45 protein-coding genes (2 of these 45 only partly in view) are annotated in these 57,671 nt (G+C 68.9%); 23 read left to right on the top strand and 22 right to left on the bottom strand.

What is annotated here, in order from left to right:
• Both V7060_RS07125 and V7060_RS07120 read right to left on the bottom strand, forming a co-directional pair.
• A protein-coding gene (locus V7060_RS07125) for a hypothetical protein (protein ID WP_334178545.1) crosses the window boundary here: on the bottom strand, positions 1-70 show its 5' end (the start). It extends 872 nt beyond the left edge of the window; only the first 70 of its 942 coding nucleotides appear in the window; it begins with the start codon at positions 68-70; its stop codon lies beyond the left edge, outside the window.
• Positions 71-126: 56 nt separating this feature from the next.
• Positions 127-1,023 (bottom strand): OmpA family protein, encoded by an 897-nt coding sequence (locus tag V7060_RS07120; RefSeq protein WP_334178544.1) that lies wholly within the window; start codon positions 1,021-1,023, stop codon positions 127-129.
• 169 nt (positions 1,024-1,192) lie between these two features.
• Here V7060_RS07120 and V7060_RS07115 point away from each other — a divergent pair, with 169 nt between their 5' ends.
• Complete coding sequence (locus V7060_RS07115; protein WP_334178543.1) at positions 1,193-3,952, top strand: winged helix-turn-helix domain-containing protein; 2,760 nt, start codon at positions 1,193-1,195, stop codon at positions 3,950-3,952.
• Positions 3,953-4,049: 97 nt separating this feature from the next.
• Here the strand turns inward: V7060_RS07115 and V7060_RS07110 are convergent, their stop codons facing one another.
• A complete protein-coding gene (locus V7060_RS07110; protein ID WP_334178542.1) occupies positions 4,050-6,926 on the bottom strand; it encodes a TonB-dependent receptor in 2,877 nt (958 codons plus the stop codon).
• Between the two features lie 130 nt (positions 6,927-7,056).
• Between V7060_RS07110 and V7060_RS07105 the strand changes: the two genes are divergently transcribed.
• Positions 7,057-7,839 (top strand): DeoR/GlpR family DNA-binding transcription regulator, encoded by a 783-nt coding sequence (locus tag V7060_RS07105; protein ID WP_334178541.1) that lies wholly within the window; start codon positions 7,057-7,059, stop codon positions 7,837-7,839.
• Here the strand turns inward: V7060_RS07105 and V7060_RS07100 are convergent.
• Positions 7,836-8,942 carry an amidohydrolase family protein gene (locus V7060_RS07100; protein ID WP_334178540.1) on the bottom strand — a complete coding sequence of 369 codons (1,107 nt, stop codon included), beginning with the start codon at positions 8,940-8,942 and terminating at the stop codon, positions 7,836-7,838. The two genes, V7060_RS07105 and V7060_RS07100, sit on opposite strands and share 4 nt — an antisense overlap.
• 112 nt (positions 8,943-9,054) lie before the next feature.
• Here V7060_RS07100 and V7060_RS07095 point away from each other — a divergent pair, with 112 nt between their 5' ends.
• The 8 genes from V7060_RS07095 (at position 9,055) to V7060_RS07060 (ending at position 19,640) form a co-directional block, all read left to right on the top strand.
• A complete protein-coding gene (locus tag V7060_RS07095; RefSeq protein ID WP_334178539.1) occupies positions 9,055-11,139 on the top strand; it encodes a glycoside hydrolase family 36 protein in 2,085 nt (694 codons plus the stop codon).
• Positions 11,136-12,041 carry a DMT family transporter gene (locus V7060_RS07090; protein ID WP_334178538.1) on the top strand — a complete coding sequence of 302 codons (906 nt, stop codon included), beginning with the start codon at positions 11,136-11,138 and terminating at the stop codon, positions 12,039-12,041. Before V7060_RS07095 ends, V7060_RS07090 begins: the two co-directional genes overlap by 4 nt.
• Positions 12,042-12,057: 16 nt before the next feature.
• The gene (locus V7060_RS07085; protein WP_334178537.1) at positions 12,058-13,347 is read left to right on the top strand and encodes a D-tagatose-bisphosphate aldolase, class II, non-catalytic subunit; all 1,290 of its coding nucleotides are present in this window, start codon (positions 12,058-12,060) and stop codon (positions 13,345-13,347) included.
• On the top strand, positions 13,334-14,491 hold the full coding sequence (locus V7060_RS07080) for an SIS domain-containing protein (protein ID WP_334178536.1): 1,158 nt from the start codon (positions 13,334-13,336) through the stop codon (positions 14,489-14,491). Before V7060_RS07085 ends, V7060_RS07080 begins: the two co-directional genes overlap by 14 nt.
• On the top strand, positions 14,488-15,441 hold the full coding sequence (locus V7060_RS07075; protein WP_334178535.1) for a BadF/BadG/BcrA/BcrD ATPase family protein: 954 nt from the start codon (positions 14,488-14,490) through the stop codon (positions 15,439-15,441). The genes V7060_RS07080 and V7060_RS07075 overlap by 4 nt, the downstream gene beginning before the upstream one ends.
• 308 nt (positions 15,442-15,749) lie before the next feature.
• Positions 15,750-17,000, top strand: a complete 1,251-nt coding sequence (locus V7060_RS07070) for a hypothetical protein (protein WP_334178534.1) — start codon at positions 15,750-15,752, stop codon at positions 16,998-17,000.
• Between the two features lie 53 nt (positions 17,001-17,053).
• Complete coding sequence (locus tag V7060_RS07065) at positions 17,054-17,902, top strand: DUF2272 domain-containing protein (protein WP_334178533.1); 849 nt, start codon at positions 17,054-17,056, stop codon at positions 17,900-17,902.
• Between the two features lie 46 nt (positions 17,903-17,948).
• The gene (locus V7060_RS07060) at positions 17,949-19,640 is read left to right on the top strand and encodes a hypothetical protein (RefSeq protein ID WP_334178532.1); all 1,692 of its coding nucleotides are present in this window, start codon (positions 17,949-17,951) and stop codon (positions 19,638-19,640) included.
• Positions 19,641-19,862: 222 nt separating this feature from the next.
• Here V7060_RS07060 and V7060_RS07055 read toward each other — a convergent pair whose 3' ends face one another.
• Both V7060_RS07055 and V7060_RS07050 read right to left on the bottom strand, forming a co-directional pair.
• Positions 19,863-22,733: a serine/threonine-protein kinase gene (locus tag V7060_RS07055; protein WP_334178531.1), complete on the bottom strand. Its 2,871-nt coding sequence runs from the start codon at positions 22,731-22,733 to the stop codon at positions 19,863-19,865.
• Positions 22,730-23,281, bottom strand: a complete 552-nt coding sequence (locus V7060_RS07050) for an ECF-type sigma factor (protein WP_334178530.1) — start codon at positions 23,279-23,281, stop codon at positions 22,730-22,732. The genes V7060_RS07055 and V7060_RS07050 overlap by 4 nt, the downstream gene beginning before the upstream one ends.
• Positions 23,282-23,531: 250 nt before the next feature.
• On the opposite strand from V7060_RS07050, the gene V7060_RS07045 reads away from it, so the two are divergent.
• Positions 23,532-25,196, top strand: a complete 1,665-nt coding sequence (locus V7060_RS07045; RefSeq protein WP_334178529.1) for a hypothetical protein — start codon at positions 23,532-23,534, stop codon at positions 25,194-25,196.
• Positions 25,197-25,203: 7 nt separating this feature from the next.
• On the opposite strand, the gene V7060_RS07040 is transcribed toward V7060_RS07045, so the two are convergent.
• Positions 25,204-26,583, bottom strand: a complete 1,380-nt coding sequence (locus V7060_RS07040) for a glutamate--cysteine ligase (protein ID WP_334178528.1) — start codon at positions 26,581-26,583, stop codon at positions 25,204-25,206.
• 161 nt (positions 26,584-26,744) lie between these two features.
• On the opposite strand from V7060_RS07040, the gene V7060_RS07035 reads away from it, so the two are divergent.
• Positions 26,745-27,461 (top strand): VIT family protein, encoded by a 717-nt coding sequence (locus tag V7060_RS07035; protein ID WP_334178527.1) that lies wholly within the window; start codon positions 26,745-26,747, stop codon positions 27,459-27,461.
• 1 nt (position 27,462) lies between these two features.
• On the opposite strand, the gene yihA is transcribed toward V7060_RS07035, so the two are convergent.
• Positions 27,463-28,065, bottom strand: coding sequence for a ribosome biogenesis GTP-binding protein YihA/YsxC (yihA, locus tag V7060_RS07030; RefSeq protein ID WP_334178526.1), 603 nt, complete (start codon positions 28,063-28,065; stop codon positions 27,463-27,465).
• Positions 28,066-28,195: 130 nt separating this feature from the next.
• Between yihA and V7060_RS07025 the strand changes: the two genes are divergently transcribed.
• From V7060_RS07025 to V7060_RS07010, 4 genes are all read left to right on the top strand, one after another.
• Positions 28,196-28,978: a c-type cytochrome gene (locus V7060_RS07025; RefSeq protein WP_334178525.1), complete on the top strand. Its 783-nt coding sequence runs from the start codon at positions 28,196-28,198 to the stop codon at positions 28,976-28,978.
• A 124-nt stretch (positions 28,979-29,102) separates the two neighbouring features.
• Positions 29,103-29,759 (top strand): thiol:disulfide interchange protein DsbA/DsbL, encoded by a 657-nt coding sequence (locus tag V7060_RS07020; protein ID WP_334178646.1) that lies wholly within the window; start codon positions 29,103-29,105, stop codon positions 29,757-29,759.
• A gap of 96 nt (positions 29,760-29,855) precedes the next feature.
• On the top strand, positions 29,856-30,677 hold the full coding sequence (locus V7060_RS07015) for a thiol:disulfide interchange protein DsbA/DsbL (RefSeq protein WP_334178524.1): 822 nt from the start codon (positions 29,856-29,858) through the stop codon (positions 30,675-30,677).
• Positions 30,678-30,700: 23 nt separating this feature from the next.
• Complete coding sequence (locus V7060_RS07010) at positions 30,701-31,471, top strand: endonuclease/exonuclease/phosphatase family protein (protein ID WP_334178523.1); 771 nt, start codon at positions 30,701-30,703, stop codon at positions 31,469-31,471.
• Positions 31,472-31,490: 19 nt separating this feature from the next.
• Here the strand turns inward: V7060_RS07010 and V7060_RS07005 are convergent, their stop codons facing one another.
• The 7 genes from V7060_RS07005 to V7060_RS06975 form a co-directional block, all read right to left on the bottom strand.
• Positions 31,491-32,792: an EAL domain-containing protein gene (locus tag V7060_RS07005; RefSeq protein ID WP_334178522.1), complete on the bottom strand. Its 1,302-nt coding sequence runs from the start codon at positions 32,790-32,792 to the stop codon at positions 31,491-31,493.
• Positions 32,793-32,954: 162 nt separating this feature from the next.
• Positions 32,955-33,293, bottom strand: coding sequence for a DUF3325 domain-containing protein (locus V7060_RS07000; protein ID WP_334178521.1), 339 nt, complete (start codon positions 33,291-33,293; stop codon positions 32,955-32,957).
• Positions 33,286-34,956: a PepSY-associated TM helix domain-containing protein gene (locus tag V7060_RS06995; protein WP_334178520.1), complete on the bottom strand. Its 1,671-nt coding sequence runs from the start codon at positions 34,954-34,956 to the stop codon at positions 33,286-33,288. The genes V7060_RS07000 and V7060_RS06995 overlap by 8 nt, the downstream gene beginning before the upstream one ends.
• A gap of 16 nt (positions 34,957-34,972) precedes the next feature.
• Complete coding sequence (locus tag V7060_RS06990) at positions 34,973-35,287, bottom strand: iron uptake protein (protein ID WP_334178519.1); 315 nt, start codon at positions 35,285-35,287, stop codon at positions 34,973-34,975.
• Positions 35,288-35,327: 40 nt separating this feature from the next.
• Complete coding sequence (locus V7060_RS06985) at positions 35,328-37,469, bottom strand: TonB-dependent siderophore receptor (RefSeq protein WP_334178518.1); 2,142 nt, start codon at positions 37,467-37,469, stop codon at positions 35,328-35,330.
• Between the two features lie 330 nt (positions 37,470-37,799).
• Positions 37,800-40,640 carry a TonB-dependent receptor gene (locus tag V7060_RS06980; RefSeq protein ID WP_334178517.1) on the bottom strand — a complete coding sequence of 947 codons (2,841 nt, stop codon included), beginning with the start codon at positions 40,638-40,640 and terminating at the stop codon, positions 37,800-37,802.
• A 208-nt stretch (positions 40,641-40,848) separates the two neighbouring features.
• Positions 40,849-41,622, bottom strand: a complete 774-nt coding sequence (locus V7060_RS06975; protein ID WP_334178516.1) for a sulfite exporter TauE/SafE family protein — start codon at positions 41,620-41,622, stop codon at positions 40,849-40,851.
• 87 nt (positions 41,623-41,709) lie between these two features.
• Between V7060_RS06975 and V7060_RS06970 the strand changes: the two genes are divergently transcribed.
• Both V7060_RS06970 and V7060_RS06965 read left to right on the top strand, forming a co-directional pair.
• Positions 41,710-43,668 (top strand): transglycosylase SLT domain-containing protein, encoded by a 1,959-nt coding sequence (locus V7060_RS06970; protein WP_334178515.1) that lies wholly within the window; start codon positions 41,710-41,712, stop codon positions 43,666-43,668.
• A 197-nt stretch (positions 43,669-43,865) separates the two neighbouring features.
• Complete coding sequence (locus tag V7060_RS06965; RefSeq protein WP_334178514.1) at positions 43,866-45,095, top strand: multifunctional CCA addition/repair protein; 1,230 nt, start codon at positions 43,866-43,868, stop codon at positions 45,093-45,095.
• A 34-nt stretch (positions 45,096-45,129) separates the two neighbouring features.
• On the opposite strand, the gene V7060_RS06960 is transcribed toward V7060_RS06965, so the two are convergent.
• From V7060_RS06960 to V7060_RS06950, 3 genes are read right to left on the bottom strand one after another with little or no spacing between them, the layout of a single operon-like run.
• Complete coding sequence (locus V7060_RS06960; protein WP_334178513.1) at positions 45,130-45,783, bottom strand: MliC family protein; 654 nt, start codon at positions 45,781-45,783, stop codon at positions 45,130-45,132.
• 58 nt (positions 45,784-45,841) lie between these two features.
• Positions 45,842-47,101 carry a HAMP domain-containing sensor histidine kinase gene (locus tag V7060_RS06955; protein ID WP_334178512.1) on the bottom strand — a complete coding sequence of 420 codons (1,260 nt, stop codon included), beginning with the start codon at positions 47,099-47,101 and terminating at the stop codon, positions 45,842-45,844.
• Positions 47,098-47,790, bottom strand: a complete 693-nt coding sequence (locus tag V7060_RS06950) for a response regulator transcription factor (RefSeq protein WP_334178511.1) — start codon at positions 47,788-47,790, stop codon at positions 47,098-47,100. The genes V7060_RS06955 and V7060_RS06950 overlap by 4 nt, the downstream gene beginning before the upstream one ends.
• Before the next feature lie 136 nt (positions 47,791-47,926).
• On the opposite strand from V7060_RS06950, the gene V7060_RS06945 reads away from it, so the two are divergent.
• The 5 genes from V7060_RS06945 (at position 47,927) to V7060_RS06925 (ending at position 53,255) form a co-directional block, all read left to right on the top strand.
• Positions 47,927-49,633 (top strand): glycosyltransferase family 39 protein, encoded by a 1,707-nt coding sequence (locus tag V7060_RS06945; protein ID WP_334178510.1) that lies wholly within the window; start codon positions 47,927-47,929, stop codon positions 49,631-49,633.
• A 130-nt stretch (positions 49,634-49,763) separates the two neighbouring features.
• Complete coding sequence (locus V7060_RS06940; RefSeq protein ID WP_334178509.1) at positions 49,764-50,477, top strand: phosphatase PAP2 family protein; 714 nt, start codon at positions 49,764-49,766, stop codon at positions 50,475-50,477.
• Positions 50,474-52,141: a phosphoethanolamine--lipid A transferase gene (locus V7060_RS06935; RefSeq protein ID WP_334178508.1), complete on the top strand. Its 1,668-nt coding sequence runs from the start codon at positions 50,474-50,476 to the stop codon at positions 52,139-52,141. The genes V7060_RS06940 and V7060_RS06935 overlap by 4 nt, the downstream gene beginning before the upstream one ends.
• Before the next feature lie 26 nt (positions 52,142-52,167).
• Entirely contained in the window at positions 52,168-52,902 is a 735-nt protein-coding gene (locus tag V7060_RS06930) for a glycosyltransferase family 2 protein (RefSeq protein WP_334178507.1), read from the top strand.
• 5 nt (positions 52,903-52,907) lie between these two features.
• On the top strand, positions 52,908-53,255 hold the full coding sequence (locus tag V7060_RS06925; RefSeq protein ID WP_334178645.1) for a lipid-A-disaccharide synthase N-terminal domain-containing protein: 348 nt from the start codon (positions 52,908-52,910) through the stop codon (positions 53,253-53,255).
• Here the strand turns inward: V7060_RS06925 and V7060_RS06920 are convergent, their stop codons facing one another.
• The 4 genes from V7060_RS06920 to V7060_RS06905 form a co-directional block, all read right to left on the bottom strand.
• The gene (locus V7060_RS06920; RefSeq protein WP_334178644.1) at positions 53,256-54,335 is read right to left on the bottom strand and encodes a PQQ-dependent sugar dehydrogenase; all 1,080 of its coding nucleotides are present in this window, start codon (positions 54,333-54,335) and stop codon (positions 53,256-53,258) included. It abuts the gene before it with no gap.
• A gap of 262 nt (positions 54,336-54,597) precedes the next feature.
• Positions 54,598-55,668: a DUF5009 domain-containing protein gene (locus tag V7060_RS06915; RefSeq protein ID WP_334178506.1), complete on the bottom strand. Its 1,071-nt coding sequence runs from the start codon at positions 55,666-55,668 to the stop codon at positions 54,598-54,600.
• Positions 55,669-55,678: 10 nt separating this feature from the next.
• Positions 55,679-56,824, bottom strand: coding sequence for an N-acetylglucosamine-6-phosphate deacetylase (nagA, locus tag V7060_RS06910; RefSeq protein ID WP_334178505.1), 1,146 nt, complete (start codon positions 56,822-56,824; stop codon positions 55,679-55,681).
• On the bottom strand, positions 56,821-57,671 hold the 3' portion of the coding sequence (locus V7060_RS06905) for an SIS domain-containing protein (protein ID WP_334178504.1). 184 nt of this gene lie beyond the right edge of the window; 851 of the gene's 1,035 nt are visible here — the last part of the coding sequence; its start codon lies off the right edge, out of view — the gene reads right to left on this strand; it ends in the stop codon at positions 56,821-56,823. Before V7060_RS06905 ends, nagA begins: the two co-directional genes overlap by 4 nt.

The following is a 57,671-nucleotide window of genomic DNA, read 5'->3' as shown; positions in this document are numbered from 1 at the left end:
CCTTGCCGCCGCAGGCGGACAGCAACAACAGCGACAGCGCGAACATCGGTGCGGCGTTCTTCAGGATCATTTCGTTCTCCGGGTTTGACCGCGCCACCGCGCCTGGAGCGCGCCGTGGCACGAGGGTTAGTCCAGCAACACGACTTCGACGCGGCGATTGGCCTCCGCCTCCGGTGCGGCCGGATGCTTGAGCCGGCGCTCGCCATGGCCCTGCACGTCCAGACGCGACGACGCGATGCCGAACGTGCGCACGAGGTACTCGGCCACTGCCGCGGCACGCTGTCGCGACAGCAGCAGATTGGCCTCGTCGGTGCCGACGGCGTCCGTGTGCCCGTGGATGCCGATGCGCCGCGTGGCCAGTTGCGGCGCCAGCAGCACGCGCCCCAGTTCGTCCAACTGCGGCAGGCTGTCCGGGCGGATCGTCGCGCGGGCGAAGTCGAACAGGATGTCGAGGTCGATGCGCCCCGCGCCGGCAAGCGCATCGCCGATTTCACCGGCGTCCTGCAGGCCGTCGCGTGCCGCAGGCATGGCGACGGCGCAGGCGGCCGGCGGGGTTGCGGGTGCGGCACTGCGGCCCAGGTCGAACTGCTTGCAGGCCGGCGCACCGCTGACGGTACCGCTGAAGCGGCGACCCTCGGCGTCCACCTGTCCATCGAAATGCACGACGCGATAGCCGCCCGGCCTGAGCAGCCAGTCCTTGCCTTTCAGTTGCAGGCGACCGGAGCCGGGGTCGTACGTGCCGGTCATCGAGAAGCAGCCGGTCGGCACGCGCGGGTTGCGCGGATCGGCGTAGAAGTGGAACAACGCGCGGGCGTTGGTGGGCGTGGCGTCGGTGATGCTCAAGGTCAGGCCGGTCAGGCCCTGCGCACAGACATAGGTACCCACCCACGGACCGAGGACGCTGCGCGCCGGCGTCGACTGCGCACCGGCCGGCGCCGCTGCGCCGGTGACCAGCAGGAGCGACGCCGCCGCGAGCCATCGCCGCAGCGCCGCGCCCCTCCGCCTCCCGCTCCCCATGTCCATGCCTGTTCTCCGGTCCGCCTGCGTGCCGGCCCCTCTCCGGCCGTGACGACGATGCTGGCGAAGGGGGCGGGCCTGCGTCCTCATGCGGACTTCAAGAAACCTTCAAGCGCGTCCACATGGGCGTCTCCGGCCCGCCGGCGCGGCGGTGGCGGGCGCTATCATCGACCACATGCCACCCCCTTCCCCGTCCGATGCCCGGCTCTACCGATGGCGCTTCGGTGCCGTCGAGTTCGACGAAGCCCGCCATGAACTGCGCGTGGCCGGGCTGGCGGTCGACATCGAGCACAAACCCCTGCAGGTGCTGTCGGTGCTGCTTCGCCACGTGGGCGAAGTGGTGACGAAGGAGGAATTGTTCGACCAGGTCTGGACGGGCCGGATCACCGTCGACCATGTGCTGGCCACCGCGATCGGCAAGTTGCGCAAGGCCTTGGATGCGGCTGGCGAAGACCGCATCGTCACCGTTCCGCGCGTGGGCTACCGCCTGGATGGCCCCATCGAGCGCGTCGCCCAGGGGCAGCGGCTGGAGGCCACGCTGAGCTTCGCCGCAGGGCAGCCGGTGCCCGGCCGCGAGCATTTTTTCCTCGAACGACCCCTCGGCCGCACGCTGGGCAGTGAAGTGTGGCTGGCACGACAGCCGCGGACCCGCGATGCGCGCGTGTTCAAGTTCAGCCTGGGCGGCGAGCGGCTGGCCGCCATCAAGCGCGAAGCCACGCTGATGCGCGTACTGCGCGACACGCTGGGCGAGCGCGACGACTTCGTGCGCGTACTCGACTGGAACTTCGAGAACGAGCCGTTCTTCCTGGAATGCGAGTACGGCGGGCAGGCGTTGCCGGACTGGGCGGACGAACACGAGGCGCTCGTCGGCTGGGACCGCGCGCGCAAGCTGGCGTTCTTCCTGCGGATCGCCGCCGCCGTCGATGCCGCGCACGGCGTGGGCGTGCTGCACAAGGACATCAAGCCGGCCAACGTGCTGGTGCGGGCGCGCCCGGACGATCACTGGCAACCGTGCCTCACGGATTTCGGCAACAGTCGCCTGCTGCAGCCCGAGCGGCTGGCCGAGCTGGGCATCACCGGCATGGGCATGACGGTGACCACCGCCGGCAGCGGCGACAGTTCGGGCACGCCGCTGTACCTCGCACCGGAACTGATCGCCGGGCAACCGGCCACGGTGCGCAGCGATGTCTATGCGCTGGGCGTGCTGCTGTACCAGTGGCTGGTCGGCGACCTGCGTCGCCCGATGGCGCCGGGCTGGGAACGCGACATCGACGATCCGCTGCTGGTGGAGGACCTCCGCCGCGCCACCGATGGCGACCCCGCGCAGCGCCTCGGCAGCGTGGCGGAACTGGTCGATCGACTGGCCTCGTTGGCCGAACGCCACGCCGAGGCGGAAGAGCAGCGCCTGGCGGCGGCCGGCGCCCTGCAGGTGCAGCGCGCCCTCGAGCACGCCCGTACGCGCAGGCCTTGGGTCATCGCCACCATCGTCATGCTGAGCGCGGGGCTGCTGGCCAGTTCGGGCCTGTGGTGGCGCAGCGAACAGCAGCGTAAAAGTGCGGCCGTGCAGGCCATGCGCGCGGAAGCCGTCGTGCGCTTCCTCAGTGACGACCTGATCGGCGCATTGAGCCCGGGCGGTGCCGGCTTCGAGCGCGACCCGACCGTGCGGCAGATGCTGGAACAGGCCGGCGCGCCATTGGCCGCGCGCTTCGACAAGGACCTCGCCGTACGCGGTGGCATCCATGCGGCGCTCGGCGATGCCTGGCGCACGCTGGGCGACCGCGAACGCGCGGCGGACCACCTGCGCCAGGCCGTGCAGGACTACGGGCGCGCGTTCGGCGTCGACGACGAGCAGACCCTGGTCACCCGCTATGGGCTGGTGCGCACGCTGGCCTACGCGGGCACGCCGGCCTCCTTCGCCGAGGGCGCCCGCCAGTTGCAGGAGGCCGATCGGCTGGCCGGCACCACACGCCTCGATGGCCAGAACCTGGTGGCGTTGCATGCCGCGATCGCGCGCGGCCAGCTGCACTTCCAGCAATTGCAGATCGAACCGTCCCTGCGGGCGCACCGGCGCGCGGATGCCCTGCAACGGGCGTTGCGTCCGGACGATGCGTCGATGGCCGCATTGATCCGCTCGAACATCGCCGATGGCCTGCTGCGCTCCGACAAGGCCGAAGAGGCCATTCCCCTGTTGCAGCAACTGCTCGCCGATCCGCTGCTCGATCCACGCCGCATCGGCGAGTCCACCGTCGCCGGGTATCGCGTGATGCTGGCGCGCGCATTGCGCAACCTGGGCCGCTATGCGGAGGCGTTGCCGATCGCGCAGGGTGCGGCCGCCGCGACCGAGCGCATCCTGGGGCCGGACGACTACACCACCCTGGTGCAGATGTCGCTGGTGGCCAGCATCCACGACCAGGCCGGCGACTGCGCGCAGGCCCTGCCGATCGCACGCACGGTGCGGGAGCGCATGGCGAAGCGCTATGGCGAAACGCGCCAGGCCACGCTGATCGAAACCGGCAACCTCGGCTTCAAGGAATACGACTGCGGCGAACGCGACGCGGGGCTCGCCTACCTGCAGCAGGCCGAAAGCGGGCTGCGGCGCCACTTCGGGCAGGACAACGTCGCCGCGCACAGCTTTCGCTACGCGCTCGCCAGGCACCTCGCCACGGCAGGCCGCTACGCCGAAGCACTGGACATGGTCGATGGCCTGAGCGTGCCCGCCCTCACGGCAGGGGATTCCACGCCCGGCTGGGAGCATCGCCTGCAGGCGCTGCGTGGCCAGATCCTGATGCAGTCCGGACGCGTGCGGGAGGGCCGGCCGATGCTCGCCGCGGCCGTGTCGGCCCTCGACGGACTGGGCCATCCCGAAGAGGACGAAGTGATCGAATGGCGGCGCCTGCTTTCGGACAACGAATCCCGGCCTGCCGGCGCCCGATGACCGGCGCGGATCCGCGTGCGTGGCGTGGAGCATCGGCGAGCGGAAACGAGAAGGGCTCCCTTGCGGGAGCCCTTCTGCGTACCGCACCAGGCGAAGATCAGAACCGGTAGCTCAAGCCCAGGTTCACCGAGCGGCCGTAGCGGTAGTAGCCCTGCGACAGCAGCGGATTGCCGTTGATGCTGTAGGTCTGCGCCTCGTCCAGCAGGTTGCGGCCCTCCAGCGAGACGCTGAAGCGGTCGTTGAACTGGTAGGACACGTGCGCGGTCAGCCAGGTGATCGCATCGGCCTGCTCGTTGTAGCCCTCGCCCAGCACGTTGATGGCGGTGACGAAGCCATCGGTGCGGTCGGCGGTGGCGCCCAGCGACCACGGACCCTTCTCGTACATCAGGCCCAGCGAGTAGACCGACGGCGCGATGCCTTCCAGCGGACGCTCCTGGTCGCCGACGAAACTCTTCGACCAGTTGCGCGTGTACTGCGCGCGGAAGCCGAAGCCGTTGTCCCAGAAATGCTGCAAACCGGCTTCGATACCGCGCACCTTGGCGTAGTCGCCGTTGATCGGGCGCATCACGTTGAACAGGGTCGGGTCGGTGCCGATCGGCGTGCCGTCCGGTCGCAGGATGGGTCCGACGCCGATGTCCTGGCCCGGCTCCCAGCTGGTGGTCAGCTGGTTCTCGATGCGCTTGTAGAACACCGCGACGTTGAAGATCGAGTTCTCGCTGAAGTACCACTCCAGCGACACGTCGCCCTGCTTGGCTTCGTACGGCTTCAGGTCGACGTTGCCGCCGTAGATCTGGGTGAACTCGCCCCACGACACGCTGGCGGTGGTGTTGGTCGGCGCCAGCTTGTCCACCGGCGGACGCGCCATCGTCTTGGCGGCGCCCACGCGCAGCTGCAGGTCGTCGGTGAAGCGCCAGGTGAAGTTGCCCGACGGCAGCAGGTAGGTGTAATCGCCGTCCTGGCGGATCGCGGTCGGCTCGGCGTAGTTGGCGGTGTAGTTGAACGCACCGTTCTCGGTGATGCCGAGGATCGGTGCGTCCCAGGCTTCCGACGTGGTGCGCGTCTTGACGAAGCGCACGCCGACGTCGGCGCTCCAGCGTTCACCGGAGAAGTCGGCCTGCACGTAAGCGGCCTTGGTGTCTTCGCTGACGCGGTAGCTTTCCAGCGGGTTCCATTGCGGGGCTGCGTTGGAGAAGTCGTAGGTGCCGCCGCCCGGACGCGCATTGCCGTTGTACGCCGCCAGCTGGTTGAGGTAGTTCGGCACGTCGAACGCGAGGAAGGTGCGCGGGAAGTCTGCGTTCACGCCGCGCATGAAGTTCGGCAGGGTGAACGAGTGCGACAGCACGTTGCCGCCCAGCGCACCGACGTTGATCGCGTTGTCGCCAGAGTAGTAGTCGGCGCCGCCGTTGAGCGTGTTGTTGATCAGGTCGCGGGTCTTCTTGCGGTCGGTCGCGGTGACGCCGAAGTGCAGGTCGTCCATGGCGAACCGGCCCACGAACCACTTGCCTCCCACGGTGCCGCCGGTGATCTCGTCGACGATGTTGTCGCCGCGCAGCTCCATGTAATGCGTGTTGAAATCCGACCCGCCGAACTGCCCGTTGGCCAGGCCGTTCGCCAGCTGGCGTCCATCGTCGAAGAGGGCAGTGACGTTGGGGACGGCGCCGCCGCTGAGTTCGATGCGGGCGACGTTGGGCTGGTTCATGCGCAGCACCACGTAGGTGTCCTGGCCGCCCGAGTAGCGCTTGGAGGTCGAGCGGTAGACGTCGCCGGTCAGGGTCAGGTCGTCGCTGACCTTCCACTCGGCATTGGCGCCGTACAGGTCGGTGTCGACCACCCGGTGCTCGGTCATGTTGAGCAGTTCCGGGTTGAGACGCATTTCCGGATCGGGATTGTCCATCGTGAAGCCGGTGACGATGCCGTTCCGGATCGTCATGTCGGACCAGCGGCCGGGTGCGAACAGCGGGTAGTACGACTGCTGGTAGCCGACCTGCGGCGAGTCCAGGCGCGTCTTCAGCCCGTCCAGCGTCAGCTTGAAGCTGTTGCTCGGCCGCCATTCGACCTTCGCCGACAGCGCGCGACGCTTCTTCTCTTCCAGGATCGAGCCGACACGGAACTGGCCCGGTGCGATCAGCCCGTATTCGTCTTCATCCAGGATGCCGTTGCCGTTCGGATCGATGGCACCGCCCCAGGTGTTGCCCCACAGCCAGCTCTCGTCGTTCGGGTCCGCGTTGCGGCTCCAGCCGCCGTCGTTGCCGGCGATGTCGGTACGGTCCTTGCGCTTGCCGTACACCACACCGAGCAGCACGCCCAGCGTGTTGTCGGCGAACAGGTTGCTGTAGGTCGCGGAGAACTTGTGCCCGTTGAGTTCGGACATCTGGTTGCGGTCGCCTTCCAGGCGGATGACGCCCTGCTGCCCGTCCTGATCGAACGGACTGGCCGAACGCAGGTTGATCAGGCCGCCGATGGCGCCTTCCGACAACGACGCCTGCGCGCCCTTGACGACATCGGCGCCGCTGATCACGTCGGCCGGCAGTACGTCGTAGGCGAAATCGCGGCCCGCACCGTCGGTGGCGAGGATGCGGCCATTGAAGGTGGTGAGGGTGTATTCGGGGCCGAGGCCACGGACGCTGACCTTCTGGCCTTCGCCGCCGGCGGTGCGCGAGATGGACACGCCGGTGATGTGGCTCAGGGAGTCGGCGACGTTGTCGTCGGGAAACTTGCCCAGTTCCAGCGCACTGATCGAATCCTGCACCGTACCGGACTCGCGCTTCAGTTCGATGGCGCGCGCCAGACTGCCGCGCACGCCGGTGACCACCACGGTATCGAGGGTGGCGGGATCGCCCTGGCTCTCCTGTCCCGCCGGCGCCGTGGCCGCGGTGTCGGCCTCCGCCTGCTGGGCCAGCACGCCGATCGGCGCGTTCAGAGCCAGGGCCACACTACAAAAGAGCAAGTTCCGGTGCAGCCGCGCGTTCTTCATGGGTCTCTCCTCAGACGGTGGCAGGTTGGTGACGCAACCAAACGAAACCGAGCCTATAACATGTTTCGTTTTGTATCAATAGCGAAATGTAACGAAATAATCCATACTGTTGGCGCTACAAGGAGGTCCCATGTCCGTTACCCGTGATACCAGCCAACGCCGCCTGCAGATCAGCGAACTCGTGCGCCAGCACGGCAGCGTCCAGGTGGCCACGCTTGCGCGCCGGTTCGGGGTCAGCATGCAGACGGTACGCAAGGATTTGCGCTACCTGACCGAGCGCGGCGTGATGGCCCGCGCCTACGGCGGCGCGATCGACAGCAGCGTGGTCGGCACCGGTGCCGCCGCCGAACCGCACTACGAAGCCAAGCGCACCTCCCATCTGGACGAGAAGCGCCGCATCGGCCAGCGTGCCGCCGCCCTGGTCAAGGCCGGCGACACCATCGCGATCGATTCCGGCACCACCGCCATCCAGTTGGCCGAGTCGCTGCCGAACATCGAGGTGACCGTGGTCACCAACGACTTCGGCGTGCTCGGCGCGCTCGCGCCGAAGCACAACATCAACATCGTGATGCTCGGCGGCGAACTGCGCCGCAAGAACATGGCGTTCTACGGCGGCCTGACGGTCGAGGCGCTGGATGCCCTGCACGTGGACATGCTGTTCCTCGGCGTCGACGGCCTGGACCTGGAGCGCGGCATCACCACGCACTACGAGCCGGAAGCCATGCTCAACCGCAAGATGGTCGAAGCGGCGCGCGTGGTCGTGGCGATCACCGACAGCTCGAAGTTCGGCAAGATCTGCCTGCACCGCATCGTGCCGGTAAGCGACCTCAACGTGCTGATCACCGACCGCGGCGCGCCGAACGAGATCGTGCAGGCCGCCGAGCAGCTCGGCCTCGAACTCATCCTCGCCTAGTCCCGCGACGCGGTGCCGAACACCCGTACCGCGTTGCGGTAGTAGATCTTGTCGATCACATCGCGCGGCAACGCCAGGCCGGGCACGTCGGCATCGAGCATGTCCACCCGCTGCGTCTCGCCGGTCGCCAGATAGCGCCAATCCGACGTCCAGACCGCGTGCGCCGAGCGCCGGAACTCGGCGGGATCGGTATCGGGATTGACGGTGAGGTCGGTGCCGTACAGCAGCCGGTCCTGGTAGCGGATGAAGAACCTGCGCACCTTCTCGCGATCGCGGACGGACTGGTACTGCACCTGGCTCATGCGTGCCGCGAGATCGACGCTCGCCTGCGGGAAGCGGTCGAGGAAGGCGCCGAGGCGATCGACGTCGTACTCCAGGCTACCCATGTGCGCACCAACGAAGCGCAGCCCCGGATGCGCCGCCACGAAGCGGTCGCGCGTCGCGATCTGGTCGTCGTAGCTGGGCTGATCCGGATGCAGGTACATGTGGTACTCCGGATGGTTGCGGAAGTACTCGCGATCGTTGTCGGTGGTCATCTGCTCCAGCGGCAACCAGCAATTGTGCGGCTCGCCCTGGTGGCCGATCAGCACGAGGCCCAGCGAACGCACCTGCTCGGCCACCGGCGACAGGCCGGGATGGTCCAGCATGATCAATCGTCCGTCGGCGTCCTTCTCGATCATGCCGACGTTCTTCCATATCTTCGCCGCCCGCGCGCCTTCGCCCTTCGCCGTCGCAAGGCCCGCGTTGACGCGATCGGACCAGCCAGGCTGTCCGAACCCGTCCATCGAGAACGTCGCCGCCCAGTGCAGCCGCGCGGGATCCGCCTTCGCCAGCGCGGTGGCGGCGGCATGCTGGTCCGCGATGCTCGGAAAGTCCGGATAGTCCACGTTGATGGACATCAACTCGAAGCCATCCGCTCGCGCCTGCTCCAGGAAGGCGGGATGGTCCACGTTGGCATGCACGTGGGCGTCGAACTTGGCCACGCGCGCGAAGTCGGCCATCGCGTACGGACCTGCGGCCGATCCATGCGCCAGGGCCTGGCCGCCCATGACTCCGCAGGCGAGCACGACACTGACGCAGGCTCGTTTCCATGCTGCTTTCATTGGTGCACCTGTAATGTAACGAAACTTAAAAGCAAACATATCGCAACAAAAGTGTTGCATCAACCCGCCCCGTTCGCGCACAATCGGCCGCACCTCAACCGGAATGCCGCCCATGCCACCCATTGGACGCCGCACCGTCTTGAAGCTTGCCGTCGGCAGCGCCGCACTGGCAGCCCTGCCCTGGACGCCAGGCCGAGCGCTCGCCGCCGGCCATGCCGCCCTCACGGCACAGGATGCCCTGCTGTCGCTGCAGTTCGATCGCGCCCTGCGCACCCGCGTGGTTTACCGGGGCAAGACCTTGACGCCCTTCCAGGCCAGCGAAGTGTTGCTGCTGAAGGACGGTACCGCCATCGACACCTTTGCCTTCGGCAGCGAGGAGCGGCAGCCGGTCACCGATGCACGCCACGGCGCCGGCCTGCGCCATGTGTTCAATGGCGTCTCGAAACAAGGCATCGAGAAGCAGGTGGCCGTGACCTTCTTCGAAAGCGCCCCCGGCCTGGCATTGATGCAGGTGCGCTACCGCAATGCCGGCGCGCAGCCGGTCGACGTGGCGGGCTGGCGCTCCGCCGCGCACGAACTGGCCGACGCGCCGGGCGGTTTCTGGAGTTTCTCCGGCACCACGCATGAAGACCGCCGCGACTGGGTGCAACCGCTGGGTGCGGATTTCGACCAGCGCAACTCACTCGGCATGGACGCGTCCGACTACGGCGGCGGCACACCGGTCGCCAACGTGTGGCGGCGCGACGTCGGCCTGGCCGTCGGCCATGTCGAACCCGTGCCGCGCACGCTCGACCTGCCCGTCCGCAGGACGCGCAAGGGCGCAAGCATCGCCGTGGAGGGCGCGCAGGCGGTGACGCTGGCGCCGGGCCAGGCGCTATCGACCGAACGCACCTTCCTGTGCGCGCATACCGGCGACCACTTCGCTCCGCTCGCCCTCTACCGCGACTTCATGAAGGCCGAAGGCATCGCCGCGCCGCAGGCGCCGGCGTCGGCCTTCGAGCCGACCTGGTGCGCGTGGGGCTACGAACGCGACTTCACCGTCGCGCAGATCCTGGCCACGCTGCCGAAGGTGCGCGAGGTCGGCTTCCAGTGGGCCGTGCTGGACGACGGCTGGCAGACCAACGAAGGCGACTGGCAGATCGACCGCAGGAAGTTTCCGCGCGGCGATGCCGACATGCGCGACTTCGTGAAGGCCGTGCGCGCCGAAGGCCTGCGCCCGCGCCTGTGGCTGGCGCCGCTGGCGGCCGATCCCGGCAGCGAAATCCTCTACAAGCACAGCGACATGCTGCTGCTGGACGAATACGGTTCCTTCCAGAAGGTCAGCTGGTGGAATGCGCTGACCCAGTGCCCCGCCTACCAGCCCACCATCGATTACTACGTCGCGCTGGTGAAGAAGGCCATCGGCGACTGGGGCTTCGAGGGCATCAAGCTGGATGGCCAGCACCTCAACGCGGTCGCGCCCTGCTACAACCCCGCGCACAAGCACGCCAGCCCGACCGATTCCTGCGAGAAGCTGCCGGAATTCTGGAACGCGATCCACAAGGCCGCGCACGACGCGAATCCGGATGCGGTGGTCGAACTGTGCCCTTGCGGCACCGCGTTCGCCTTCCACAACCTGCCAGCGACCGACCAGTTCCCGTCATCCGATCCGCTGTCGTCCTGGCAGGTACGCAGCAAGGGCAAGAGCGTCAAGGCGCTGATGGGGCGCGGCAGCAGCTACGCCGGCGACCATGTGGAACTGGCCGATGGCCGCGACGATTTCGCCTCCAGCGTCGGCATCGGCGCGGTGATCTCGTCGAAGTTCACCTGGCCGCGCGACACCGACAACCCGACGGCCCCGCTGCCCGAGGGCGGCTACCTGCTGACGCCGGAAAAAGCAGTGCTGTGGAAGAAGTGGGTCGCGCTGTACCGCGACCACATGCTCCCGCTGGGCGACTACCGCGGCGAGTTGTACGACATCGGCTTCGACGCGCCGGAGACGCACGCCATCGCCAAGGACGGGGCGATGTACTACGCCTTCTACGCGAAGGACTGGAACGGCACGCTGGAACTGCGCGGACTCGGTGAAGGCCGCTACCGCGTGCGCGACCTGTTCAACGGCACCGAGTTCGGCACGGTCGACGCAAAGGCGAACACGCTGCGTACCGGCTTCGAGCGCTTCCTGCTGCTGCAGGCCACGCCGGAGGCGACCGCATGAGCGCCGTGGAGACCGCACCGCGCCGCCGCTGGCTGGCCTACGCACTGACCACGGTCGCGCTGTGGGGCGTGTGGGGTGCGCTGGCCGGCCTGTCGGCGCAGCGCGGCTTCCCCGACACGCTGGTGTACTGCGTGTGGGCACTGACGATGGTGCCGCCCGCGCTGTTCATCCTGTGGCGCACGGGCTGGACGCTCGACCGCTCGCCGCGCGCCGTCGCCTACGGCCTGGCGATCGGCCTGCTCGGCGCGGGCGGCCAGATGCTGCTGTTCAAGGCGCTGACCATCGGGCCGGCGTATTTCATCTTCCCGATCATCTCGCTGTCGCCGGTGATCACCATCGTGCTGTCGTTCGCGCTGCTGCGGGAGCGCACCGGCTGGATGGGCGCGCTGGGCATCGTGCTGGCGCTGGTCGCGTTGCCGCTGCTCGATCTGTCGTTCGGCGGTGGCACGCAAGGCCTCGGCTGGTTCGCGCTCGCGCTGCTCATCATGGCCGCGTGGGGCATCCAGGCCTATTTCATGAAACTGGCCAACCACACGGTCAGCGCCGAAAGCATCTTCTTCTACATGATGGTCGGCGCGCTGCTGCTGGCGCCGGTGGCCTGGGCGATGACCGACTGGACGCAGCCGATCAACACCGGCCTGGACGGCCCATGGATGACCGCGGCGATCCAGGTGTTGAACGCGGTCGGCGCGCTGATGCTGGTCTACGCGTTCCGCTACGGCAAGGCGATCGTCGTCGCGCCGCTGACCAATGCGGGCGCGCCGCTGGTGACCGCGGTGCTGTCGCTGGTGTTCGCCAGCGTGGTGCCCGGCCCGCTGAAGATGGTCGGACTCGCCCTGGCGCTGGTGGCCTCGCTGCTGCTGGTGCTGGAACCCGAACGCCCCGCCCCGCACAACACCTGACCGGACGAACCTGTACATGCACGCCCTGCTCGACCTCATCTCACGCCACAAGCTCGGCCAGGCCGTCGGCGTGACCTCCATCTGTTCCGCGCATCCGATCGTCATCGAGGCGACGCTGCGGCACGCGGCGGAGCACGCCTCGCCGCTGGTGCTGTTCGAGGCGACGTGCAACCAGGTGAACCAGGACGGCGGCTACACTGGCATGACGCCGGCGGATTTCGTCGCCTTCGTGCACGGCATCGCCGGACGCACCGGCTTCGACACCGCGCGCATCGCGCTAGGCGGCGACCACCTGGGGCCGAATCCATGGACCGCGCTCGACGCCGGCGCGGCGATGGACAAGGCCGAGGTGATGGTGGCGGCCTATGTCGCGGCCGGCTTCCGCAAGATCCACCTCGACTGCTCGATGGCCTGCGCGGATGATCCGACGCCGCTGCCGGAAAGCGAGATCGTCCGTCGTGCCGTGCGCCTGTGCCGCGCCGCCGAGGACGCGTACGGACAGGCCGGCGGCGAAGCGCCCGTGTACGTGATCGGTACCGAAGTGCCGGTGCCGGGCGGCGCCACCGAAGCCATCGCGGGACTGGAAACCACCACGCCGGCCGCCGCGCGCGCCACCATCGACGCGCACCGCGAGGCCTTCCATGCCGCCGGACTCGCGCGGGCATGGGAACGCGTCATCGCGTCGGTCGTGCAGCCGGGCGTCGAGTTCGACCACCACGACGTCATCGACTACGCGCCGGAGAAGGCACGTGCGCTGAGCGAGGCCATCGTGCCGCTGCAGGGCATGGTGTACGAAGCGCACTCCACCGACTACCAGACACGCGAGGCCCTGCAGGCACTGGTGCGCGACCATTTCGCCATCCTCAAGGTCGGTCCCGGCCTGACCTTCGCGCTGCGCGAGGCGCTGTGGGCGCTGGATGCGATCGAACGCGACTGGATCGCGCCCGAGCACCGCGCCAACCTGCGCGACGTGGCGATGCAACGCATGCGCGACCAGCCGCAGCACTGGCGCCGCTACTACCACGGCGAGGGCCAGCCGCTGACCATCGACCTGCAGTACAGCCTGAGCGACCGCATCCGCTATTACTGGCCCGACCCGGTGATCGAAGCGGCGCGCGCGCGCCTGTTCGCCAACCTGCGCGATACCTCGCCGCCGCTCCCGCTGATCAGCCAATACCTCCCCCATGCATTGCACGCCCTCCGCCACGACCGCGCGACCTTTGATCCGCAGTCGCTGGCGATGGCGCATATCAGTGCCGTCCTGGACGACTACCATCATGCCTGCCATCCCCATGAAATCCCCTGACCACCTCGGCGTCCCCGTATCCGACCTCCAGGCCGGCGGCGCGCTGTGGACCGCGCGCGAAATCGAGCAGCAACCGGCGATGCTGGAACGCACCCACGCGCTGCTGGCCGACCTGCAGGCGCAGATCGACGCGTTCATCGGCCCCATCGCGCAGGACCCGAACGCGCGCGTGATCCTCACCGGCGCCGGCACGTCGTCCTACATCGGCCAGTGCCTGGCGCCGCTGCTGGATCGCCACCTGCCGGCCCGCGTCGACGCCGTGCCGACCACCGACATCGTCAGCGCGCCGCACCTGTACCTCGATCCCGCACAACCGCTGCTGCTGGTGTCGTTCGGCCGCTCCGGCAACAGCCCGGAAAGCCTGGCCACCGTCGCGCTGGTCGAATCGATCGTCGCCGACGTGCGCCACCTGGTGGTCACCTGCAATCCCGAGGGCGCGCTGGGACGCGCGCCGGCGCGCCACCTGCTGACCCTGCAGTTGCCCGAGGAAACCCACGACGCCAGCTTCGCGATGACGTCCAGCTTCAGCTGCATGATGTACGCCACCCTGGCGGCCTTCGTCGGCACCCCCCGCCTGGCCCCGCGCATCCCGGCGATCCGCGATGCCACCGCGCAGACCATCGACCACGCCGGTCCCACCACCCATGCGCTCGCGCTGACGGGGTACGAGCGCGTGGTCTACCTGGGCAGCGGCGTGATGCAGGGCCTGGCGCGCGAGGCCGCGCTGAAGCTGGGCGAACTCAGCAATGGCGCCGTCGCGACCTGCTACGACTCGCCGCTCGGCTTCCGCCACGGACCCAAGACCTTCCTGCAGGCGCGCACGCTGGTCGTCGTCTTCGTCTCCAACGATCCGCTGACGCGCAAGTACGACCACGACCTGATCGACGAGCTGCGCCAGGACCGCGTGGCCGGGCGCGTGATCGAAGTCAGCGCGCAACCGCGTGCCGACGCGGCGACCGATACCGTCGCGGTGCCGTTCCTCGCCGGTGCCGACGACGTCGACCTGCTGTGGCCGTATGTCACCGTCGCCCAGATGTTCGCCTTCCACGTCTCCCGTGCGCTCGGCCTGTCGCCGGACAACCCGAACAAGCAGGGCACGGTGAACCGCGTCGTGCAGGGTGTCCGCCTGCATACGGCGTCATGACGCAGCGCGTCTACCTGGGCGTCGACGGCGGCGGAACCAAGACCCGGTTCGCGCTGATGGACGACGACGGGCAGCTGATCGCGCACGCGCAGACAGGCACGACCTATCACCCGGAAGTGGGTCTGGATGGCGTGCAGCGGATACTGGCGGACGGCATCGCCTCCGTGCTCGCGGATGCCGGCGTGCGCGATACGCATGCGCTGGCGTACGCGTTCTTCGGCCTGCCGGCACACGGCGAAGACACGCAGGCCACCGCATGCCTGGACGCGATACCGGCGCAGGTGCTCGGGCACGGCCGCTACCGCTGCGACAACGACATGGTGTGCGGCTGGGCCGGCTCGCTGGCCTGCGGCGACGGCATCAACATCGTCGCCGGCACCGGCTCGATCGGCTACGGCCAGCGCCAGGGCGTGGAGGCGCGCGGCGGCGGCTGGGGCGAAGCCTTCTCCGACGAAGGTTCGGCCTACTGGATCGCCGTGCAGGGGTTGAATGCGTATTCGCGGATGAGCGACGGGCGCCTGCCGAAGGGCCCGTTGCATGCGTTGATCAACGACCGCCTTGCACTGGCCACCGACCTGGACCTGTGCGCGCGCATCTATGGGCCTGGCGTGGGAACCCGCGGCGAGATCGCGCAGATCTCGCGCATCGTGGCCGAAGCGGCACGGCAGGGCGATGCCGCCGCAGGGAAGATCTACACCAATGCCGGGCATGAGCTTGCCGGCATCGTCGTCGCGATCCACGACCGGCTGGCGTTCGACCACGACGAGAACGTCGTCGTGTCGTACTCCGGCGGCGCCTTCAGCGCCGGCGACCTGTTGATGCACCCGTTCGCGGAGGCACTGCACGAAGCCTCGCCGCGGTTCGAACTGCGCACGCCGCTGCACGAACCCCACTACGGCGCCGCACTCTACGCGCGCCTGCTCGCGCGACGGCACGCCATCGCGGCCTGACGCCAGCGGCGTTGGCCGCTGTCCGCTGTCCGCTTCCGCCGCCGCGGCCCTGATGGCCCGGCAACCCGACCGTCGTTGAAAGGCCTGCCGCGGCCACCGGCCAACGCCGCCGGACAGGCCACTGTTGCCTGCCGCCACCTCGTCCCGGCGTCCCGGTCCAACGGGCCGAAACGCACGCGCCTTCCGTTCATCCGACACCCATCGACGGGATGGCCCGGCCGCGGCCGACACCGGCGGTCCGGCGCGTGTCCCCTGTGGATGCGTTTCTTCGCATACCACCCCATCGCCTATACCAGGAGCCTGCCGCCATGCGTCGTCCGCCGATGAAACTCGCCCTCGCCACCGCGCTGATCGTGGCGCTACCCGCCAGCAGCGCGCCGCCTGCGGGGCCGGAAACGCAGGTCTGGATCGATGTCGCCACGCATTCCATGGCCGGCATGCCCGACCTCGGCATGCTGGGCGGACTGGCCGGCAAGATGATGGGCGGGCAGCAGGGACCGCAGGGGTATCCGCAGGCGCGCAACATCCCCGGCAGCCCGGGCCGGTTGCTGGACATCGCCCTGTACAACCGGCTCAAGCCGGGCATGCCCGCCGAACAGGCCGTGCCGGCGGCACTCGGCGTCGGCAAATCGCTGTCGTTGCTGCCGCCACCGCCGGGCAAGAGCGTGGATGAGCCGAAAGAGCACGAGATGCACGACATCGAAGTGACCATCCGGCAGTACTGGGGCTGCAGTGCGACCGTGCGCCCGGGACAGCCGAAGGTGATCACGCTGAGGGTCAGGAACGGGCAGTTCCAGCAGAACGGCTCGCTGGCGCCCGGCCTGTTCGTCCCCGACCGCGACATCGACGTCAATCCAGGCTATGCGCTGTGGCCCAACCTCAAGAACAGCAAGCGCCTCGGCGAGCGTTCGTCGATGGTGGGCCAGCACCGCATCACCGGCGACGGCATACCGGCCTCGCTGCAGTTCGAGCTGGGCCAGAGCGCGGACTTCATGCCGAAGATCGCGCTGCAGACGCGCGGCGAACTGACCGACAGCGTCGCGCTGACGTGGCAACCGGTGGACCGCGCCAAGGCGTACTTCATCGACGCCATGGCGATGCAGGACGAGCGCAACTTCGTCATGTGGAGCAGCGCGGAGGTGGCCGGCGCCGGCCATGAACTGATGAACTACCTGACCGGCTCGTACATCGACAAGTGGCTGAAGCAGAAGGTGCTGCTTGCGCCCGGCACCACCGACTGCGCCATTCCGAAGGGCATCTTCACTTCCACCGGCAAGGGCGAACACGGCGGACTGGCCTCGCTCAACCTGATCGCATACGGGCCGGAAACCAATCTGGTGTGGCCGCCGAAACCTGCCGATCCGAAGCAGCCGTGGGACCCCGAGTGGAACGTCCGCGTGCGCACCAAGTCCACCACCAGCGCCATGCTCGGCATGGACCTGGGTGGACTCGGCGACATGCCCGCCGACGAAGGCGACAACGACGGCAAGCAGGCCCCCGACAAGAAGGAAGAAGGCGGCGCCAAGAAGCTGTTGCGCGGCCTGCTCAGGAACTTCTGAACCCCGTCGAGGGCGGGCCGCGCGCCCGCCCTTTCCCGCCATGGACGACACCCATGAAATCCACGTTGCTGCTGCTGTTCGCCCTCGCCACCCTGTGGGGCACGTTGCCCGCCCGGGCCGCCGATCCGTGTCCGCAGCTGCGCACGCAACGGGCGTCGACCGATGTCGCCACGCGCATCGCAGCCATCGCCTGCCAGGAGAACCATGCCTGGTTCCGTCCTTTCATCGACGCGGATGGCCGGGTCGGTGGCCAGGCGGTGTACGAAGCGGAGAACGATGCGCTGGCCGACGGTGCGCAGGCGTGGCGCAAGGTGGCGGCGTACTGGAACGGCAGCGGGCTGGCGGGCGGATGCGGCGCGGTGGGTGCGGCCTGCCGCAGTTTCGTCGTGGACACGCCGTGGTCGGCCGCGTTCGTGTCGTGGGTGATGCGGCAGGCGCGCGTGCCGGGCTTCGGTGCATCGTCCCGCCATGTCGACTACGTACGTGCGGCACACCGCGCGCTGCCGGCCGCGCCTTACCGGTTGGTTGCACCGCACGAGGCGGCGCCTGCGCCCGGCGACCTGCTCTGCTACGTGCGCGGACAGTCGCGCGCGGTGGGTTACCAGGGTCTGCTCGACATCCTCGATGGCGGCGATGGCCTGCCGATGCATTGCGACATCGTGGTGGCCACGCAGGACGGCATCGCGTGGCTGGTCGGCGGCAACGTGCAGCAGACCGTCGCCCTGCGGATGCTGAGGCTGGACGACGCCGGCCGCTTTGCCGACCTGCCCACGCGCAGTGCGGTAGACACGCCATGCAGCCCCGATGCGCCCGCGCAATGCAACCTCAATCGGCAGGACTGGGCGGCGCTGTTGAAACTCACCGCAGACGTGCCAGCGCCGCTGCTGGCCGCACAGCCCTGATCGCGTCGGACGGCGGCCGCACATCGACTTCACCGGAGACTCGCACGTGACGCACTCGACACCTTTTCGCTGGTTCGCACTCCCCGCGCTTGCCGGGCTGCTCCTGTCGCTCGCGTCGTGCACGCAGGGCGACGGAGACCAGGCCACGACAGCGCTCGCTGAAAGCAGGACGCCGACACAGGCGCAGCTCGACAAGTTCGTGGCCGAAGGGCCGGAGCCTTCCCTGCAGTCGTTGCGCCCGCTCGACTACTGGCTGCACTACCGGCTGATGCAGGCGACCGGCGTAGAAGCCGCACTGGGCGGCGAGGCGCAGGCGGTGGCAGCGCTCAAGGCGCTGGCGGAAGACTACGAACGGCAGGCCCGCGGCACGCAGGCACAGGTGCCGAAAATGATTCCCGCCGCCTTCACCGGCGAAGGCATGTCGAGTGGCCTGCTGGGCCTGGGCATGGGCACCTTCGGAGGATTCATGACGGGTGGCCTGCTGTCCGGCATGATCGCCGGCGCTTCCGACGACAAGCTGGCCGAACTGGCAAAGGAAGGACCGATCAACTTCGGCGGCAAGGAAGGCGGTGCACAGGTCACCATCGGTTCGGACGGCAGCCTCAGCCAGGAGTACACCTACGAAGGCAAGATCGCCGACGGCCTGACCGGCAAGATCAAGATGAAGATGAAGACGGACGCCTGCCCGGACGCACAGGGAAAGATCTCCGTGGTGTCCGACATCGACTCGTCCGTGCGCGTCACGGGCAAGGAAGGTACGGGCGGCTACGTTCACTCACGCTTCGTCTACGAGCGCTGGCTCGACGACGACGCCCAGCTGATGCAGGGGTCCGATGGATCGTCTTCACGCATGGATCTGAAGATGGGCGGCTATGAGAACTACGCGTCGCAACACGTCGACATCAGTGCCGGCTGGAAGCGCGGGGGTGGCGAGATCTTCGAGAACCGGATGGAGAAGGGCTTCAGCATCTTCCGGCCCGAAGAGGTGCAACGCACCCAGCAACTGATGCAGGGCGCGCAGCTGATCCAGACCCTGTTCGCCGAGATGATGCTGCGCGGCTCAGGCAAGCAGGCGCCCTGGGAAACTGGCCGGTGCGTGGAGCTGAAACCCACCAGCACCCCCACCAAGCGCAAAGGCGCCAAGCCCTCCACCCACTACGAAGTGGAAGCCGCGCCGCGCGCGAAGTCCGACGGCGCGCCGGCCGGCGGCACCGTGACCGCAACGCTCAGCGGCGGCTCCAGCCTGCAGCCGGCGAGCGGCAAGGTGCCGGCCGATGCGAAGTACGCGTACACGGGACCCGCGAAGAAGGACGAAGCCGCCACGATCACGTTCGAAGCGCGCAGCAAGCGCGGCGTGGGACGCGCAACGCTGGAATTCGATACCAAGGAACAGCACGCCTACCGCATCACCGTGTTCCCCGGCTGCTCCGGCGTCAGCGGCAAGGACGTCTGCGATCTCGCCAAGCCGTTCGCCATCGAGGGGCGTGGATGCGCCGGCGGTGCGGTCAGCCGCATGGCGTTCACACCGTCGGGCGCGGGCGGCGGCAAGATGGACTGGAGCACGCGCATCGACGTGATCCGTGCGGACTTCAACGGCACCTACACCGTGGAAGAAGGAGAAGAGGTGGGCTACCTGCATACCACGCTCACCGGCTGCGCGATGGGTCCCGGCGCCAGAGCCTGCGGCGGCACAGGCCCCAGCATCACGATGGCGCGGATCGAACCCTGCGAAGAGTGATGCCGCCCGTGCAGGGCGGCGTGTGCTTCGCGGGGAACGTCCCTCCACCGGCGTCAGGACCATGACGATGCGCACCGCATCGGACGCGCCGCGCAACGATCGCGGTGATCCTCGCGTGGCGTATCGGATGGCGCGACGATCACGCAACCTTGTGTTGCGGGTGTCCCCTCTCCCACGGTACCGACGCCAACCGCTTTGCGGTCCGCGCGCACGGCCGTGCCGTCACAGGCGCGAAGACAGCGTCTCCGCATCGACGCGGTTGCGTTCGCCGGGCAACAGCATTTCCCGCATCACCGGCAATGCCTCGTCCAGCAGGCGGCGCGCTTCCTTGCGGTCGCCTCGCGCCGCCACATCGCCGGCCAGCGTGGCGCGCGCGACCGCCACGTCGACGGCACTGGCACTGGCCAGCAACCGCCGGACCGCGTCACGCTGGTGCCGCTCGGCGGATGCCGCGTCGCCGCGCAGGCGCTCCAGCGTGGCTTGCATGGCGGAGAAGTAGCCGAACTGCTCATGCGTGTCGGGCACGCCTCGCTGCGTCATGCGCGTACGCAACTCGGCCAGCAGGGGACCGCCGCGTGCGGTATCGCGCGTGCGCAGATAGAGGTTCAACTGGTCGCCCAGCACCTGCGCGTACTCGTCCGATGCATCGCCGTCCAGGCGCTGCGAGCGCGCCCGAAGATCTTCCAGTCGCGCCTCCGCGTCGTCGAACTTTCCGTTGGCCACCAGTGCGCGCGCATGCACGCGCTCGATGGTGCGGCGGAAGCTGTCCTCGGAAGAAACACCTGCATCGTCCAGTCGTGCGATGCCTTGCGTGGAACGCGCCAGGGCGACGGCATAGTCGCCGTACATGAGGCTGATGGTGGCGAGATTGGCCAACGCCATCGCCAGGTTGCGAGGACCCTCGCCCTGCCGGCTGGACAGGGCATAGCTTTTTTCCGCCGCCTCCCGCGACTCGCGATAGCGCCCCTGCCCCAGCAGGGTCTCCGCCAGCGTCTGGTACCACACGGTCGCACTGGTACCGCCGTAGCCGCCGGTCTTCTCGGCATCGGCGATGGCCCGCCGGACCACCTGTTCCGCCTCGGTCGCCTTGCCCTCCAGGAGCAGTCCGGACACCAGGCTCCTGACCAGCGTGCGCCGTACCGGCGAGTCGCTGGCGATGCCGTGTGCATCCGCGTACGCCAGGCCCTCCCGGCTCACCGACAACAGGCGGCGACGGTCATTCTGGAAGTTCGCGGCAGTGCCGATGTCCGAATAGATGTCCAGCACCACGTCGGCCGGCGGAGACGGCATGCGCTTGGCGAAGGCCAGCGAGGCTTCGGCCCGCTTGCGGCACCACTCCAGGCCGTATTTCTCCACGTGCCCCAGCGTCAGGTGCGCCATCGCGCGCAGTTGTTGTTCGGGATCGTCCGGCGCGAAGCGCTGGCGCAGCGCGACGGCCTGGTCCGCCGCGGCCAGGGACTCGGCATTGCGCTCCAGGTCCCCCAATTCGTCGGAATAGGCCACCAGATCGTCCGCCAATGCCAATGCTTCTTCGCGCGTCTGTGGTGCCACGTCCTTCAGGCCCGCGGAGAACAGCTCCACCGCCTGCTGGTCGTCGCCCAGCGAACGATAGAGCCGCCCCAGCATCCGCTGCACCGGCTGCCTCACCTGCGGCCCGAGTGCGCGCTGGTCGAGCTTGGCGCGTGCCTGGTCCAGCAGTTGGCGCACGCTGACCTCCGTGCTCATCGCCTGCTCGGGCGCCGCGGCGGCCAGGGTGTCGGCGAGGAACGTCAGCGTGGCGCGTGCGTTCTCGGATTCGCGTTCCGCGATGCGCGCCTGCGCGCGGGCCTCGCGCGCCTGCCACAGGGCCACGCCGGTGCCGGCCAGCAACGCGACCGCGACGATACCGGCCGCACTGGCGAGTCCGCGGTTGCGCCGCAGCCACAGGCGCGCACGGTCGGTCCGCGACAGCGGCACCGCGCTGATCGGCCGGTCGTCGAGCCACGCGCGCAGATCGTTCGCCAGCACGTCGGCCGAGGCGTAACGCGCTTCCGGGTCGCGGCGCAGGCAGGCCTGCACGATCTGCGCGAGGCTGCCGCGCAACGCGCGCGCCAGCGATGCCGGACTGTGCCCGCCGCGTTGCGCCGCCTGCTCGCTGCTGGATTGCGACGCGGCGCGCGTCAGCGGCTCCGGATCGCGCTCGAGTTGCTGCAGCTGGTGCGCCACCGGCGTCTCGTGCGTCACGCCGAACGGATGCGCGCCCGACAACAGCCGGTGCAATACCACGCCCAGCTGCCACAGGTCGGTGGCCGTGGTGATCGGCGCATCGAGCAGTTGTTCGGGCGAGGCGTACTCGAACGTCAGCGCGCGGTCGACGGTCACCGCGCGCGTATCCGCGAGTTCCTTGGCGATGCCGAAATCCAGCAGCTTCACGCGACCCTCGGCATCCACCAGCAGGTTGGACGGCTTGAGGTCGCGATGCACCACCAGGTTGCGATGCGCGTGGCGCACGGCATCGACCACCTGCAGGAACAGCACGATGCGCTCGCGCAGGCCGAGCTGCCGCGCATCGCACCAGCGGTCGATCGGCTGGCCGTCCACGAGTTCCATCACGAACCAGGGATCGCCGTCGCCGCTGATGCCGCCATCCAGCAGCGTGGCGATGTTCGGATGCCGCAGGCGGGCCAGGATCTGCCGTTCGCGCAGGAAGCGGTCGCGTGCGGCCTGCGAGTCGGTGCCCGCACGGATCAGCTTCAGCGCGGCATGCTGCGCATACGCGCCGTCATCGCGCTCGACCCGGTACACCGCCCCCATGCCGCCGTGGCCGAGGATGCCGGTGATGCGCCAGGCGCCGATGCTGCGGCCGACCAGCGCATCGCGCGCGACCTCGCCATGTTCGTCGCGGAACGCCCGTCCCCATGCCAGCGCGTCGCCGGCGAACGGCTCGGTGCTGCTCGCGTCCGCCGCCAGCAGGGCATCGACCGCCGCGCGCAGCGCATCGTCGCCGGCGCACGCGTGACGCAGCCACGGATCGCGCTCGGGCGGGGCGATCTCGACCGCCTCGCGGAACAGACCCAGTGCCCGCCGCCTGCGTTCGAGGTCGCCGTCGCTCATTTGTTCAGTTCCGCCAGCAGGAAGGCCCGCGCCGCGCGCCAGTCGCGGCGCACGGTGCGCTCGCTGACGCCCAGCATCTGCGCGATCTCGGCTTCCTCGTAACCGCCGAAGTAGCGCAACTCGACGATCTGCGCGGCGCGTGCATCGGCCTGGTGCAGGGCATCGAGCAGTTCGTCCAGCGCCAGCACTTCCACCACGGCGCGCTCGTCGCCCCCCAGCCGGGCCGTCAACGTCAGCGCATCCACGCCGCCGCCGCGCTTCTGCGCCTGTGCGACGCGCGCATGGTCCACCAGCACCTGTCGCATCGCCCGCGCCGACATCGCCAGCAGGTGCGCGCGGTCGTTGGCGGCCAGGCGCTCGCCGGTGGCCATCTTCAGGTAGGTCTCGTGCACCAGCACGGTGGTATCGAGATTGTCGTGGTGCCGGCGCAACTGCAGGTGGGCGGCACGCTTGAGTTCGTCGTACAGGCTGGCGAACACGGCATCGGCGGCGCGCACGTCGCCCTCGCGCGCGCGTTTCAGCAACTGGGTGACCGGAACCTGATCCATGCGTCGCTCGCGAGCGCCAAAACGCGCCGCGGCGATCCTTCCGCCCCGGCCCCCTGCGCGGAGTGTCGCATGCCACCGCATGCCGCCACGCCGCCCTTGGAACAACGTCGGATCCCCCGCTGCGAGGACAGTCCGGCGGGCAGCCGACTCCCGCCACCGACCTCCGTCCGTCGGATCGCACCGGATTCCGTGGCCGTCCACGCGCTGCCGGCGACGTTACGGTCGGACAGGGCCTTCACGGGAGAGTGCGATGACGCGTCGATCCTTGTTCCTGCCGCTGCTTGCCGTCCTGCTGGTCGCCTGCGACCGTGCGCCGACAGCGCCACCCGCCGCGGATGCCGCCGCCACGGCGCCGCCCCTGTTCGAGACGTTCGGCGACCTGCACCGCGACATCGGCAGCCGGGTGCCCGCGGCGCAACGCTATTTCGACCAGGGCCTGCGCATGGCCTACGGCTTCAACCACGAAGCGGCGGCGCGCGCCTTCGCCGAAGCCGAGCGCCTGGATCCGGCCTGTGCCATGTGCGTGTGGGGCCAGGCACTCGTATTGGGACCGAACATCAACCTGCCGATGGATCCGGCGCTCGCCAAGGACGCCACCGTGCTCGCGACGCGTGCTGCCCGGCTTGCCGGATCGGCACGCGAGGCCGACCGCGCGCTGATCCAGGCGCTGCAGGCGCGCTATGCCGACCCTGCGCCCGAGGACCGTGCACCGCTGGACCGCGCCTATGCCGACGCGATGGCGCGCGTCGTCGCGCAGTTTCCCGACGACGACGATGCCGCGACGCTGTATGCCGAAGCGCTGATGGATCTGTCTCCCTGGGCGTACTGGAAACCCGATGGCGCACCGGCCGAACACACGCCGCGCCTGCTCGGCGAGCTGGAGCGCGTCCTTGCGCGCAACCCGCGCCACATCGGCGCGATGCACTACTACATCCACGCCACCGAAGCCTCGCCCGATCCCGGACGCGCCGAACCCTATGCCGATGCGCTGGCCGCACTGGCGCCGGGGTCGGGCCATCTGGTGCACATGCCCGCGCACACCTACATCCGCATCGGCCGCTACCACGACGCCACCCTGAGCAACTTCGCCGCGACCACCGCGGACAAGGATTTCCTGGCGGTGTGCCGCGGCAGCAACGGCGTCTATCCGCTCGGCTACGTGCCGCACAACTGGCACTTCGCCACGATGACGACCAGCCTGACCGGTTCGCGCACCCTGGCCCTGCAGGCCGCGATGCAGACGGCCCAGCGAGCGGACCGTGCCGCGATGGGCGAGGCACCGATGCAGTTCATGCAGCAGTTCGTGGTCGCGCCCACGCTCACCCGCGTCCGCTTCGGCGACTGGGACGCGATCCTTGCCGACGACGCGACGCCGCCGGAACTGCCCTATCCCGCCGCCATCCGCCACTTCGCCCGCGGCATGGCGCAGCTGCGGAAGGGCACGTTGGCCGAGGCCGCTCGCGAGGCGGATGCGCTGCAGGCGATCGCGCGGGATCCGGCCATGGCGGAGCTGAGCTTCTTCGACCTCAACCGTGCCGACAGCGTCCTGCGTGTTGCCGACGCCCTGCTGCGCGGCGAGCTGCTGCGTGCGCAGGGCAAGCCCGCGCAAGGCATCGTCGCGCTGCGCGACGCGGTGACCGCCGAAGATGCGCTGGCCTACAACGAACCGGCCGACTGGCCGCTGCCGGTCCGTCACTATCTGGGCGCCGCACTGCTGGAGGAGGGCGATGCGAAAGGCGCGGCGGAGGCCTTCGCGCAGGACCTGAAGACCTATCCGCACAACGGCTGGTCGCTGTTCGGACTGGCGCAGGCGCAGGAACGCCTCGGGCTGGCGGACGCCGCGCGCGACACCTCGCGCCGGCAGGCCGCGGCATGGCAGTGGGCCGACGCGCCGCTGACCGCCTCGCGCTACTGAGCGCGGGTCAGTACGCGAACTCGCGGAACACGCGGTCGATGTCGCCGTTCCACTCGCCATGGAACAGCGCGAGCTTGCGTTCGGCAGGGGTTTCGTTCGCTTCGACGATCTCGACCAGTGCATCGAGGAAGCCGCTTTCGTCTACGCCCTTGCTGTTGAGGCGTGCGCGGCGCTGCAGGCCGCCGATGGCGATCTTCACCGCCTCGCGGGCGAGGTCGCGCACGCTGCCGCCACGGAACGGCAGCTTCAGCGCCTGCTTCGGCACACCGTCGCGCAGCGCGTGGCGTTCCTGCAGCGAGAAATCCTTCACCAGGTCCCACGCCGCATCGAGCGCGGCATCGTCGTACAGCAGGCCGACCCAGAACGCGGGCAGGGCGCAGATGCGGTTCCAGGGACCCGAATCGGCACCGCGCATTTCCAGGAACTTCTTCATCCGCACTTCGGGGAAGGCGGTGGTCAGGTGGTCGGACCAGTCGCGCAGCGTCGGCAGCGCGCCGGGCAGCACGTCCAGCCTGCCCTGCATGAAATCGCGGAACGACTTGCCGCTGGCATCGTGGTAGATGCCGTCGCGGTAGGAGAAGTACATCGGCACGTCGAGGATGTAGTCGACGTAGCGCTCGTAGCCGAAGCCGTCCTCGAACACGAAATCCAGCATGCCGGTGCGGTCGGCGTCGGTATCGGTCCAGATGTGCGAACGATAGCTCTGGAACCCGTTCGGCTTGCCTTCGGTGAACGGCGAATCGGCGAACAGCGCGGTGGCGACGGGCTGCAGCGCCAGCGACACGCGGAACTTCTTCACCATGTCCGCTTCGCTGGCGTAATCGAGGTTGACCTGCACGGTGCAGGTGCGCGTCATCATGTCCAGGCCTAGCTGGCCGACCCTGGGCATGTACGACTTCATGATCTGGTAGCGGCCCTTCGGCATCCACGGCATCTCGTCGCGGCGCCACTTGGGCTGGAAGCCCATGCCGAGGAAACCGAGCTGCAGTTCGTCGGCGACCTGTTTCACTTCCCTCAGGTGCGAACCCACTTCGGTGCAGGTCTGGTGGAGCGTTTCCACCGCCGCGCCGGACAGTTCCAGTTGGCCCGCCGGTTCCAGCGTGACCGAAGCGCCGTCCTTCGACAGCGCGATGACGCGGCCCGGCCCTTCGCCAATACGTTCCTCGATCGCTTCCCAGCCGAAGCGCGTCAGGCCCTTCAGCAAGGCCTCGATGCCACGATCGCCATCGAAGGTCGGCGGACGCAGGTCGTCCAGGCGGAAACCGAACTTCTCGTGCTCGGTGCCGATGCGCCAGTCCTGCGCGGGCTTCTCGCCGGAAGCGATGTAGTCGACCAGTTGCGTACGGTCGGAGATCAGCGTGTCGGCGACGTGGCTGGGGCTGGACAAGGGCGGTGACTCGCGTGGGGGAAGGCGCACCGCCGGTGGGCGGCGCGGCAAGGGCGGCACTATAGCGTGGCGACCCGCACGCCAGCAGGCCCACGCCGGCGACCCAGCGTCCCATGGACGGTCGCATCGACGCATCGACCACAGGCCGTTACGCTGCCTGCATGGACACCCGCCCGCCGTTCCCGACCAGCCCGCATCACGAAGCGCACCGCTCCGCACGCGTGGGCTGGTTGCGTGCGGCCGTGCTGGGCGCGAACGACGGCATCGTGTCCATCTCCGGACTGGTGGTGGGCGTCGCCGTCGCCGGCGCCAACCCCTCCACGATCCTGATGACCGGCATCGCGGGACTGGTGGCGGGCGCCATGTCGATGGCCGCTGGAGAGTACGTCTCGGTGCAGTCGCAGGCCGACGCTGAGGCTGCCGACCTGGCCATCGAGAAGCGAGCGCTGCAGGCCGTGCCGGATGCCGAGCGGGACGAACTGGCGCAGATCTACGTGCATCGCGGCCTGACGCCCGAACTCGCGCAGCAGGTGGCCGATCAACTGACCGCGCACGATGCGCTCGAAGCACACATGCGCGACGAACTGGGCTTTTCCGAGGCGATGCGTGCCCGCCCGGTGCAGGCGGCCTTCGCCTCCGCCGCCGCGTTCACGGTCGGCGCACTGCTGCCGATCGCCACCACCCTGCTGGCGCCGCCGGATCGCGTGGCGCTGGTCACCACCGTCGCCACGCTGGTCGGCCTGCTGGCCTCGGGTGGCCTGGCGGCCTGGGTCGGCGGCGCGCCGGTGCTGCGCGGCGCCTGGCGGGTCGGCTTCTGGGGTGCGATGGCGATGGCCGCCGCGGCGGCAGTCGGCCGCCTGTTCCACGTCAACGTCTAGGTCAGCCCAGCGCCAGCCAGTCGCCCACGACCATCCGTGCCTCGTCCACGCCCTGCTTCGATTCGGCCGAGAACGTCTGCACGCTGACGGTATCGCCGAAAGACGAGAACAGGTCCTTCTTCACCGCCTGCAGCGCGTTGCCCTGCTGGCCGCGGCCCAGCTTGTCGGCCTTGGTCAGCAGCGCATGGGCCGGCAGCCCGCGCTGGACGGCGTAGCCCAGCATCTGGCGGTCGTAGTCCCTCAGCGGATGGCGAATGTCCATCACCACCACCAGCCCACGGAGTGCTTCGCGGGTGCGGAAGTAGCGGTCGATGAAGGCCTGCCAGTGGGCCTGCAGGTCCTGCGGCACCTTGGCGTAGCCATAGCCGGGCAGGTCGACCAGGTAGCGCTCGGGCTGGACCTGGAAGAACACCAGCTGCTGGGTGCGGCCGGGGGTCTTGGACACCCGCGCCAGCCGGTTGTGGTTGACCAGCGCATTGAGGGCGCTGGACTTGCCGGCGTTGGAGCGTCCGGCGAAGGCCACTTCCAGGCCGCCATCCTCCGGCAACTGGCGCGGCGTGTGGGCGGAGAGCAGGTAACTGGCGGAATTCAGGGGGTTCGACATGGCGATAGGATCGCACGGGGGCGGGCCGGATACCGCCTGAATTGACCGCAAGCGACCGCCGCGACGATAATTCGCGGGTTTCGCGGACCCTTCGGGCACCGCCATCAGTCAAAGGTTTCGGAGCTTTAGCATGCGCCACGCTCGCGTTATGGGACTTGCCGGATTGGCCGTACTGGCCGTGGGCGCAGTCGCTTTTGCACAGACCACGGTCGTTCCCGTGCCGGACAACGTGCCGGTCGAGACCGCCCCGCTGGACATCAATCTCGCCAAGACCACCTGGGGCGACGCCAAGGCCGGCCAGACCAAGGCAGCCGCCTGCGCGGCCTGCCACGGCGCCGACGGCAACCCCAGCGATCCGCAGTACCCGCGCATCGCCGGCCAGAGCGAGCGCTACGTCGCCCAGCAGCTGGCGCTGTTCGCCTCGGGTGAGCGCAACACCGGCATGGCGATGGTGATGGCCCCGTTCGCCCAGACCCTCAATGCGCAGGACATGCGCGACGTGGGTGCGTACTTCGCCACCCAGAAGTCGGGCGCCGGCCTGGCCGACGACAGCGTCGTCGCCGGCGGTCCGTACAAGGACATGAAGTTCTACGAAGTGGGCCAGCAGCTGTACCGCAATGGCGACGCCAAGCGCGGCGTGCCGGCCTGCCAGGCGTGCCACGGCCCGACCGGCGCCGGCAACCCCGGCCCGGCCTACCCGCACATCGGCGGCCAGATGCAGGACTACACCGTGCGCCGCCTGACCGAGTACAAGGCCGGCACCACCACGCTCAAGGATGCCGCCCACTTCAACATCATGGCGCAGGTCGCCGGCCCGTTGACCGAGCAGGAAATCCAGGCGCTCGCCAGCTACCTGCAAGGTCTGCACGCGCGTGCCGACGACGTGGCGGCCGCCAAGGCCGGCGGCAAGTAATCCCGGACATCCGCCGCCTCGCGCGGCCGGAAGTTCAAGCTCCTGTTCATAGCGCCGGCCCCACCATGGCCGGCGTTTCTTTTTTCGCGGCGCCCGACCACCGGGCACCGCACGCAGAGGAAAAATCCCGATGGTGTCGCGTCTGCTGCCCGTGCTGATCACCCTGCTGGCCCTGCTGCCGGCCACCACGCTCGCCGCACCGCCGGCGCCCGGCCCGCTGGTCGAAGGCCAGGACTACGCGGTGATCCCGGACGGCAAGCCGTTCGCGCCGGCCAAGGGCACGATCGAGGTCGCCGAGGTGTTCGGCTACACCTGCATCCATTGCGCCCACTTCGAACCCACCCTCGCGGCGTGGAAGAAGACCCTGCCGCGCGACGTGAAGCTGACGCCCGTCCCGGCCGCGTTCGGCGGCTACTGGATCCCCTATGCGCGCGCGTTCTTCGCCGCGCAGCAGCTGGGCGTGCAGGAGCGCACCCACCAGGCGGTGTTCGATGCCCTGCACACGGCCGGCACGCTGCCGATCCAGAATGCTTCCGCCGACGAGATCGCCGGCTTCTATGCCAGCCAGGGCGTGGACCGGGCCAAGTTCATGGCCGCACTGCGCGGGACAGAGGTCGATGCGCAGCTCGCCAAGGCGCGCGACTGGGTCGGCGCCGCCGGCGTGGAAGGCACGCCGACGATCATCGTCAACGGCAAGTACCGCGTGATCGGCGGCCGCAACTACAGCGACATGCTGAAGATCGCCGACCGCCTCGTGGCCCGCGAGCGCACGCGCAAGTGATGATTCCGTCATGGCGACCACCCCGGGCGCCATGCAGAATGTGATGTCCCCGGCTCAGCCGACACCTCTTCCCCTGATGACCCTGGAGTCCGCGCGATGAAATCCCGCCACGTCCTGATGCTGTCCCTGCTGCTGCCCCTGCTGGCCGCCTGCGGTCCGAAGCCCTCGACCGACACCACCCCGACTGCCGAAGCGCCGACCGCTGCCACCACGGAAGATGCCACCGCCACACCCGCCGCGGAGGCATCCGCCGTTCCCACCGATGCTGCGGCAGCCGCCCCCGCCGAAGGCACGGATGCCGCGGCCACGAGCACCAATCCGGTCGTGCCGCCGCAAGGCCCGGCACCCGTGGCGGGCAAGGACTACGTCGAGATCCCCAACGGCCAGCCGTACGCGCCGCTCAACGGCCAGATCGAAGTCGTCGAAGTGTTCGGCTACGTCTGCCCGGCCTGCGCCCGCTTCGCACCCGAGATCGCCGCGTGGAAGAAGAAGCAGCCCGCCGACGTGCGCGTGTCGTACGTGCCGGTCGTCTTCGGCAACGTGTGGGCGCCGTACGGCAAGGCGTTCTACGCCGCGCAGGCGAAGGGCCTGGTCGACAAGACCCATGACGCCGTGTTCAGCGCCATCCACCTGCAGCGCGCGCTGCCGGGCGAAGGCCAGCCGCCGGCGGATCCCGCGCAGATCGCGCAGTGGTATGCCAAGTACGGTGTGGACGCGAAGGAATTCGTGTCGCTGATGAACAGCTTCGGCACCAATTCGCAGATCGCCCGCGGCATGCAGTTCGCCAAGAACAGTGGCGTGGAAGGCACGCCGACGATCATCGTCAACGGCAAGTACCGCGTCACCGGCGGCCAGACCTACGCCGACGTGCTGCGCATCGCCGATCACCTGGTCGCGATGGAACGCGCGCAGCGCTGAGCGGCACGGAAGCCCCCACTTCCATGCTCGACTCCCCCGCCACGCGGCGGCTGAGCCTGCTCAGCGCCAATATCCAGGCCGGCTCCAGTACCCGCCGCTACAGCGACTACGTGACCCGCAGCTGGTCGCATGCGCTGCCGGCGGGCAACAAGCGGGGCAGCCTGGATGCGATCGCGCAACTGGCCGGCGCGCACGACATCGTCGGCCTGCAGGAGGCCGATCCCGGCAGCTTGCGCTCGGGCTTCACCAACCAGACGCACTACCTGGCCGAGCGCGCGGGGTTCGACTACTGGACCCACCAGCCCAACCGCAATGTCGCGCGCGTGGCCGGCAGTGCGAACGGATTGCTGAGCAAGCTGGAACCGGTGGAAGTGAGCGACCACAGCCTGCCCGGCCGCATCGGTGGCCGCGGCGTGCTGATGGCCCGCTTCGGCGAAGGCGACGAAGGCCTGACCGTCGCCGTCGCCCATCTCTCGCTCGGCGCCAACTCGCGCCGCTCGCAGCTGGCCTTCATCGGCGAACTGCTGTCGGACCATCCGCACGCGGTGCTGATGGGCGATTTCAACTGCGTGCCGGACACGCCGGAGATGGAGCTGCTCTACAAGCGCACCCGCCTGCGTCCGCCGGCGTTCTGCGTGCCCACGTTTCCGAGCTGGCGCCCGCAGCGCGCGATCGATCACATCCTGCTCAGCGAAGGCCTGCGCGGCGACAACGCGCGTGCGATGCCCGCCGCCAATTCGGACCACCTGGCGCTGGCGATGGACATCGACGTACCGGACAGCGCGCTGCGCTGAATCCGTCACGCCGCATGGTTCAAGGCGATGTCGCGATGCGCTCGCTGAAGGCGGCCACGTCCATCGGACGGCCGAACAGGTAACCCTGGAACAGGCGGCATCCCTGCTCGCCCAGCAAGGCGAACTGGTCCTCCTGCTCGATGCCTTCGGCGATCACGTCGATCCCCAGGTCGCGGCCCAGCTGCAGCAGGTTGCGCGTGATCGTGGCCGCATGTGCATCGCGCACGACGCCACGGGTGAAGGCACGGTCGATCTTCATCTCGGAGAACGGCAGGTCGCGCAGGTACGACAGCGACGAATAGCCCGCACCGAAGTCGTCCAGCGACAACCGCACGCCCATCGCGTGCAGCGCGCGCATCTTGCCCACGGCATCGTCCATGTCGTGCACCAGCACGCTCTCGGTCAACTCCAGCGTCAATGCGCCGGCCTGGATGCCGCTGCGCGCCATCACGTCCTCCACCTGCTGCACGAAGTCCGGTTGCCGCAGTTGCAGCGCACTGATGTTCACCGACAGCCGCACGTGGCGCAGCGCCGGCGTCGCCTGCCAGGCCGCCAGCTGCCGGCAGGCTTCCTGCAGTACCCATTGGCCGAGCGGCAGGATGAAACCGGTATCTTCGGCCGCCTGCATGAAATCGACCGGACGGATCAGGCCACGCCGCGCATCCTGCCAGCGCAGCAGGGCCTCGGCGCCGACGATACGCCCCGCCGCATCGACCTGCGGCTGGTAGAACAGCACGAAACGGCGCTGCGACAACGCATCCCGCAGGGCGCGATGGAGCGCACGATGTTCGGCGATGTCCGTGTCGGCCAGCCGCAGCACGATCAGCAGGCTGGCCATCGCGGTGGCCAGGTTGATCCAGATGCCGACGCGGCGCACCTCGTCGGCGATCGCAAGCGACGACGGCGCCTGCAAGGGCGCGGCCGCGAACACCACGAACAACGCCATCAAGGCGCCGACCAGCGCATAGCGCAGCCAGGGCTTCTCGTCGCGGAACACGTGGTGGGCGCACAGCGCGAGCACCAGCAGGAAGACATGGCTGGTCCTGGGTACCTGCTCCGTCGGCACGTCGAGGAACGCGGAGAAGAAGCACAGCACGCCGGCCAGGCCGAGGAACGCCACCCACGATGCCGCGCGCGGGCGCCGCAGGCGAGCCATCACGATCACCCCCACGCCCAGCGATGCCATCGCCAGTTCCATGGCCGCCACCGGCCATTCGCCGCGCCACGCGAAAAACACCCCCCATCCCAGGCCCACCAGCGCCATGATGGAACCCGTGGCCAGCAACAGATGGAAGGCGCGGCGGCGCCGACGGCGATCCATCTTCGCCGGCCACCCCACGGCACGCATATTGTCGACCGGCGCATCCATTCGATCAGCACCCCCCTCTGTCCGCATCGTACTCCTGCGGCACCGGAAGTCATGGTGCGCTTGCCGGCGCATTCGCTGCACCGTCCTGGCGGGCGGGAGCACCGGCGGCGATCCTCAGGGGCGCGTCGGGCCGCTCCGCATCCAGGGCACGAGCAATCGCAGCCAGCGCGGCCGCCAGGCGAGCGTCATCGCCACGCTGGCGGCGGCCGCCGTCAGCCCCATCACCCAGACCAGGCTGGCCATGGTGGCGTGATCGACCGCCAGGCACAGCCCCAGTGCCACCGCCAGCGCGACCGCGCCCGCAACCTTCAGCGCGCGCCTCGCCGGTGCGGCAAGCGGCGCACTCCACACCTGCTGCGCGTGCACCGGCATCGACAACGCAAGCCATCCCATGCCGGCCACGCTGGCGACCAGCGCCGCCAGCAGCAGGAGGGCGGATGCCGACTCATGCATGGGTCGTCTCCGGTTCCGCGATGCGCGATGCCGGGGCGGATGCAGCGCGCCGCTTCAGCGTGCGTGCTGCCAACGCCGCCAGCGCGCCACCCGCCAACAGCGCCAGGTCCACGCCCGCCACCGGCCAGTAGCCCGCGCCGATCGTCTTCAGCAGGTGGTCGCCGGTGGTGATCCAGTTCAGCAGCACCGTCGTCGGGGCGAGCAACGCGATCATGCCGCATTGCTCTCGCCACGCCGGATTGGCCAGGCCGCGCGCCACCGGTGCGCTACGCCACGCGGCATGCAGCAACGCCAACAGCCAGGTACCCCAGAACGCATAGCGTTCCCAATCGCCGCGCGCGGGAAGGTCATCGGGCAACAGCCGGTTGGCCACCAGGATGCCGAGCGCCGCCAGCACCATGCCGGTCACCATGGTCACCGCCAATGCATCGACCACGCGCGCACCCTGCTGTCCCTGCCGCGCGTGCTGGCGCTTGCGCTTCTCGACGAAGAACAGGAACCCGGTGGCGATGCACACCGCACCGAGAAGACCGCCCAGCACGTACATCCAGCGCAGCAACCAGTGACGGAAGTGCTGCAGGTGCAGCCCGGTGAGGAATTCGGCGACGCGACCCGCGGCCGTGGGCGCGGGATCTTCGCGGATCAGCTCGCCCGTCGACGCCTTGAAGTGGATACCGTCGCCGACCAGCGCGATGCGGTCGGTGCCGGCGCGATACACGCTGACGTACCCGTTGGCATCGCCGACATGCTGCAGGACGAGGAATCCGACGTCGCCGGCCTTGTCGTTTGCCTGCCAGCGGCGCTGCGCCTCGGCGACCATCGCGTCGACGTTCGCCAGGCCCGCCGGCACCCCCGCGCGTTCGTGCGGCAATCCGGTCTCGCGCGCCTCCACGTCGGCATGCAGGTCATGCAGTTCGTGCAACTGCGTGTGGCCCAGCGGAAAGTAGTAGGTCGACGCGAAGATCAGCAGCCCGGTGAAGGCGAAGAAGAAGTGGAACGGCAACGCCACCACGCCGGTCAGGTTGTGCAGGTCCAGCACGCTGCGCAGCCCGCCCTTGCCCGGCCGGAAGGTGAAGAACTCGCGGAAGACCTTGCGGTGCATCACCACGCCGGTGACCAGCGCGACGAGCATCATCAGCGCGGAAAAACCGACGATCCAGATCCCGAGCTGCTTCCAGTCCAGGGTCAGCCCGTAGTGCATCGGATAGAAGAATCCGCTGCCGACCTTCAGGCGGTCGTCGGGCAGCGGCGTGCCATCGCGCGGATCGATGGTGGTGTCGGCCCAGATGGCTTCCTCCGGATCCTTCGCGTTGGGAACTTCGTAGCCGGCGAACAGCTGCAGCACCGGATCGCGATGGGTGGTGTACGCGCTCCAGCTGACCACCGTGTCGAAGCGCGCCGGCATCGGCCCGTCCACGCGGGGACGCATCGCGTCCACGGCGGCGGGCAATGGCTGCATGCGCTCGAAGGCCGGCCGCAGGACCTGTTCGTACGACGGCATGGGCTGCGGTTCGAAGCGCGTGGACGGAATCGCCCAGCGATCGATTTCGCGGTCGAACACCGACAGCGCGCCGAAGAAGAACGCGGCCATCAGCACGAAGCCGAGGACCAGTCCGAACCAGGTGTGCACCCAGGCCATCGCCTGGCGGAAGCCCTGCATCATGTCGACCTCCTCCGGCTCAGACCAGCAGCGATTGCACGAACGAACCGGTCGCGGCCAGCAACGCGCCGCCACCGGCCAGCACCGCCCACGCCACCCACGGCGCGCGCGCCACGAACGCCCACAGGAACACCACGAGGAACGCCAACACGCCCAGCAGGCAGGCGAGGAACTCGGCATCGTGGAAATCCATGCCGGCCGCGAACATCAGGCTGGCACCCGCGGCCACGATGCCCCAGGCAAAGGCATAACCCCCGAAGACGGCGGTGGCGATGCGCACCGCAAGCTGCAGGCGCCGCGAACGGGGCGGCACCGGACTCATGATCGTGGACATGGGGGCGGCGGCGACCGTGGCAGCAAGGGCGTGGACGGGATCAGAACCGGTATTCGAGGCTCAGCGACCAGTGCCGCGGCGCACCGTAGTAGCCGATCTGGTACAGCGTGTTGATGTACTTCTCGTCGGTCAGGTTGCCGACGTTCGCCCGCAGGGTCGCGTTCTCCAGGAAATCCCATGCTGCGAACGCATTGAGCACGGCGTAACTTCCCTGCCGTACGGTCTGGCCGCTGTAGCTCTCGACGTTGGAGATGGCGCTCTGCCAGCGGCCGCCGATGCCGAACGACAACGCTGCGTAACTCGGCAAGCGCGCGCTGAGCATCAGGTTCGCGGTTCGGCGCGGGACCCAGTCGTAGGTCAGCGCGCCTTCTTCGCCTTCCATCTTCAGGTGCGTGTACCCGAACACGAGGTCGGTGTACTCGTTGAGCTTGCCGGTCGCCTCGAACTCCCAGCCCTTCGATTCCACGTCCAGCGGGACGTAGTAGTTCAGCAGGGTCTCGGTGTTGTAGCCGGCGAACGTCGCCAGCCCGTCCTGCTCGGCGTTGAAGTACGCCAGCGTCGTCAGCAGGCGCTTGTCCAGCCACTCCGCCTTCACGCCGACCTCGTAGTTCACGCCTTTCGACGGCGCCAGGTAGAAGCCGTCGAAATCACGCTGGTCCTGCGGTTGGTAGATGTCCGAATAGCTGACATAGCCCAGCAGGGTGTCGGTGAAGTCGTACGTCAGGCCGGCATACGGGCTGGTGTTGCTTTCGGTTTCCGCGAAGGGCACGCCATCGTTGTTGCCATCGCGGTGGTACTCCGCGTAGTTCACGCCGACGATCGCCTTGAGGTCTTCGGTCAGCGACAGGCGGGTCGCACCGAAGGCGCGCTTCAGCCGCTGGTTGAATGCGCTCGAGGCCACCTGCGCCTCCCATGCCGGTTCCGGCACCGCATTGCCCGCATAGGGGAACGCAGGCAGCGGACCGAACGCCAGCGAGCCACCCGGCGCCGGATTGAACCAGTAGCGCTGCTCGCTTTCCGCATGGCTGATGCCGAACATCGCTTCATGCTCGCGGCCGAACAGCTGGAAGCGGCCGTTGACGCTCAGGTCCACCAGATCCGAGGTCAGTTCGTCCTGGCCCTTGTAGGCCCAACCCAGCAGGCCGACCCCGGTCACCGGGTCGAGGCCGGCGAACGAATAGGCGAAGAACAGCTCGTCGTCGTTGTCGCCCTTGCGGCGGTTGTAGGTCGCCTTCAGCTGCCAGTCGTCGCCCAACTGGTGCGTGTATTCGACGAAGGCGGCCTGTGTGTTGGTGTCCCAGTAGGTCCAGTCCACCGTCGTCGACGCGCCCACGTCCCACGACGGCTGCGTGCCGTCGATGTTCACGAACGGCAGCGCACCCCACATGTTGCCGGTGGTGTCGGCCCGCTGCCACGAGTAACCGAACGTCAGCGTGCCGTTCTCGCCCACCTGGCCATCGATCACCGCGTAGCCGAAGGTGCGTTCGTTCTCCAGGTCGCGCAGGTAGGAATCGCCCTCTTCGCGCGCGAACACCACGCGACCAGCCCACGTGCCGTTGTCGTTGAACGGCCGGGAATAATCGAACTCGACGCGGCGCTCGCCCCACGAACCGACCTTCACGCCCACCGAGCCTTCCGCGTCATTGGTCGGGCGCTTGCGCACGTAGTTGATGGTGCCGGCCGAGTTGCCGACGCCGGTGAGCAGGCCGTTCGCGCCACGGATGACCTCGAGCTTCTCGTAGCCGAAGGCGTCCATCGCACCGGTGGCGATACCCCAGTCGTTGGGCATGCCCACGCCGTCGACCTGCGTGCTCTTGATCTCGAAGCCGCGCGCCAGATAGTTGGTGCGGTTGGTTTCCCATTCCTCCACCTGGATGCCGGTGGCCAGGCGCAGCGCCTCGTTGAGGCTGTCGGCGCCGAACTGCGCCATCTGTTCGCTGCTGACCACGCTGATCGACTGCGGCGTGTCCTTGATGGCCAGGTCCAGGTTGGTTGCGCCATTGCTGACGCGGTTGGCACGCTGGCCCACCACCAGCACCGTATCCAGATCCGTGGCATCGGCCCCGCCGGCGGCTGGCGCGGCCTCCTGGGGTGCCGCCAGCGCCATGCCGGACAGGCAGGCCAATGCCAGGCCGATGGCAGCCTGCAATGGGCCGGGAGCGAAACGATGTCGGGCGGACACGGCGGGCGGAACGGACGAACGCAGACGACGCATGGAGGGACCTGGGGGAGGACGGAGGAGGGAAGGCGGCACGCAAGGCCGATGGCGGTGGACTGGCCCGGAGCGACTCGCGCGCTGTCGGACAGGACGGCCACCACCAGGTCGCCATTAAATGCGAATGATTCTTGTTTTTCAAGACGCAGGGGCACCTCGCACCCGCGACAGATCGTCACGCCCTTCCCGACGGACACCCTGCTCCGCGCGCCTGCACGCCATGCGCGCGCCCTCGACCCGGATACGAAGAAGCCGGCATGCGCCGGCTTCCCGTCCTTCCTCTTTTCCTTCCCCGCGTCAGAACCGCAGGCTGGCCCGCACGTAGAAGAAGCGACCACCCGGGATGTCGTAGGTCGACGCCTCGTAGCCGTTGAGCGAGCACGAGGTGCACACCGGCGGATCCTCGTCGAACAGGTTGTTGACGCCGCCGGTCAGCTGAAAGCCCTTGAGCCACTGGAAGTCGTAGCCCAGTTGCAGGTCGTGGTACGTCGTCGCGTCCAGCGTGTTGGTGGTGGCCGTGCTGCAGAACGCGGCCGGGTCCGCAGCCAGGCAGGCTTCCTCCATCTCGGACAGATGGCGGACGCTCCAGGCGGCATTCCAGTTGCCGAGCTTCCAGTCCAGCGTCGCGGTGGACGTCCATTCGGGAATGGCCGTGTCGTTCACCACGATGCCCGGCCCTTGCGGCTGCACCTGGCCGCCGGCACCGCGCGCCTCGTAGCGCGTGACGAAGGTGTTCTGCCAGCTCAGCTTGAAACGGCCAAGGTTCGACTCGGGTAGCGTCCAGAACACGTCCGCATCCCAGCCATCGGTCTTGATCGAACCGAGGTTGATCAGGAAGTTGGCGAACGTGTCGATCTCGCCGGAGGCCAGCCGGTCGATGCCGGTGCAGTACTGCGGGTCCTGCGTGGTGGCGCACAGGTCCAACTGGGTTTGCGCGTCGATGGCCTGGATGGCGCCTTCGAGGTTATGCCGGTAGTACGTCACTTCGATGTCGAACTTGTCGGACCACGCCGCGTCCTCCGCGAACGATGGACTGAACACCAGGCCGGCGCTGAAGCTGCGGGCGGTTTCCGGTTGTAACGCAGGATTGCCGCCGGTCAGCACCGGGATCTGCGGATCGTTCTGCCGCGCCCCGGCCGGCACCCCCGGGCAGGCGACCGGTGCGAGCGACCCGGCCGGCGCACTGGGCGGCACCAGGCAGGGATCGACCAGCAGCGCGTCGAAGCGGCTCTGCGAGCCGTAGAGCTCGCCGATCGACGGTGCACGGAAGCCCTCCGCATAGGTCGCGCGCAGCAGCAGGTCTTCGGCGACCTGCCAGCGCAGGCCGTACTTCGGCGTGAACTCGCCACCGAAGGTGGAGTAGTCCGAGTAGCGGCCCGCTACGCTCAGGTCGATCTTGCCCGCGCCGTTCTGCTGTGCATACAGCGGCACGTTGAGTTCGAGGTAGGCCTCGTTGACGTCGTACTTGCCCGACGTCGGCAGCGACGGCACGCCGTTGTACTCGCCGGCCACGGTCTGCGGATCCGGGTTGTAGCTGCCTTCGTACTTGCGGTACTCGTAGCCGGCGGCGAACTCGATGTCGCCGGCCCAGCCCGGGAACAGCGCACCACTCAGATTGGCGGTGACCTGGGTCAGTTTCTGCTCACTGCGGTCGCGAAACAGCGGACTGATGTAGGCCAGCATCGCCGGCGTGATGGTGTCGAAGCCGAAGATGTCCAGTGGCGTGCAGCCGGCCGTGGCGGCGCACACCGCCGGATCGCCCAGTGCGATGGCGATGTTGCGCGCGTTGTAGCTGCCGCGATTCAGTTGCTCGGCTTCGTTCTTCCCGTACGCGGCGTTGATGTCCCAGAAGAACTGCCGCTCGCCGCCGAACGAGCCTTCCAGGCCCGCGGCGATGTACTGCGTATCGACCTCCTGCTCGAAGATGCGCGGCCCGCCTTCGTACGGGCGGCGACGGAAGCTGATCAGATTGCCGCCCGTGTTGCCGTCGAGCGCGAAACCGAACGGATTGAACGGGTGGTTGGCGGGAATCACCAGATTGGCCGTGTAGGTGCTGCCCGCGCCCGGCCCCAGGTCGATCGGTTCCGGGGCCGCGCGATTGGTGGATTCGCGTCGGTTGTACAGCGCCTTCGCGTAGAAATTCAGCTGCTCGGTGACGGCAAACCGGTACTGGCCGAACACACCCATGCGCTCGGAAGGCGTGATCACCATGTTGAAGGGCGCGTAGTTGTACGCTTCGTTGGCGAGGTTGAGGCAGTGGAAGCCATCGGTGCGCGGCACGCCCGACGCACAGTCCGGCAGGTTCGGCGTGTACGTGGGATTGGTCTGGCCGGCATTCGCGGTCAGCAGGTACTCCACGCCGTTCGGATCCAGGAAGCGGAAGAAGCCACCGGGCACACGCGAGCTGCCGCCCTGGATGGGGATCGCCGAGATGGGCCTGTCGGCCGAACTCACTTCTTCCTGATTGTTGTAGCTGAGGCTGAGGAACAGGCTGCTGCGATCGTTGTTGAATCCCCACGCCAGGTCCGCGCCGGACAGTTCACCATCCCCCTCGCCGTACTCGCCATAGTGGAGCGTGACCTGCCCGCCATCGAAGTTGCGGCGCGTGATGATGTTGACCACGCCGGCGATCGCGTCGGAACCGTACAGCGACGAGGCGCCGTCCTCCAGCACCTCGATCCGTTCGACCAGCGCGAGCGGAATGGTGTTGAGATCGACCGCCGCACTGACACCGGAGGCGGACGACTCGTTGACCCAGCGCATGCCGTCGACCAGCACCAGCACGCGCTTCGGCCCGAGGTTGCGCAGGTCCACCTGGGCGGAACCCGCACCGACACCGTCGCCGTTCGGCGAAAACCCGAAGTTGCCGGATGAGTTGAACTTGGTATTGAGTGCGGAGCCGGAGCCGGTCAGTTCCTGCAGGATGTCGCCGATGGAGGTCAGGCCGGTGCGTTCGATCTCCTGCCGCGACAACACCTGCACGGGGACGCGCCCCTCCATTTCGGCGCGCTTGATGCGGCTGCCGGTCACGGTGAGGGTGTCGAGCGTGGTGGCTTCCTGTGCCACGGCGGTGGCGGGCAGGGCGAGGAGCACGGCGATTCGAATGGCCGAAGCCAGGGTGTGGCGGCGCGTGTTCATGGATTCTCTCTCCGGAAAGGGGCAAGCCGCACGGCAATCGCCTAAAGCGCCTTGTCCTTCCTTGTAAAGAATCCGTAAAACGCCCACAACGGAAACAGGTCACCATTTTGAAAATGGTAACGGCGATTATCTGCGAGTAAATACGGATACCCGGAGTTTCTACACACCACCGTCACGAGCATTAACAACTAAATGCATGTAGGCCGCGTCAGCCACTCGCGATGATCGCGACGCCCATCACCACCATGAACACCGCGAACACCCGCTTCAACGCCTTGCCGCCGATCCGGTGCGCGAGCTTCGTTCCATAGGGCGCGGCGATTACCGAAGCGATCGCGACGCCGATGGCGGCCGGCAGGTAGATATAGCCGATCGCGTGCGACGGCAGCGCGCCCGACGGTGCGTGCAACGCATAGCCGAATGCGCTGGCGAGACCGATGGCGACGCCGCAGGCACTCGAGGTGCCGACCGCACGCACCGGCTGCACGCCGCGCGACACCAGCAGCGGCACGGTCATGCTGCCGCCGCCGATACCGACGACCGCGGACACCGCGCCGATCACCGAACCCGCAACGGTCATGCCGGGTCCGCGCGGTGCGGGCACGCCGCGCCCCTCCGGATGCGCGTTGCCGCCGAACGCCATCTGTGCGCCGGCGACGAAGCAGTAGCCCGCCACGATCCAGCGCAGCACCTGGTCGTCCAGATGCACCGCCAGGCCGCTGCCCAGCCAGCCACCCAGCAACAGGCCCGGCACCATCCACGCCACCGTCGGCCACAGCACGCTGCCGCGTCGATGGTGCGCGTATGCCGACGATGTTGCGGTCAGCACGATGCTCGCCAGCGAACTCGCCAGGGCCGCATGCATCGCAGCCTCTTTCGGAATGCCGTGCATCGGCAGTATCCACGCGAGTGCGGCGACCAGCACCAGGCCGCCACCGATGCCGAGCAGCCCCGCGAGAATGCCGGCCAGCACACCGAGCACCGGGAATATCCACACACCTTCCACTCGCCACCTCGCCGTCAGGGCCTGTCTACAGGGAGGTTCAGGCGGTTTGGGTATAGTCCCGGCATGATCCGCATTCCCCTCGTTATCGTACTCGCTGCTTGCGCGAGCCTGTGTTCCGCGCCCGTCCTGCACGCGCAATCGCTCGATGCGCGGCGGCCTGCCGTACGCGATGCGCTCGCTGCCGCCGAGGCCGGGCGCTTCGATGCCGCCTCGTCGTCGCTCGCCCGCCACCCGCTGTATGGATGGATCGAATTCGCCGGGCTGCGCCGCGATCCCGATGCGGTTTCCACGTCGCAGGCGCAGGCATTCCTGAAACGGTACGAGGGCCAGGCGGTGGCCGACCAGTTCCGTCCGCTCTGGCTGGCGGCCCTTGCGCGCCGGCAGGACTGGCCGACGTTCCTCGGTGCGTGGACACCGACCGACAGTATCGCCCTGCAATGCGCGCACCTGCAGGCGCGGCAAGCCACGGGCCGCATCGACGCGGCCTGGACCGAACAGGCGCAGGGAATCTGGCGCAAGGGGGCCAAGGCGCTGCCCGGCGGCTGCGATGCCGTGTTCAACCTGCTCTCCGCCCAGGGAACGCTGACACCCGCACTGCGCTGGGAGCGCATCGACGCCGCCGCAGGCGAACGCCAGCCAGCGGTCATGCGCAGTGCGGCACGCGGACTGCCCGCCGACGAAACGGCGCTGGCCAACGACTACGCCGCGTTCATCGACGCCGTCCATCCCAGGGCATTGAACTGGCCGAAGACCGACCGCAGTCGCCGCATGGCGGCGCAAGGGTTGGCGAAGCTTGCGCAGAACGATCCCGATACCGCCGAACGCCTGCTGCCGCAGTATGCCGACGCGCTCGGCATGGGGGAGCGCGAACGCGGCCAGGTGCTGTACCAGATCGCGCTGTGGACGGTCGCCTCGTACGGACCGGATTCCGCGCGCCGGCTGGGCAACGTGCCGGAGTCCGCCTACGACGAACGCCTGCACGAATGGCGTGTCCGCGAAGCGCTCGCACGCGGCGACTGGCCCGCGGCACTGGCGGCGTTGCGGAAGATGCCGACGGCGCAACGCAACGACGCGCGCTGGCGCTATTTCGAAGCACGCATGAGCGAAAAGACCGGCGACCGCGCGGGCGCGCAGCGCCTGTTCCGCGAAACCGCGAGCAGCCCGACCTTCCACGGCTTCCTCGCGGCGGACCGCCTGGAACAACCGTATGCGTTGTGCGCGTGGATCCCCAACGATCCCGCGACGGCGAAGCAGGCCATCGCGCGCGACCCGGCCATCGTGCGCGCGATGGAACTGTGGCAGCTGGAGCGCCCGGGCTGGGCGACCGCGGAGTGGAATGCCGCGCTCTCGCGCTTCGACGACACCCAGCGCCGCATCGCGGTGGAGGTCGCACAGGACAACGGCTGGTTCGACCGTGCCGTGTTCTCGCTCGGCAAGCAGCCCGACGAGCAGCGCCTGTACCAGCTGCGCTTCCCGCTGCACCACGACGACACCATCAAGCGCGAAGCGACGAAGCACCGCATCGACCCCGCGTGGGTCGCCGCCGAGATCCGCGCCGAGAGCGTCTTCAATCCCAAGGCGCGCTCCGGTGCCAACGCGATGGGCCTGATGCAGGTGCTGCCCACCACCGGTGCCGGCGTCGCCAAGCGGCTGGGCATTCCCTACGCCGGTGCGGCCAGCCTGTATGACTCCGACACCAACATCGCCATCGGCACCGCCTACCTGCGCGAGATGGAAGACAAGTACGGCGTGCCGTATGTCGCCATCGCCGCCTACAACGCCGGCCCCGCACCGACCGCGCGCTGGCAGTCGCAGCGCCCGGGGTACGACCCGGACATCTGGATCGAGACGATCAGCTACAAGGAAACCCGCGAATACGTGGCGCGCGTGCTCGCCTTCAGCGTGATCTACGACTGGCGCCTGGACGGCACCGCGCTGCCGGTCAGCGATCGCCTGATGGGGCGCGTGCAGGCCAAGCGCAAGGCGTTCACCTGCCCGGCGGCGCAGATGCCGAAGAGCTGAGGCCGTGGGGTTTCCTGTAGGAGCGACGTCAGTCGCGACCGCGGAAACGGATCAAACAGGCCACCATCAGGAAGGCACGTTGCTGCGGACCTTTCACGCGTGATCGCAAGGTCCATGGCCTATACCTCTCTCGGTCGCGACTCACGTCGCTCCTACAGGAATGCCGCTCGGCGCCTCCGATCCGGCATCATGTCGCCATGAAAACCTATCTCGTCGGCGGCGCGGTACGCGACCGGTTGCTGGGCCTGCCACCCGGCGACCGCGACTGGGTCGTGGTTGGCGCCACGCAGGCGCAGATGGAAGTGCGGGGGTTCAAGGCCGTCGGACGCGATTTCCCGGTGTTCCTGCATCCGGATACGGGCGAGGAGCATGCGCTGGCGCGTACCGAACGCAAGAGCGGCCGCGGCTATCGCGGCTTCGTGGTCGATGCCGATCCGTCGGTGACGCTGGAAGAGGACCTGCAGCGGCGCGACTTCACCCTCAACGCCATCGCACAGGATGGCGACGGTCGCCTGATCGATCCCTGCGGCGGCGTGCGTGACATCGACGCGCGCGTGCTGCGCCATGTCGGGCCGGCCTTCGTCGAGGATCCCCTGCGCGTGCTGCGTGCCGCGCGCTTCATGGCCCGGTTCGCGTCGCTCGGCTTCACCATCGCGCCGGACACGATGGCGCTGATGCGCGACATGGTCGCCAGCGGCGAACTCGATGCGCTGGTACCCGAACGGGTGTGGCAGGAACTGCGTCGCGCGCTGGCGTCGGCATCGCCGTCGGCCTTCCTGTCCACGCTGCGCACGTGCGGCGCGCTGGCGGTCGTGTTGCCGGAAGTGGATGCGCTGTACGGGGTGCCGCAGCGCGCGGAATACCACCCGGAAGTCGACACCGGCATCCATCAGCAGATGGTCAGCGACATGGCGGCACGGCTGGCGCCGGGCGATGCGCTGATCGGGTTCGCCGCCCTGGTGCACGACCTGGGCAAGGCGCTGACGCCCGCCGACGTCTTGCCGAAACACATCGGCCACGAGCATGCCGGGGTGAAGCCGGTGCTGGCGCTGTGCGAACGCCTGAAAGTACCCGCCGACCACCGCGAACTCGCGGTGATGGCCTGCCGCGAGCACCTCAACGTGCACCGGCTGGCGGAACTGCGCGACGCCACGGTGGTCGACCTGCTGACGCGCTGCGACGCCTTCCGGCGTCCCGAGCGCATTCCCTCGCTGGCCACGGTGTGCGAGGCGGACAAGCGCGGCCGCGGCGGCCACGAAGAGACGGATTATCCGCAGGGTCGCGAGCTGGTGCGCCTGCACGAGGCCGCCTGCGGTGTCAGTGCGGGCGATGTGGTGCGCGACGGCATGGCGGGTCCGGAGATCGGCGCCGCCGTGCAGGCCGCGCGCGTCGCCGCGGTGCATCGCGCCCGTCGGACTGCGGGTTGATCAGCGCATGGCGTGATCGCCCGCTGCCTGCGCGTCAGGGAAGTGGCCGGCAGGTCAGCTTGTTGCCGAAGAAGTCGACGCTGGCTTCGCCCTGGTGCTCCCAGTATTCGATGCCGGTCCGTCCGTACTTCGCACCGCTCGCCGCCGGTTGCGGGAAGACGATGGCCTGGTCGTTGCCCCACACCATCACGGCCGCCTGCGGGTCGATGTCGTTGTAGTAGGTCATCGTGAAAGGCAGGCGGTTGTCGCTGCAGCGATAGCCCACCTGCTTCGGCACGGCGGCACCGGGCGCCGCGATCGCCAGCTCGACCAGCCGGGTCTTGTAAGCCTCGAGCACGCACACGCGTGCATCCTCCGCCTTCCAGCATTCATCGCGTCCCTTGGCCCAGCCCCGCTGCACGGCCGGATCGCGGTCGTTCGCTTCGGCCTGGCGGGCCGCGAGCTGGCGGTCGAGGGCGGCGAGCGTGGCATCCGCGCAGACCAGTTTCTCGGCCTGGCTCTCCGCGTTGGCGCAATCGAATGAAGGCGTCTTCGCCTGCGGTGCGGCGGCGGCGGCCTGGTCGACGGCCGCCATGGCGGCGGCCACGCCGGGATCCGCCGGCGCCGACGGGTCGGTGGCGGTCGGAGCGGGTGCGGGGCTGCACGCGGCGAGCAGTACGAGTGCGATGCAGGGCAGGCACGATTTCATCGACGGACTCCGGCGCGGATGTGTCCGCATGATAGCGGCGGGGGCGTGACGGCCGCCTTCAGCGCGACAGGCGCAGCCGGCTGATCGTGCCGCGCCCCGGCGCCGACTGGATCGACAGCGTCCAGCCGAGGTGCTCGCACAGGCGCGCCAGCAGGTCGAGGCCGATACCGCCGCCGTCGCGACTGCCGCCGCGCGCCATCTGCGCATACAGGCGGCTGATGTCTTCCGGCGCCATGCCGTGGCCGGGATCCTGCACGGTAACGGTCGCATCCGCGTCCAGGCCGACGTGGATCTCGCCGCTGTCGCTGTTCTCGATGGCATTGCGCAGCAGATTGCCGATCGCCGACTGCACGATGTGCAGCGGCGCGGACACGCTGCACGGCGCCAGCTGGTCCACGACGATGCCGAGGTCCTTCCCCGCCATCAGGTGGCGGTGGTCCTCGATGATGTCGGGCAGCAGTTCATGCAGGGGCACCAGCTCGTTGCTGCGCGACAGGCGCGCGGGGTCCTTCGCCAGCGCCAGCAACAGGGCGATCAGCCGTTCGACGTCGCGGGCGGTGCGATGGATGCGCTGCACCTGCTGGCGCGCGGGCGGCGGCAACGCGGGCTGTTCCAGGGCCAGCTCGCTGGCGCCGGCGATGATGGCGATGGGCGTGCGCAGCTCGTGGCTGGCGGTGTCGATGAAGACGCGCTCGCGCTCGACGAAGGCATCCTGCCGGCGCAGGTAGTCGTTGAGGGCCATGGTGATCACATGCAGCTCGGAGCTGGCGCCCGGGGTCACGACGACGCGCTGGCCGGCGCGGTCGGGGGACAGCGCGCCGATGTCGCCCGCCAGGTCGGACAGGGGACGCAGCGCCTCCCGCACGCCGCGGGCCACCATCACGCCGATGATCACCAGGACGACGAGCGCCAGGCCCAGCGATCCGATGATCAGCGCGTCCTCGATGGTTTCGATGCCGGTGATGTCGCGCACCACGAAGTAGTCCACGCCGCGCACGCGCTGGACCAGCACCACGTTCTCGTGTCCCCCGAACCAGAAATCGTCATGCACGCCCTGCGGCAGCATCGAAAGGCCTGGCGGCGGCGGGCGGCCCGGAATGCTGTAGAGCTGCAACGCCTCGGTGTCCTGCCATGCATGGCGCGGATCGGCGGCCTTCTGCTCCAGGTGGTGCACGATCTCGCGCTGGAGCAGCAGCTTCCACACCCGGTCCTCGAGGAAATCGTCCGCGAAGACCAGCACGATGATGGCACCCAGCAATACCGCGTAACCCCCGAGCAGGCGGCTGATCTGCGCGCGCAGGCTGCGCCGGGACCTCATGCCTCCTTCGCCTCGTGCGGCACCGCCAGCCGGTAGCCGGTACGCGGCAGGGTCTGGATCAGCTTGACCGGGAACGGGCCGTCGACGCTGCGCCGCAGCTCGTAGACATGCGACCGCAGCATGTCGCCGTCCGGCGGGTTGTCGCCCCACAGCGCGTGCTCCAGCTGCTGGCGGGTGACGGCGGCGGGGCTGGCCTGCATCAGGGTTTCCAGCAGTTTGCGGCAGGCCGGATACAGATGCAGGGGCTGGCCCGCGCGCGTGACCTCCAGCGTCGCCAGGTCCAGTTTCAGGTCGTGCACTTCCAGCACCTTGCGGCGCTGCCGCCCGTGCATGCGGGCCATCAGCGCTTCCAGCCGCACTTCCAGTTCCGGCAGGGCGAAGGGCTTGGTCAGGTAGTCGTCGGCGCCGGCACGGAAGCCGGAGATCTTGTCGGGCAACTCGTCGCGGGCGGTGAGCATGATCACCGGCACGCCGGCGTTGTGCTCCTCGCGCAACCAGCGCAGGACTTCAGGCCCTTCCAGCCGCGGCAGCATCCAGTCCAGCACGATGGCGTCGTACGCCTGCGTGGTGGCGAGGTGCAGGCCGGTCACGCCATCGGGCGCCGCGTCCAGCGTATGGCCGCGCGCCTCGAAGTAGTCGAACAGGTTCGCCACCAGGTTCCGGTTGTCTTCGATGACCAGCAGCCGCATCGGCAAGGCCTGTGCAAGGGAAGGAGACCGGCAGCATCGCAGGCCGGACGTCGAAGCGCCGTCGGAGTTCCGACGATTCTCTTACGCCGCATGATCCATCATCGTGCGCCCGCCTGCAGACTGGCCGACACCGCCGATGCGATCGACGTACTCCCCGCACGCACCGCGCTGGCAGATGCCGCTGCTGGTCGCCCTGATGGTGTGGGCGCTGCTGGCCGGGCTGGGCCTGCGCGAGCCGATGCCGGCCGACGAACCGCGCTTCGTGCTGGCCGCGAAGACCATGGTCGAAACGGGGCAATGGCTGTTCCCGCACCGCGGCATCGAGCTGTACGCCGAGAAGCCGCCGGTGTTCATGTGGCTGCAGGCCGCCAGTTATCTGCTCGTCCGCGACTGGCACTTGGCGTTCCTGCTGCCTTCGCTGCTCGCGGCGCTGCTGACGCTGTGGCTGTCGGGCGATCTCGCGCGCCGGCTGTGGGGACGCCGTGCCGTGCCGTTCGCGGTATTCGGCCTGTTCGTCTGCCTGCAGTTCGCCCTGCAGGCCAAGCGTGCGCAGATCGACATGGTGCTGGTGGGCATGACCACGCTGTCGCTGTGGGCCTTGCTGCGCTACCTGCTGGAAACACCACGCCCGTGGCTGCTGGCCCTGGGTGCGTTCGCCGCCGGGCTGGGCACGGTGACCAAGGGCGTCGGCTTCCTGCCGCTGCTGGTGTTGCTGCCGTGGCTGTGGGTGCGGTGGAAGTCGCCCCGGACATTGCCGCCGCATCGCGGCCTGCATGCGTTCGCGGGCGTGGCGGGCTTCCTGCTGGGCGTGGGCGTCTGGCTGGTGCCGATGCTGGCCACCGCCCTGTCGTCGAGCGATCCCGCCCTGCATGCGTACGCACGCGAGATGCTGTTCAAGCAGACCGGCACCCGCTACGCCAATGCATGGCACCACGTGAAGCCGGCCTGGTATTACCTGCAGACGATGCTGACGCTGTGGCTGCCCGGCGTGCTGCTTGCGCCGTGGCTGCTGCCGGCCTGGTGGCGGCGCCTGCGCCGCGCGGACGCGCGGTACCTCCTGCTGCTCGGCTGGGCGGCACTGGTGCTGCTGTTTTTCAGCGCCAGCCCGGGCAAGCGCGAGGTCTACATCTTCCCCATGTTGCCCGCGCTGGCGGTGGCCGCGTCGCCGCTGCTCGCAGGCCTGCTGCGGCGACGCAGCGTGCGCGCGACGCTGTGGTCCTACCTGTCGGTGCTGGTGCTGGCGGCCGGCGCGCTGGGCCTGTGGCTGATGGCGGCCCCGCCCGCGCGCGTGCACGCCCTGGTCGATGGCCGCGGCATGGACCTGGCCACGGTCGCGCAGGCCAGCCGCTGGCTGCTCGGTTTCGCCGTCGTGGGGCTGCTGGTGATGATCGCCGCGCGACGGCGGATCGTCGTGGCGATGGTCGCGGTGACGGCGGCGCTGTGGACGGCGTACGGCATGGGGTTCATGCCGGCGATCAGCCCGGACAGCTCGGCCAGGTCGCTGATGCAACGCGTCGGCGAGCGGATCGGCCCCGAGGCCGAACTGGCCATGCTCGGCTGGCGCGAACAGCACCTGCTGCAGGCCGACCGTCCGGTCACCGACTTCGGCTTCAAGCAGCCGTGGGTGGACCAGTGGCAACACGCGCATGCGTGGCTGCTGGCGGCGCCGGAAAAACGCTGGCTGTTCCTGCGCAAGGACGCCATCGGGCCGTGCCTGGATGCGGCGCAGGTGATCGACATCGGTGCGTCGAACCGGCGGGACTGGATCCTCGCGCCCGGTCGCGCGTGGATCGCGGGTTGCGACGTACCGGCCGGGTGGTCGGCGGACGTCAGCGAAGACTGAATCACCGGCAACAACGCGCGCGATCGCATGCCGTTCGCGCGCGGATTAACGCGGTTCCGACGCGAGTCCGACCGCGCTACGACGCGGCGGCCAACAGCATGCGCGCACCTCCCCGTCATCGTCGCGCCGCATGTCGTCCGCTCCGTTCCGCCTCCTGTCCCGCCCTCTCGGGCAACCGTCGCGCCTGCTGCCCTGGTCGCTGCCCGTGCTGCTGCTGGCGTGGTTCGCCACGCACCACCTCGACATGAGCGTGGCCCGCTGGCTGTTCCACTGGGAAGGCGATGCGTGGTCGCTCAAGCGCAGCCTGCTGCTGGAGCACGGCCTGCATCGTGGCGGCCGGCTGCTGAGCCAGGCCGCCTGGGCCAGCGTGTTCGTCGCCACGCTGCTGCATTGGCGCTCGCCCGAATCGCGCGCGTGGACGCGGCCGGCGGCGCGCCTGCTGTTGTCGGTGTTCGCGTCGGTCGCCTGCGTGGCAGCACTCAAGGCCGTCACGCAGATGGACTGCCCGTGGGACCTGGCGGGGCTGGGCGGCGATCGTGCCTTCATCGGGCTGTTCGAAACGCGGCCGGCCTCGCTGGGACCGGCTGCGTGCTTTCCGGCGGCGCACGCCGCGGGCGGTTACGCCTGGGTCGCGCTGTATTTCTTCTTCCTGCACACGGCGCCGCGATGGCGCCACGCCGGACTCGCCATCGGCCTGCTGGCGGGCGCGGTGTTCGGACTGACGCAGCAGTTGCGCGGCGCGCACTTCCTCTCCCATGACGTGGCCAGCCTGGCGGTCTGCTGGACCATCGCCTGCGCCATCGAAGCGGTCGGCGCGCGTCGTGCCGCGGAGGTGCATGCATGAGCGCATCCATCCTCGACCGCGCGTCCGCGCCGTCCCGCTGGCGCCGCGCCCTTGCCCTGCTGGCCGTCCGTCCCGAGGTCGGCACGGAGACGCTGATCCTCGCCGCCTGCCTGTATTTCAGCCTGTTCGCCAATGCGATGTTCTGGCAGGCCGCCGCGCCGCGCCCGTGGACGCAGCCGGTCTGGGCGTTGTCGCTGTTCCTGCTGGTCACGGCGGTACACGGCGTCTGGCTGTCGCTGCTGGTATGGCGCCGCACGGCGCGCGTCGTGCTGTCGGTGCTGGTGGTGCTGGCGGCGCTGGCCGGCCACTACATGGACAGCTACGGCATCTACATCGATGCCGACATGATCCGAAACGTGCTGCACACCGACTGGCGCGAAGCCACCGACCTCGCCGGGGCCGATGCGCTGCTGCCGCTGCTGGCCGCCGTACCGGCGCTGGTGGTGGTGTGGCGCGTGCGCCTGCGTGCGCGACCGTGGCCGCGCACGCTGCTGATGCGCGCGGGCTTCCTCGCCGGCACGGTCGTCGTCGGGCTGGTCGGCGTGCTGCCGTCGACCCAGCCGCTCACCGCGTTCCTGCGCAACCAGCGCGAAGTGCGCTACCTGGTCACGCCGGCCAACGTGCTGGTGTCGCTGGCGAAGGTCGTCAGCGAAGAGCCGCCGGGCCGCGCGCGCGTGCTGTCGCCGATCAGCGAGGATGCCGTGCAGTCGCCGGCCGCCACGATGCGGCGGCCACGCGTGCTGGTGCTGGTGGTGGGCGAGACCGCCCGTGCCGCCAACTGGGGACTCAACGGCTACGGGCGCCAGACCACGCCGGAACTGGCCAGGCGCGACGTGCTCGACTTCCCCCATGTCACCGCCTGCGGCAGCAGCACCGAAGTGTCGCTGCCGTGCATGTTCTCGCCACAGGGACGCGAGCACTACGACGAGCAGGAGATCCGCAGCCACCAGTCGCTGCTGCACGTGCTGCAACGCGCCGGCGTGGCCACGCTGTGGCGCGACAACCAGTCCGGCTGCAAGGGCGTATGCGACGGCCTGCCGGTCGAGGACCTGCATGCCCGCACGGATGCCGGCCTGTGCGACGGCAAGCGTTGCCACGACGGCATCCTGCTGGCGGGCCTGGACGAGGCCATCCGTCGCCACCAGGGCGACCAGGTGATCGTGCTGCACATGCTGGGCAACCACGGGCCGAACTACTTCGAACGCTACCCGCCTGCGTTCAAGGTCTACCAGCCGGTCTGCGAGACCTCCGACCTCGGCCGCTGCACCCGCGCGCAGATCGTCAATGCCTACGACAACGCGCTGCGCTATACCGACCACGTGCTGGCGGGCGCCATCGACCAGCTGGCCGGCCTGAAGGACTACGACACCGCCCTGCTGTACGTCTCCGACCACGGCGAGTCCCTGGGCGAGAAGGGCCTGTACCTGCATGGCATGCCGTACGCGATCGCGCCACGGGAACAGCTGGAGGTCCCGATGGTGGCGTGGTTTTCCGGCGGCTGGCGCGCGTCCACGGGCCTGGATGACGCCTGCCTGCGCCGGCAGACAGGCGCGCCGCACAGCCATGACGAGCTGTTCCACACCGTGCTGGGCCTGACCGATGTGAAGACGGCCCTGTACCGGCCCGACCACGACATTTTCCTGACCTGCCGGGGCGGACGATGAACCTGTCCTTTCCTGCGAGCGCCGCCATGACGAGCCTGTCCGTCGTCATCCCCGTCTTCAACGAGCGCGACAACATCGGGCCGCTGGTCCATGAGGTGGTCCGGCACCTGCGCGGCCGCGTCGCGTTCGACATCGTCTGCGTGGACGACCATTCCGAGGACGACACCCGCGACGTGCTCGTCGGCTTGAAGGCCGAAGTGCCGGAACTGCGGGTGCTGCTGCACCACCAGCGCAGCGGCCAGAGCGCCGCGATCCGCACCGGCGTGAAGCATGCGCTTTCGCCGTGGATCGCCACGCTGGACGGCGACGGCCAGAACGACCCGGGCGACATCCTGAAACTGCTCGCCGCACGGGCCGATGCCGATCCGAAGACCCGGCTGTTCGCCGGCTGGCGCGTCAACCGCAAGGACACCGCCAGCAAGCGCTGGGCGTCGCGCTGGGCCAACCGCATCCGCCGCCGCCTGCTGCATGACGACACGCCGGACACCGGCTGCGGCATCAAGCTGTTCGACCGCGCCGCCTTCCTCGAACTGCCCTACTTCGACCACATGCACCGTTACCTGCCGGCGCTGATGCAGCGCGCCGGCTGGAAGACCGCCAGCGTACCGGTGTCGCACCGTCCGCGCGGCGCCGGGCAATCGAAGTACACCAACCTGGGCCGCGCGCTCGTCGGCATCCGCGACCTGATGGGCGTGTCGTGGCTGATCCAGCGCAGCCATGTCACGCCCATCAGCGAACTCAACGCGGGGCGCAAGCCGTGAGCGTGATGGACCAGGAACTCGTCTGGCTGGGCTGGACCGGCCTGCACATGACGCCGTGGAAGCTGATCGGCCTGACCGGCGCCGGCCTGTTCGGCGCACGCTGGCTGGTGCAGTTCGTCGCCTCGCGGCGCGCACGGCGGCCGGTGATCCCGCGCGTCTTCTGGTACATGAGCCTGGCGGGCAGCCTGATGGCGCTCAGCTACTTCCTGTTCTCGTCGAAGCAGGATGCCGTCGGCGTGCTGCAGAACCTGCTGCCGGCGTTCACCGCGGCGTACAGCCTGTACCTGGACATCCGCAACGGCCACGAAAAGCGGCCGGCCACCGGCGACACCACGGCGCATCCGGTCCGCTGATCAACTGGGGTTCGGCGTGAGCTTCAGCAGCCGGCCACCGCTGCCATCCTCCAGTAGCCACAGGGCGCCGTCCGGCCCCTGTTCGACCTCGCGGATGCGCTTGCCCATCGGATAGCGCCGCGCCTCGCGCGCCTGCGTGCCGGTGAACTCGATCTCGACCAGCGCCTGCGAAGCGAGTCCACCGATGAAACCCCTGCCTCGGAACCACGGAAACAGGTCGCCGGAGTAGATGACGAACCCGGCCGGCGCGATCACCGGTGTCCACCAGGCTTCCGGCGCGTTGAAGTCGGGACGCGTCGCATGGTCGGGGATCGGCGTGCCGTCGTAGTTGTCGCCGTTCGAAACCACGGGCCAGCCGTAGTTGCTGCCACGTTCGATCAGGTTGAGTTCGTCGCCGCCCTTCGGTCCCATCTCGTGCGTCCACAGGCGGCCCGCGCCGTCGAACGCGATGCCGAGCATGTTGCGATGGCCCAGCGTCCATACCTGCGCGGCGATGCCGCCCTGCGCCGCGAACGGATTGTCGGCCGGTACGCTGCCGTCGTCGTTGAGCCGGATCAGCTTGCCGAGCGAGGAGTTCAGGTCCTGCGCCGGGGTGGACGCCTGGCGGTCGCTGGAGGTGATCCACAGCTTGCCGTCCGCACCGAACGCCAGCCGATGTCCGTAGTGGGCGTCGCCGTTGACCTTGGGCAGCTGCCGCCAGATCACCTGCAGGTTCGACAGGGAGCCGCCATTGCCGCTGGCATCGAGCTGCAGCGTGGCGCGCGCCACCGCCGCGCCGCGCGTGCCGCCGCTGCCGGCTTCCGCATAGCTGAGGTAGACCAGCCGGTTGTCGGCGAAGCGCGGATGCAGCAGCACGTCGCCGAAGCCTCCCTGCCCGCCGTAGGCCACTGCGGGCACGCCGATGACCTCGCCCACCTGGCGGGTGGCGACATTGGCCAGCCGCAGCTTGCCGGCCTTCTCCGTCACCAGCAGGCGGCCATCCGGCAGGAAGGTCATCGCCCAAGGCTCGTTGAAGGTGGCGACCGGCGTGCTGGTGAACGGCGGGTCGGGCACCTGCCGCGCGCGCGACAGGCCCGCCATGACGCGGCCCGTGCTCGCTGCCGTTGCATCGGGTGATGCGACGCGTGGCGGCACGATGGCGGGCGCCGGTGCCATCGCCGTGGCGTCGCCTCGCGCCATCACGACGGCGGCCCCCTGGTCATCCACCGTCACCCGTTGGCAGGCGGACAGGCACAGGCAGCAGGCGAGCAGCAACGGCATCTTCATGGCAGGCGGCATCCGGCGGGCGACTGGCTGCCGTTGTACCCCACGCGACGAAGAAAAGCGTGATGAAGCCGACGCTTCAGACTTTCAGGTACCAGCGGCGGCGATCCATTCCCCACACGACGCACCACCACAGGGCAACGAAGGCCACCGCGAAGGCCAGTGACGGCAGGTACGGGCCGACCCGTGGCGTCATCCAGCCAGCGAATCCCGCCTCGTAGATCGGCCCCATCCAGCCTGCGGCGAGTACCAGATAGGTCATGATCGCGGCCCCCACGTAGGCCGCGATGGCATTGACGCCGAACCGGCGGCCGACCGCCGGCCACCCATGGCGATCCACCAGGACGTGCGCGGCGGCGAGGGCGAGCATCGCGCAGCCGGCGGCGAACAGCACGTAGGACGGCGTCCACAACGCCTTGTTCAACGGCAGCACGGCCGCCCACAGCATCCCGAGCAGCAGCGATACCACGCCACCCATGACGACCGTGCGCACCGCGCCCGCGCGCAACCACGCCCCCGCGCGTACGCCGAGCAGCGTGGTGGCGATGGCGGGCAGCGTGCTGAGCAAACCTTCCGGGTCCTGCCCGCGTCCCAGCGCCGCATCCCACTGGTACAGCCATGGCGCGAACAACGCAGTGTCGATGCGAGCGGCGAGATTGGTGTACGGCGCGTAGCCCCACGGCGCCATCAACGTCCAGTAGCCGAGCAGCAGCGCCACGATGAGCACCCACTGCATGCGCGGCTTCACGTACACCACGATCAGCCCCGCGATGGCGAAGCACAGCCCGATCCGCTGCAGCACGCCCCAGGGACGGAACGACGGCCTGTCCAGCAGCAGGAACGCCAGCAGATGCAGCGCCAGGCCGAGCGCGACGATCTTCGCCGCGCGCCACAGCACCGCACGCTGCAGCGACGCACGCGGCACGCCGGCCTCCAGCCGCGGCACGACGCCCAGCGCGATCGACACGCCGACGATGAAGAGGAAGAACGGGAATACCAGGTCGGTCGGCGTGACACCATGCCACGCCGCGTGCAGCAGCGGCGCGTAGACATGCGACCAGTCGCCCGGCGTGTTGACCAGCAGCATCGCCGCCACGGTCAGGCCGCGCAGGGCATCGACCGAAGCGAACCGGGCGGGCGACGCGCTCATGCGGCGTGGATCACGCGCCGCCGATCCATGTGCCGACCACGTGCAAGTCGGTGTCCAGCGCCACCAGGTCGGCGCGCCGGCCCGGGGCGATGCGTCCATGCGACTCGCCCAGCCCCAGGAAGTCGGCCGGGTAGGTCGAGGCCATGCGCGCGGCTTCCTCCAGCGGCAGGCCGAGCAGGCGCACGCTGTTGCGCACCGCGCTCGCCATGTCCAGCGCGGAACCGGCCAGCGAGCCCGCGGCATTGCGCACCACGCCATCCACGGCGGTGATGGTCTCGCCATAGAGATCGAAAGCGGGATCGTCCGAGCCGACCATCGGCATCGCATCGGTCACCAGGAACACCTTGCCGCGCGGCTTGGCGGCGAGCGCCACGCGCAGGCTGGCCGGATGCACATGCACGCCATCGACGATCACGCCGCACCAGCTGCCATCATCTTCGAGCGCGGCACCGACCGCGCCCGGTTCTCGCCCCAGCAACGGCGACATCGCGTTGTACAGGTGGGTGAAGCCGGACACGCCGGCGTCGATGCCGGCGCGGATCTGCTCGTAGGTCGCCGCCGTGTGGCCCGCCACCACGATCGCGCCACGTTCGACCATCGCGCGGATCGTGTCTGTCGGCACCTGCTCCGGCGCCAGCGTCAGCAGCGTCACGCCATTGTCGAGCGAGGTCGCCATCGCCACTTCGCCGTCATCCGGCACGCGGAACTTCGTGGCGTTGTGCGTCCCCTTGCGTGCCGGCGCGATGTACGGGCCTTCCAGGTGGATGCCGAGCACGCCCGGCACCTTCGCTTCGATGGCGGCGCGGATCGCCGCCACCGCGCGCGCCATCACCTCGGCATCGTCGCTGATCAGGGTCGGCAACAGGCCGGTCGTGCCGAAGCGGCGATGCGCTTCCGCGATGGTGCGGATGGCGTCCACCGTGGTGTCGTTGTTGAACAGCACGCCACCGCCGCCGTTGACCTGCGCATCGATGAAGCCGGGCACGAGCGACGCCCCCTTCAGATCCTGCCGGACCGCATCGGCAGGCAGTCCCGCATCGGCAACGAGATCGACGATCAGGCCGTCATGCATCAGCACCGCCAGGCCCTCGACGAAGCCATCGGGCGTCAGCACGCGTGCATTGCAGAGGGCGGTGGCGGGATGCAGGACGTTCATACCGTTTCGGTGACCTTGTTGAGGTGCGGCGGCACATCGGGATTGTGGCCACGGCGCAACGCCAGCGCATTGATCGCGCGGTAGAAGCTCTGGATGGTCAGCAGCGGCGCACAGGCCGGATGCGGCGCGGCGACCAGCGGCAGATCGCCCTGGCGCGATGCCACCCAGACCTGCGCGCCGCGGCCGCGGAACTCCTGCGCCAGCGCCAGCGTGCCGGCCTCGGTTTCGTCAGGCTGCGCGAAGCACAGCACCGGGAAGCCCGGACCGACCAGCGCCATCGGCCCGTGCTTCACTTCGGCCGAACTGTAGGCTTCGGCATGCAGGCCGCAGGTTTCCTTGAATTTCAGCGCGGCTTCCTGCGCCGCAGCGAGGCCGAGGCCACGTCCGAGGACGAACAGGTTGTGTGCGCCCACCAGTCCTTCGGTGAGCGGCGACCAGTCGGCCTGCCACGCACGCTGCAGCGCCCCAGGCAGGGCGAGTGTCGCGTCGTGCAGCGGGGCCTCGTCCTTCCAGTAGGCCGCCAGCTGCAGGATCGCGGCCAGCGAGCCGAGATAGCTCTTGGTCGCGGCCACGCTGCGCTCCGGCCCAGCGTGCATCGGCAGCACGGTGTCGGCTAGCTGCGCGAGCGGCGAATCGGCCACGTTGACGATGGCGACGACGCGCGCACCGGCCTCCTTCGCCGCAGTCGCGTTGCGCAGCAGGTCGGGACTCTTGCCCGACTGCGAGATCACCAGGTACAGCGCACCGTCTAGCCGCTGCGTCGCTTCATAGACCGAACCCACCGACGGCGATGCCGAAGCGGTCACCACGCCGAGCTGCGTTTCGAACAGGTATTTCGCGTAGGTGG

The sequence above is a fragment of the Pseudoxanthomonas sp. genome, assembly GCF_036845285.1.
Classification (GTDB): domain Bacteria; phylum Pseudomonadota; class Gammaproteobacteria; order Xanthomonadales; family Xanthomonadaceae; genus Pseudoxanthomonas_A.
Note: the sequence above shows the minus strand (reverse complement) of the source record. Positions and strands in the feature narration are given on the sequence as shown.

What these genes read in the sequence shown, in the direction of transcription:
- V7060_RS07120 (WP_334178544.1), bottom strand. Translation starts at nt 1,023, where the DNA reads ATGGACATGGGGAGCGGGAGGCGGAGGGGCGCGGCGCTGCGGCGATGG.
- V7060_RS07115 (WP_334178543.1), top strand. Translation starts at nt 1,193, where the DNA reads ATGCCACCCCCTTCCCCGTCCGATGCCCGGCTCTACCGATGGCGCTTC.
- V7060_RS07110 (WP_334178542.1), bottom strand. Translation starts at nt 6,926, where the DNA reads ATGAAGAACGCGCGGCTGCACCGGAACTTGCTCTTTTGTAGTGTGGCC.
- V7060_RS07105 (WP_334178541.1), top strand. Translation starts at nt 7,057, where the DNA reads ATGTCCGTTACCCGTGATACCAGCCAACGCCGCCTGCAGATCAGCGAA.
- V7060_RS07100 (WP_334178540.1), bottom strand. Translation starts at nt 8,942, where the DNA reads ATGAAAGCAGCATGGAAACGAGCCTGCGTCAGTGTCGTGCTCGCCTGC.
- V7060_RS07095 (WP_334178539.1), top strand. Translation starts at nt 9,055, where the DNA reads ATGCCACCCATTGGACGCCGCACCGTCTTGAAGCTTGCCGTCGGCAGC.
- V7060_RS07090 (WP_334178538.1), top strand. Translation starts at nt 11,136, where the DNA reads ATGAGCGCCGTGGAGACCGCACCGCGCCGCCGCTGGCTGGCCTACGCA.
- V7060_RS07085 (WP_334178537.1), top strand. Translation starts at nt 12,058, where the DNA reads ATGCACGCCCTGCTCGACCTCATCTCACGCCACAAGCTCGGCCAGGCC.
- V7060_RS07080 (WP_334178536.1), top strand. Translation starts at nt 13,334, where the DNA reads ATGAAATCCCCTGACCACCTCGGCGTCCCCGTATCCGACCTCCAGGCC.
- V7060_RS07075 (WP_334178535.1), top strand. Translation starts at nt 14,488, where the DNA reads ATGACGCAGCGCGTCTACCTGGGCGTCGACGGCGGCGGAACCAAGACC.
- V7060_RS07070 (WP_334178534.1), top strand. Translation starts at nt 15,750, where the DNA reads ATGCGTCGTCCGCCGATGAAACTCGCCCTCGCCACCGCGCTGATCGTG.
- V7060_RS07065 (WP_334178533.1), top strand. Translation starts at nt 17,054, where the DNA reads ATGAAATCCACGTTGCTGCTGCTGTTCGCCCTCGCCACCCTGTGGGGC.
- V7060_RS07055 (WP_334178531.1), bottom strand. Translation starts at nt 22,733, where the DNA reads ATGAGCGACGGCGACCTCGAACGCAGGCGGCGGGCACTGGGTCTGTTC.
- V7060_RS07050 (WP_334178530.1), bottom strand. Translation starts at nt 23,281, where the DNA reads ATGGATCAGGTTCCGGTCACCCAGTTGCTGAAACGCGCGCGCGAGGGC.
- V7060_RS07045 (WP_334178529.1), top strand. Translation starts at nt 23,532, where the DNA reads ATGACGCGTCGATCCTTGTTCCTGCCGCTGCTTGCCGTCCTGCTGGTC.
- V7060_RS07035 (WP_334178527.1), top strand. Translation starts at nt 26,745, where the DNA reads ATGGACACCCGCCCGCCGTTCCCGACCAGCCCGCATCACGAAGCGCAC.
- yihA (WP_334178526.1), bottom strand. Translation starts at nt 28,065, where the DNA reads ATGTCGAACCCCCTGAATTCCGCCAGTTACCTGCTCTCCGCCCACACG.
- V7060_RS07025 (WP_334178525.1), top strand. Translation starts at nt 28,196, where the DNA reads ATGCGCCACGCTCGCGTTATGGGACTTGCCGGATTGGCCGTACTGGCC.
- V7060_RS07015 (WP_334178524.1), top strand. Translation starts at nt 29,856, where the DNA reads ATGAAATCCCGCCACGTCCTGATGCTGTCCCTGCTGCTGCCCCTGCTG.
- V7060_RS07010 (WP_334178523.1), top strand. Translation starts at nt 30,701, where the DNA reads ATGCTCGACTCCCCCGCCACGCGGCGGCTGAGCCTGCTCAGCGCCAAT.
- V7060_RS07005 (WP_334178522.1), bottom strand. Translation starts at nt 32,792, where the DNA reads ATGGATCGCCGTCGGCGCCGCCGCGCCTTCCATCTGTTGCTGGCCACG.
- V7060_RS07000 (WP_334178521.1), bottom strand. Translation starts at nt 33,293, where the DNA reads ATGCATGAGTCGGCATCCGCCCTCCTGCTGCTGGCGGCGCTGGTCGCC.
- V7060_RS06995 (WP_334178520.1), bottom strand. Translation starts at nt 34,956, where the DNA reads ATGATGCAGGGCTTCCGCCAGGCGATGGCCTGGGTGCACACCTGGTTC.
- V7060_RS06990 (WP_334178519.1), bottom strand. Translation starts at nt 35,287, where the DNA reads ATGTCCACGATCATGAGTCCGGTGCCGCCCCGTTCGCGGCGCCTGCAG.
- V7060_RS06980 (WP_334178517.1), bottom strand. Translation starts at nt 40,640, where the DNA reads ATGAACACGCGCCGCCACACCCTGGCTTCGGCCATTCGAATCGCCGTG.
- V7060_RS06970 (WP_334178515.1), top strand. Translation starts at nt 41,710, where the DNA reads ATGATCCGCATTCCCCTCGTTATCGTACTCGCTGCTTGCGCGAGCCTG.
- V7060_RS06965 (WP_334178514.1), top strand. Translation starts at nt 43,866, where the DNA reads ATGAAAACCTATCTCGTCGGCGGCGCGGTACGCGACCGGTTGCTGGGC.
- V7060_RS06960 (WP_334178513.1), bottom strand. Translation starts at nt 45,783, where the DNA reads ATGAAATCGTGCCTGCCCTGCATCGCACTCGTACTGCTCGCCGCGTGC.
- V7060_RS06955 (WP_334178512.1), bottom strand. Translation starts at nt 47,101, where the DNA reads ATGAGGTCCCGGCGCAGCCTGCGCGCGCAGATCAGCCGCCTGCTCGGG.
- V7060_RS06950 (WP_334178511.1), bottom strand. Translation starts at nt 47,790, where the DNA reads ATGCGGCTGCTGGTCATCGAAGACAACCGGAACCTGGTGGCGAACCTG.
- V7060_RS06945 (WP_334178510.1), top strand. Translation starts at nt 47,927, where the DNA reads ATGCGATCGACGTACTCCCCGCACGCACCGCGCTGGCAGATGCCGCTG.
- V7060_RS06940 (WP_334178509.1), top strand. Translation starts at nt 49,764, where the DNA reads ATGTCGTCCGCTCCGTTCCGCCTCCTGTCCCGCCCTCTCGGGCAACCG.
- V7060_RS06935 (WP_334178508.1), top strand. Translation starts at nt 50,474, where the DNA reads ATGAGCGCATCCATCCTCGACCGCGCGTCCGCGCCGTCCCGCTGGCGC.
- V7060_RS06930 (WP_334178507.1), top strand. Translation starts at nt 52,168, where the DNA reads ATGACGAGCCTGTCCGTCGTCATCCCCGTCTTCAACGAGCGCGACAAC.
- V7060_RS06925 (WP_334178645.1), top strand. Translation starts at nt 52,908, where the DNA reads ATGGACCAGGAACTCGTCTGGCTGGGCTGGACCGGCCTGCACATGACG.
- V7060_RS06920 (WP_334178644.1), bottom strand. Translation starts at nt 54,335, where the DNA reads ATGGCGGGCCTGTCGCGCGCGCGGCAGGTGCCCGACCCGCCGTTCACC.
- V7060_RS06915 (WP_334178506.1), bottom strand. Translation starts at nt 55,668, where the DNA reads ATGAGCGCGTCGCCCGCCCGGTTCGCTTCGGTCGATGCCCTGCGCGGC.
- nagA (WP_334178505.1), bottom strand. Translation starts at nt 56,824, where the DNA reads ATGAACGTCCTGCATCCCGCCACCGCCCTCTGCAATGCACGCGTGCTG.